This is a genomic window from Paenibacillus donghaensis, from assembly GCF_002192415.1.
Taxonomy (GTDB): domain Bacteria; phylum Bacillota; class Bacilli; order Paenibacillales; family Paenibacillaceae; genus Paenibacillus_AQ; species Paenibacillus_AQ donghaensis.
Genome location: NZ_CP021780.1, coordinates 1,845,488 through 1,903,158, shown reverse-complemented (window position 1 = coordinate 1,903,158; position 57,671 = coordinate 1,845,488). Strand labels below are relative to the sequence as shown.

Here is a 57,671-nt window from a genome sequence, read left to right as displayed (position 1 = left end):
ATTAAGTAACGAAGAGCAACTTGAGCAACCGATTTCCCATATTGCTCACCAATTTTTTTTAGGGTTTCATTCGCAAAGAAATCATTTTTCCCTTCCGCAAAAGGTCCCCAAGACTCAATCTGTGTACCGAATTTCGCCATAATTTCTTGTGCTTGTTTTTGTTGGTTAAACACATGAGTTTCAACTTGGTTTACCATAGGACTAATTTCACTAAACTGAGCGATATCAATAAAACGGTCTGGATAAAAATTACTTACACCAATCGCTTTAATATCCCCTTCTTTGTAGTATTGTTCCATTGCACGATAAGTTCCATAGTAATCATTAAATGGTTGGTGTACTAACACTAAGTCAACGTAATCAGTTTGTAGTAAACGTAAAGACTCATCAATTGATGCTTTTGCTTTTTCATAACCGGCATTGGAAATCCAAACCTTTGTTGTAATAAAGAACTCTTCACGTGGTATACCACTTTTACGAACTGCATTGCCAACAGCCGCTTCATTTCCATAGGCCTGTGCAGTATCTATAGAACGATACCCTACTTCAATCGCTTCACTTACAACGCGTTCACATTCTTCAAGATCACTAATTTGATAAACTCCATAGCCCAAAATTGGCATCTTAACCCCGTTACTTAAAGTAATTGTCTCCATAATCTCAATTCCTCCTGGTAAAATATTTTCTATAGGCAGTTCCTTACTTAATAAGATAATAGAAAATTAGTCAAAGAAAACTACTGGTTTGATTAATGATCTATCTCGATTGATGAATAATTGCATTGCATCCTCTATTTTTTCCATTCCATAAAATTTGTGTGTAATAATTTTTTCTGGGTGAATACGTCCATTCTCAATTAACTTCAACATTTTATCCATTAGTAATCTTCCACCAGGACATAAAGGAGAAACAATTGTTTTATCGCTGGCTCCAAATGCCCATGCTTCAAGATCAATTGAAATAGAACTATGTCCAAAATATGAGGCAAGGTTACAAACAATCCCACCGCGTTTAACAAGTTTTAGTGCAATTGAAAGGGAGTCTTCCGTACCGCTAGAAATTACTACACGGTCAACAGGACCACCATTGCGTTTCAATATTTCTTCCACATAATCACTATCATGGTAGTCAATCGTATCGGTTGCTCCTAATTCTTTTGCTACATCAAAACAAACTTGACGTGAACCTACTGCAAATATTTTTCCAGCACCACGAATAGCAGCAGCTTGAACGCCCATAAGTCCAACAGGACCAACACCGATAAATACTACTGAATCACCAAATTCAATATTAGCCTCTCTGACGCCTTCAAAAGCGGTAAGAATCATATCAGGAGTCATTACAGCTTGTTCCCAAGTAACAGAATCTGGAATGTGAGCTAAGTTCATATCTGCATCAAGCAAATAATATTTTTCCACGAATGTTCCGCCGCGCTCTGGATCATCCATCCAATATTGATTGGTATCGGCTAACTTAGACATCCCTGCTTGTGCTTCCAGACTTCTAAAGTTAGCTTGAGTAGCAGATACTAATACTCGGTCTCCAACCTTGAATTCCTTAACCTCTGACCCTACTTCTATCACGATTCCAGCCATTTCATGTCCCATTGGTTTACCAATTAATGAAGGATTATCTACTGCCCCAGTTTCAAGCAAATGAATATCCGTTGTACAAGGAGAAACTACTTTGGTTTCAATAATTGCTCCATAAGGATTTATTTTAGGCATGGAAAAATCCCGCCACTCAGTTTTATTTTTCCCAATTAATGCATATCCTTTCATAAAACATCCTCCTTTTTTTGACAACATTAAAAGTACTCTATGCTCCTAATCACCTAACATAAAACAGCCAATCATGTTAAATTTATAAAAATGAAATCTACCAATGAATCTCTTCTAACCGTTTATTTTTGTAGTCAAAACTACTTTTTTAGGTTTTATTAAAGTCCAACACCAGCTAATTCTTCGATATATGATCCGTATGCTTCCGCTGTATCAAAAAAGTAACACTACCATCAACTGCTTAAAACATAAAATTAATCAAACCCTATGCGTATAAGCTGGACCATATCCTAAAATCATTCATATTCGGACAACCGAGTCCGATTGCTGAAACTTTTTAAACCATGAAATTCACAACAATATTCACGTAACCTTCCCCCTCCCTTATCCTAAAGTCATATAATACTCTAAAGGATTCGAGCTACTCGAAGTCAATGTTTTTTTCGGAATAAAGTTGACTTTCATATTATTATTGTCTATTTTAAAATATGTATTCGAGTTACTTGAATGATGAAAGGAGTTTCCAATATGTATACAGTAAATGATGTTTCAGAAATGTTAGGTATGTCTAAACACACTATTCGATATTATACAGATCAAGGCTTAGTACCAAGTCTTCAACGGGACAAACATAACAATCGTCTGTTGGATGAGACTTCTGTAAATTGGTTAATCGGCGTTCGATACCTTAAAAATTGTGGTATGTCTCTAAGCGATATTCGCGAGTACAATGAGTTGTGCTTAATTGGTAATGAAACGATTGAGAAACGCTGGGAAATCATCATGAATCAAAAAAAGAGTACCGCTGAACAATTAATTGAAGTTCAAAATCGCATTAAATTTTTAGATGATAAGTTGACACTCTATGAAAAAATCATAACAAATCAAGTTGCTGATAGTACAAACCCTAGTAAATGGGATACCGCAAAGCCTGAAGTAAAGATATAGTAATCACGCTATCTTCCAATACATTCACCTGTTTCATCTTCTCTTACATGCCTTTGCTCCTGCCTAAGATAGTAATTACTACTATCTATCTCAAACCTATAGATTCCATCCATACTTGGCGTACTACGAAACAAGGAGCTAATCATATGATCAGCTCCTTGTTTCTATACATTTTTACATTTTCCTCGAAATCATCAAATACCTTGAGATGCTGCCGTTGAGCTGTCCGAACCAAATATAAGATTGGCGGATTGCTTGGCAATATCAATCACACGCATGACTCTCTCACTGTGCTCAAGCATATTCGCGGCTTTTTCCATATCTTTTTTCTGTATCATACGATCAAATTCAATAAATTCATCATACATCCGGTGAAAATGATTTTTATAGTCCACCCGGATTGGAATTTCCTTATTGAGGGTGTAATCAAAGTAGTCACATACATTTGCTGAACTTGCCATGTGTATATACCCCTTTCTACCCTGAATGTTCACGCTATTTGGGGCCGTACTATCTTTTGAACCAATAGAGACGCACTTGAAGTCACCATAATCAAGCAGCAGTACACCTGAGGTATCAATTCCCCGCTCTATGTTTGCGAAGTATTCAACCTTCTTAGGACTCCCGAAGAATCCAACCACCAAATGGATATTATAAATATTAATATCCATCAATGCTCCTCCAGACATTTCAGCACTGAATGCAGGTGGGGTTTCTCCAGCTTTGAAAGCATCGTACCTCGATGAATATTGGGAATAGTTGCATTCTACTATTTTAATCTCACCAAGCTTAGTCAGATATTCCTTCATCGTCAGAGCATTTTTTAAATATTGATTCGTAATCGCTTCCACCAGTATAAGTTGGTTTTGCTGTGCAAGTTCTTTCAACTCCAAAAATTCATTCAAATTGGAAGTAAAAGGTTTCTCACAAATCACATGCTTGCCACGGATTATGGCTTCTTTCGAATAGTCATAGTGAAGATGATTAGGCAAACCGATATAGATAGTATCCACTGAATCATCCAACAGCATCTCGTTGTAATCCACATAGATTTGAGAAATCCCATGTTTGGTTTGCAAGTCAAGTAATTTCTTCTGCTCGACGGGTCTGGCACAGATTGCAACAAGTGAAATGCTAGGGATCTCATGGATAAAGCTTAATAAATCTTCTACGATCATACCGGCTCCGACAATTCCCAATCGCATATTAATTACACTCCTTTATGCCTTGTTCTAATATATCCATAGCAGTTATTGTCTCTTCATCTTTGATTACTTTTTCTTTGCCGTGTAATATGGCTTGATACATATCGTCATATACCCGAGCATAGTCTCCCTTCTCCGAGACCACTTTTTCTTCATGATATATTCCTTCATCATCCAAATATGTTAGAGTGCCATAATGTTCTGGAGAGTCTATACCAAAATCGGCGTGTTCCTTAGGCATGTAGAATAATTTAAGGTGTTCCTCCTGGCGGTCCTTTGTTTCTTTAACGAATATCCCCTTTTTACCATATACTACAAAGCTTGGTCGTGCTTTTAAACGGAAGAAGCTTGATTTAACAGATACTTTGAGTGATGAATAATAAAAATCCATATCAAAGTAATCATTCATTCTGCCGCTTCCCAGCAATTGACGAACATCGTAATGAGTCTTGTCCGGTTTTCCAAAATATGAAAGAACCTGATCAATAGTGTGAATAGCATGTCCGTATAAATAACTGTTATACTTGGAAAAATGATTGACCGAATTTGGGATCTCCGGGCGGTAATAATCATAGTGCATCTCCACTTCCAGCAATTCACCAAGCTTGCCTGTTTCAATCACTTTCTTTGTTGTGAGGAAATCCGAATCGTAACGTCTATTCTGATAGCATTGTATGATCAAGTTTCTCTCTTTGGCATAATCAAAAAGCTCCACAGCTTCAGCTTTGGTCATCATAAAGGGCTTCTCAACAAGCACATTCTTTCCGTGTTCTAGTGCCATTTTGGCAAAAGCATAATGGGACTCTAGAGGAGTACAAACAACGATTAATTGGATCTTCTCATCGTTCATTAACGTATCAATATCTTCTGTGTATAGAACGCCTGGAGCCTTTCCCCATTCTCCTTTTTCTGGATTACGGGCGTATATTGTCTTCACTTTTAAATGATCCCTGTTCAATGAAAAAGGTAGATGATAACGATTTGTGCTTTTGCCATTCCCTATATAACCGATGGTAAGCATTTTAATTCCTCCTCAGATTCGTTTTCACTCATTATAGACCAACTTAGTCGAGCGTAAAGGCTTTGCCGACAAAACGGTACAATCGACCAATTATCTGTATATATGGCGTTTTTTTTTGATCAAAATGTTTATTACATTGCTTTCTTGATTAAACTAGACTTTAATCTAATAGGGGTGAATCTGCTGAAAATACTAATGCAGTTATCGGAAATGCAAAACTTTACACCAAATGAAAAAAGTATTGCTGCCTATATCTTGTTAAATAAGGAAAGTATGTTGCATTTCAGTATCCAGGAACTTGCAAAGGAAACCTTTACTTCACATTCAGCGATTAATAGGTTAATACATAAACTCGGGCTAGCCGGATTCAAGGACTTCATTATAAAACTTGCTACGGAATTCCAGCAACATACCCAGAATACTTCTAGCGTTGATCCTAATTATCCGTTTGGTCTGGATGAATCATCACTTCAAGTGGCGAAAGAAATCGCAGAATTAATCAAAGAAACGGTCGACAAAACTTCTACATTCATGGATAATGATGTTTTGTCACAAACAGCCAAGATGCTGGACCAGGCGAAAAGGATCTTTATCTATGCTTTAGGGGATTCCCAAATTCGGGCGAGAAGCTTTCAGAATAAGTTAATAAAAATCAACAAATACGTAGTGATAGCCACCGAACTGTCCGAATGGGCTCATCATACATTAAATCTTACTGAAGAAGATTGCGCTATTTTCTTGACTTACCACGGAAAGTCTCAGATTTATTTAAGAGTTGCCCAACATTTCAGACAAGAAAAGATACCTTTCATCACAATCACAGCTATCCATACAAGTCAATTGGCAAATCTCAGTCCTATCCTTATCCAGGTGCCCAACGACGAAAAGAAACATGCTAAGATCGGTACCTTTTCATCGCAAATTGCTTTTGAGTACGTCTTAAATGTGATTTATTCTTGTGTATATAAAATTTCTTATTCAAAAAACAAAGAATCCGCAATACATTTTTTAAAAAACACTTACATGAGTGAAATGATGAATGATGAATAATGCAAAGTTTCGCTTAAAGTATCTGAGTCAAAGCAGCGGCTTTTTATTTCAAACTGATTGTATAACATACTGTGTGTTCATTCAGAACAAGCAGCTTAGCAACTTTTTTTATCAGAGGACCTTCATTCGAACGAGTCCTGCTCCATCTCTCCCTGCAGTCTCTGGATGGCGAACGGACCATCCCACAGTACCAATCGTTCGAGAATCTGCTCTGTTTCAATCACCAGTTAAAGGAGCAGGCTAAACCATACGGCTCAAGCATGATTGATATAAAAAAACAGCAGCAGTTATTGACGAAAAAATTACGTCTATCACTGTTGCTGTTTAAACTCCCGTATCCCATCAGTTCAACGATATATTTACTTGTTACTTAGATTGGGTTATCTTTGCATCTGCTCTATATGCTGTTTCCGGATCAATTACAGCTAATGAATCTCCATTTTACACCAAATTAAGTCTGTCATGATTGATAATAACTCTACTACCTAAATGCATACTCCCCACAATTATGACTGCCACTTCTGCTTCAAGCGTCATAGGAGATGAAAGTTCAGAAGTACTTTTAGTTCATGCGCTTATTGCTCAATACTTGTCCTTTTCGATTATGAAATCCCTTGGATTTGCGATCTTTTTGGTGCTCCGTTTACTCCAGCACTTTGATACTCAATACCAACACCTAAAATCTATTAGAAATTGGAGTAGACTTTATTCTCCTCTATTTTTAACTAAAGAGACACATCTCTTAAACGCTTCTGCAAAACGTTGCTTTAGATATGTCGCTGCTCCCTTTATTCTTTTATTACCGTTTCAGCACTTTTCCGTGAGGCTGCGAAAAGCAAAGCATTTTCCGACTGTGGACCAATTGCTTCTTTTACTAACCCATTTATAGAGACATATACTTTAGAATCCATATTCGTTACTCCTCTGATCTGGCTAAAGCCGTTTTAAACGCCAATAACTATAATTCTAAGTTCTATCACAAGGCACTCTGTATTTCTTCTATTTTCACCTGAGTGAATAGATATCTTTTTCTCCCATCCCTAAGTATAACCGTTTGATCAGACATAATTCCCTTATCTTGAAGTAACAATTTCAGTTTTTCTCCCCAATATGCAATATCTTCATTATTTCGGAAAAATAAAATCATTTTATTTCCTGTCTTTCTTTTTTCAACTTTGTAGTACAGAGTTCCAATTCATACTCAGAATACAAAACATCAGCTTAAGACCATTAACGAAGTACTTTATTAATGCATCGTGAAAAGAAATCCCACGAAAGGAACGTTGGTAAGGTCCACAGCATTCTAGAAGTAAATCTTCCACCTCTCTTTTTGGTATCATTTTATGTAATTCATATGGAGCACTTTCCATAAGAATTTCTTCTTTAATCAAATGTACAATCGACTCTTTTGTAATTCCAAGGATGGAAGCAGCCTCATGTTTGTGAATGTAGCTATCCCGATCTTCAATTAACTTGCTTAATGAAGTCTGATTAATTATATACCGCTGCTGCTCTCCCAACGGAATTGACTTAATGCAATTACAGTTATAAATATCGGAATAGAAAGAAAACTGATTGCAGACAAAAAAACAATGTTCTTACTAAAGATTAACTTTGGTGGTACTAGTAAAAAAAGTGGAGCGAAAAAAAGAAAGACAAAAACAAGCTCCAGAAAAAAATGTCCCTCATGATTAAAAATTATCACACAGGCCCAAAAGATCAAGCCTAAACACCACGCTTAGTCTGAATAAAGTCAAACAATGAAAATAATCATTGAATTATTATATTCATTTCCCCTCCACATTTTAGGATCAGATCAACAACGCAAATCTGGTTTTGATGAGAGTCTGTAAAATATATTGTGCAAACTCTCAAACCCATTAAAATGGAAGTAAGAGAAAGGTTGGGGAGAACACATGGGACTTTGGACAAAACAGCAACTACGGGAATTCATAAAGGAAAACAACTTGGTCAGCGCACAGGATGCACAGAATGCCTTAAAGGACTTATTTGCCAAGACGATTCAGGAGATGCTGGAAGCCGAAATGGATACCCATTTGGGTTACGGAAAGCATGAAGTGAAGGCGAAACTCACTCCAAACAGTCGCAATGGAAAAAGTCGCAAAACAGTAGTCAGTGAGTACGGTGAGCAGAAAATCGTTATCCCCCGAGACCGTTTGGGCGAGTTTGAGCCTTTGGTCATCAAGAAGCATCAATCGAATGTAACGGGCATTGAGGAGCAGATTGTGGCGGCGTCAGCACGAGAGATATCCAAGATCATCTATAGCATATGTACGGGATTGAGGTCTCGCCTACACTCATTTCCAATGTCACTAATAAGATTGTTCCCCTCATTAAAGAGTGGCAGAATCGCCCCTTACAAGGTGTTTACGCCGTAGTCTATTTGGATGCCATCCACTTCAAGATGGGGCTATTATCAACAAAGCAGCCTACATGGTCATTGGCATCGATCTGGATGGAAACAAGGATGTGCTGGGCATGTGGATCGGTGAGAACGAGTCCTCTAAGTTCTGGCTTAGTGTCCTGAATGAACTGAAGAATCGGGGGGTTCTGGACATCCTCATCATCTGTGTGGACAACCTGTCTGGGTTCTCTCAAGCGTTTGCCGCCTGCTACCCCCAAACGGAAATCCAGAAGTGTATTTTTCACCAAATCCGCAGCTCCACACGGTACGTTTCGTACAAGGATCTGAAGAAGGTCACCGCCGATTTAAAGCCCATTTACAAGGCAGCTACAGAAGAAGGAGCCTTTCTTGAACTCGACCGTTTTGAAGAGATGTGGGGAGTCAAATATCCACTTACACTCCGTTCCTGGCGGAATAATTGGGACGAATTAGCTACCTGTTTCAAGTACCCACCTGAGATCCGCAAACTCATCTACACGACAAATATGATTGAGAGTTACCACCGCCAGCTGCGTAAGGTGACAAAGGGAAAAAGTATCTTCCCGACGGATGAGGTGCTGCTTAAAATGCTCTATCTCGCCACGGTCGATGTCACTCGGAAATGGACAGGCCGTGTCCAAAACTGGGGACAGATGCTCCTCCAGCTTTCGGTATTTTTCCCAGATCGGGTCGGTCAACACTTGCGATAAATCGCGACTCCCCCTCGGGGGAATCTGTGCTTAAAAGAGTTTACACAAAATTATTGACAGACCCTTTGATGACATCCCTGCTATTTACACGTAATCGACGGTTCACGGGTATTCGTCTCCATTCGCACTTACCTGACGGAGTTTAGCTCCGCCTCCTTCTTATGTGGTAGGCCACAATCTCGTTGTTAAACAAATCCTTGATTGCTGAAAGGTAGAGCAAATGTCTCCCACACGATACTGAGTCACATCCGTAACCCACTTTTTATTCGGTTTGTCCGCCTGAAATTGGCGCTGCAGCAAGTTCCCAGCGACTCGTCCACCTACGGTGGAGATGTAGTTACAACGGTGCTTACGCCGAATGCGGGAGCGTATGTTTAAGGACTGCATGAGCCGAAGCACCTTCTTGTGGTTGAGCCATACCCCATGATCCTGATGGATAAAGAGCTGAAGCTGGCGATACCCATATCTGCCCTCATAGCGGTAATATGTAGCTTCTACAAGAGAACGATGGGGATCCTCGGCTTCCTGTTTCTTACGCTTCAAGTAGGCGTAGAATCCGCTTTTAGATAAGCCAATTGCTCACAGAGCATCTTTACGGGGGAATCTCCCCGTAGTTCTTCAATGACGCGATATTTCTCCGATACACCTCCCCCTTCGTAATGTCCAACCACTTTTTCAGCACGGCGTTCTCCATCTCCAACCGTTTGATATACCGTTCTTGGTCTATGTAGTGCTGACGCCGTCCCCGGTGATCCATGAACCCAAATATGCCGGATTGTCTGTATTTCCTCATCCAGACTTTCAATCGGCCTATGTTCTTGATTCCTAGTGCCTCTGCCACTGCTGCCTTAGTCATTCCCTGAAGTCGCATTTCAATCGCTTTTTTCTTCAGTTCTTCGCTGTATGTTTCATATTGTTGACCTTTCTTCGACATGCGAAAAACACCCCCTACAGTTTTCATCGGTTTAACACCAGGGTGTTTTTCCTATGTCCACTATAAGGGGTGTACTTCAAATAACTGGGGCAGCTAAATGAATCAACTTATCCAATTTGAACTGTTGGGCGGATAATCATTTCATTGATTCCCACATCTGACGGTTGCTCTATGGCGAAGGTAATGGCACGAGCAATACTGTCAGATTCTATAGCTACTTTGTAGAATTCGTCGAGCCCTGCTTTGGTCTCTTCATCTGAAGTCGTTTCTACCAACTCACTGGTGACAGCCCCTGGAGAAACATAAGTTCACGAATATTCGAACCGCTAATGTCCTCTTCTTGACGCAGCCCTATAGAGATTGCTCAAACTGCATGTTTGGTGCCGCAATATACTGTTCCGCCCGTATAAATGTTATGGCCGGCTACAGAAGAAAGATTAATGATATGACCCGATTTACGTTCTCTCATCAACGGGAGTCAGCAGCAATCGCATATAGCACTCCTTTGATGTTGACATCAATTCGCTCCACCGCTAAAAAGTACAGCATACTTGTAGGTTTAAAAAAACTGCCTCGACCGTAAAATTGAATGGTCGAATTTTTCCGAAATCATATTAAAAAAGAGAAGAGGGAGAAATGGAACGAAGTTCAGGATCTAAATAATTTGAATAAGAAGCCCCTCTGAACAATGGTAGTATCCACAATATATCCATTGCTGTTGGAATTTGAGCAGACGATCAAATTTACCTTCAGATAGCTTAATTATCATAATTGTTCCTCCTCCGATTTCGATATATTTGCTGCATTTAATTACTTACCTTTCTACTCATTGTCTACGCGTAGAGTGCCTCTCACATTCGGGAACAAACGGCTATAGATCAGATAGACAACGCTTAAAAAAACAGCATAAATCAACAATATCGGTAACCAGTATTGGGAACCGGATACTGCGGAGACACCAACATAAGCGAAAACGAGCATCGTCGGAATTTTGCCGAGGATGGTAGCACTAACGTACTGAATGAACGAAAGCTTAAACCATCCTGCATATCCGTTGATTAACGCGGCGGGGATAAACGGGAGCATCCGCCCAATTAAAACGAACAGAAATGTGCGCTGCTGGACATGCTCATTCCATATTTCCAACCTGTGTCTGGTACCTGGATTGTAATTTGCTCTGTCTCCCGCAGCAAATATCCAATAGGTAAGAACCGCAGCCAGTGTCGATGCCACCACACTCATCGCCCCCCCTCCCCATATCCCGTATTTAATGCCTAGAATGCCCGATACCACCATAAAAGGGATAACTGGGACCATTGCGAGTACAGCAGAAATGAACAGGATGATCGGCCAGCTGCCGGGTGCCAGATTGTCCAGCCAAGGAAGCAGTTTATCCCTGAGGGCATATATCAAACCGAGCAGGGCCAGATAGAAGATCCCGGCAGCAATCTTACGTGTAAGCATCAGTTCCTTTGTCGCCTCCCTTCTCCCTTTAATGTGCGCGGTCGTATTTTCGATGTCAGCGCAGAAATTTTGCAAAAAACCTAACATGGTAGGGCATGCCCGCTTATGTGCCAAGAGTTACGTTTGGAGCAGGGCCTAATCTTGTTTCCTTGCCTTGGCCCCAGGTGAATTCAGCTGGGGCCTACTCCAAAAAGGCAAAAAAAAGCCCACCTCCACTTCAGTCTTCCCACACCTCATTTTTTTTGGATTGGTCTAGCTTCAGTTGTTCATGACGCTATGGAACAGGATACGCTGGGGCTTCAACCGTTTCGCGCGAGTCTGTGGCCTTCCCCCCTTGTTCCTTCGTCCTTTGCTCGTTCGCTCTTTGGCTCGATTCAGATGCTTCAGGAAATCCGCCAACGTCCCCGAGAGGTACAGTCGGAACACGGCCAGCACCCGCCCGATCCGTTCCTGGGGTGCATAACGCAGACGAAGCTCTTCGCAGAGCACATACGCAATCAAGTTAAGGTAGATCAGGTTCCATACGGCCTCGGAAGTTCGGCTGCTGTAGATCTTTTTCAGATGCAGGCTGGATTTCATAAATTTAAAAAAGAGTTCCACTTTCCAGCGGTAGCGGTACAACTGAGCGACTTCCATCGCCTTGACATCCCAGCGATTAGTGAGGACGCGAACCCGGTGACGCTTCCCTTTTTTGTCCGTATACAGGTACTCTACCAGCCGAAACACACCCGTCTTTCCCGTCTTCGGACATTTCAGTTCCACATCCGCATCCAGCACCAGCTCTGCTGCCGTGACCTTCCGCGTTCGAAGCACCTTCACTTGACTATTCTGCTTCAGACGGGCGACAAAATGGATGCCCTCCTCCTGCCACTTTAGATATTGAGCATAGTGAATGTAGCCCCGGTCGACTAAACACGTGACTCCTTTGTCCGGAACCAGCGCATCCACCACCTCGGTATCCAAATCCGCCACCGCCGCTGTCGAGAGCACCGGGGCCATGGGAATCGCCGTGTGCTCGCCAGTCAGGTGCAAACAGGTATGCATCTTGACGGCGTTCTTTCCAGATTGCAGGTAAGCCCATTTACCGCGAACCCTCCCCAGTGTCAGGCTGGTGGAATCGAGCACCGCGAGCGGGCCCAACTTTTGCAGCTTCTTGGGGGGCGCCGGTCCTTTCTGCTCCAGCAAATGCTGGAGAACAGAGAGGTATAGCTCACCTAACACCTCCGGAGGCAGATCGCCCAGCTTGCGGTTGAGAGACGACTGGTGAATGGATTCGATGCCGGTACACTTTTGCAGCCAGGGAGAGCTCAGTAAATGATCCACTATCGCTTGTGTCCCTGTTCGACCGCTAAGAATCGCTTCTAAAAAGAGAAACACGGTGCTGCCCCACTTGAGTTTTTTGGCATAACGGTCGCCAAACAGCAACGAAGCTTGACGATTTAACCACGTGGTGACTTGACATAACAACCCTTGTTCAGCTAATTTAGTAGTCAAGAGATCTCCTTTCCGTAGGTGTGGGTATACTTCTACGATACTGGAGTCTCTTTTTTTTGTAAATATTCCCTGACTACTTTGATGTCAGGTTCTTTGCAAAATTACTGATGTCAGCGATTTTTTTCCGGAAACGGAAAAATAAAAATACCGCCAGCATGGCCATATCAATGGCAATTGATAGCCATATACCGACGATTCCCATATCCAGCTTAATACCTAAAACATATACTCCAATGACGCGAATGAGCCACATACCGATGACGGTGCTGTACATCATCAGGCTCTTGGTGTCTCCCTTCTAAAACCCAGAATAAAGCGATTTGATTAATCCCCCCCGCCATACTCACTTATCTGTCCGCGATTCAGGATCTCTTTAACAACGAGATCGTCGCTTGGCAGCTGTCCGAGCGTAATGATGTAAAGTTAGTACTGGATACGGTAGAGCAATGGACACGAAAAAGAGACGTCTCAGAAGCCGTGCTCCATTCGGATCAGGGCTTCCAATATACGTCTCAGGCGTACAACACACGATTAGAGGCATTCGGCGTCAAATGCAGCCACTCTCGCAAAGCAATCTGCCTGGATAACGCGTGCATTGAATCCTTTTTTTCGCATCTCAAGACAGAGAAGTTGTACCTTCACCAGTGTAAGTCAGAAGCAGAGATTCATCAAGCCGTCGAGGAATATATCTATTTTTATAACTACCAACGTTTTCAGGCAAAACTCAAACAGCGCGCGCCGGTCGAATATCGGCACGCGCTGGGTGTTTAGCTTTTTTCATCTGTCCACTTGACAGGGGTATGACCATAAAGGCTTGCCGGCTTTAAAAGTAAAATCGTGAAACTTGCTGCAATTCAATGTATAAATATACACACTGATGAATAATAAAGTTTTATTCTCGTTTAAAACGAATTATTCTCTCTTAAAATGAAACAATTCTCATTTAAAATGAAAAATCACACTCATTGAGTAATTCCTCCACGTTCCGTAACCTCTTACCCACACCGGCTATACCCGCAATTGCCGCAGGTTTTGCAGCCTTCGATATTGATCAGTGATGCACCGCCGCAGGAAGGGCACAGATCGCGTGACGCATCCGCGTGGCTATGGGAGCCATGACCGCCACGGCTGTCATCTACAGCCGGGGCAGGTACACTAGATTTCAGTTCGGCATTCAGCGCGTCGTTGAAATCAAGCTCCAGCGTAGCAGCTACCGGTGCGGGTACATGATCGTGATCATCCTGGGCGTTGTTCAGCACATGGGTTTCCAGTGCCTTGGCAACGGCGTCGGCAATCGATTCGACGCGGTTGGCTCCGAAGCCAATGGCGCCGGAGCCGCCGATGCCCTTCAGATGTTTGATCAGCAGCTCAACCTTCTCGCCATGGTCTCCATAACGGAGAAACAGGGAACAGACACGTCCCAGGGCTTCCGCCATCGCGAACACGTCGGAACCGGCTTTGCCCACGTTCAGGAAGATCTCCGCCGGTGTACGGTCCAGGTCGTTGATCGTAATATACGCCATACCAAACGGCGTGTTGATCTTATAGGTAGCGCCGCGCAGCACCTGCGGGCGTTTCTTGTATTGTTTGTCCATCACAGCCGGAGCCTGTGGTGCAGGACTCGCCGCTACTGCGGTGGACGTTTCTTGTGCTGTAACCGCAGTTGTTTCTTGTGCTGTAACCACAGCTTCCGCCGCCGGGGTTTCTTCTACTGCCGGAGCCGTTGCTTCGACTGCGCTGGTATCCTCTTTTTTCTTCGTATCCAGCACCTGCACATCACGGCTGCCGTCGCGGTAGATGGTTACGCCTTTGCAGCCGAGATCAAAGGCCATTTCGTACAGCTCAGCCGTTTCTTCCACGGTGAAGTCTGCCGGACAGTTCGCAGTCTTGGAGATCGAGCTGTCCACCCAGCGCTGAATGGCGGCTTGGGCGCGGATATGATCCTTGGCCGACAGATCCATCGAGGTAACGAAATATTCCGGCAGCTCCTGGCCCGGGTTCGCTTCCAGCCACTGCTGGGCAATCGGGACGAACTGCTCGTCATAACCGAGACGGCTCTGGCGGTAATATTTGAAGGCAAAATAAGGCTCGATTCCCGTCGAGGTTCCCACCATGGTCCCTGTGCTGCCTGTCGGCGCCTGGGTAATCACGGTAACGTTGCGCATGCCGTGTTCACGAATGGCTTCGCCTACCTCAGGATAGGTTTCGGTTATATTCTTCATGAAGCCGCTCAGCAGATATTTCTCGGTGTCGAACGCCTGGAAGGAACCCTTCTCGCCGGCAATTTCAGCCGAGGCCAGGTAAGCTTCGCGGGCCATGAAGCCATACAGCTTGTCCAGGAATTCCAGTGATTCCGGGCTGCCATAACGGATGTTCAGCTTGATCATCAGCTCGGCCAGCCCCATGGTGCCCAGGCCCACCCGGCGTTCCTTCTTCTGGTTCGCTTCATTTTCCGGGAAATGATAAGGTGTCTTGTCAATAACATTGTCCAAGAAACGCACGGAATAACGAGTCGTTCTAGCCAGATCGCTCCAGTCTACATCATGGTTCTTCTCATCGTAGAACTTGGACAGATTGACCGCCGACAGATTGCAGACGCCCCAGCCCGGCAGTCCCTGCTCACCGCAAGGGTTCGTACAGATAATCGGGTTGAAATACCAGCTGTTGGACATCTGGTTGTAATATTCCATGAACACGACACCCGGTTCTGCCGATTTCCAAGCCGATTCGATAATCGTCTTCCACACATCGCGCGCCTTGACTGTACGGTAAGGGATTACTGCACGTCCGTCCGCCTTCCACTTGTCAAGGTCGCCGTCCCAGATCTCGTCATAGTCAGGATCGGTGGTATCCGGGAATACCAGCTCCCAGTCCAGATCCTCCTTGACCGCCTTCATGAAGCTGTTGCTGACGCATACCGAAAGGTTGGCATTCGTAACCTGTCCCATCGTCTGCTTCACAGTGATGAAATCAACAACGTCAGGATGCCAGTCATTGATCATCAGCATCAGCGCACCTCGGCGGCTGCCGCCCTGCTCAATCAAGCCGGTTGTATAGCTGAACAGTCCGCCCCAGGACACAGAACCGCTGGAGGAACCGTTCACTCCGCGCACAATGGCGCGGCGCGGACGCAAGGAGGACAGGTTGATGCCCACACCGCCGCCGCGTGCCATGATCTCGGTCATTTCAGACAACGTCTGCATGATGCCGCCACGGCTGTCTTTTGGAGAAGGTACGACATAACAGTTGAACAAGGTCAGCTCTTCGCTAGCCCCTGCACCTGCGGCAATCCGTCCGCCGGGAACAAGTTTCCAGTCATCTAGAATGCTACGGAACTTGCCGGTCCATTCCTGCTGCAGCTGCGGGGTCTTCTCTACGGAAGCCATCGCGGTAGCCAGACGGTCCCACATCTCCTCAGGAGTCTTCTCAATATTCAGCGTCAGCTTCTCCACATCGGATTTCACCAGTTCGCCGCTGCGTGTCTTCACGGTTACGATCCGGCCTGTACGCTCCACGATCTCCCCGACTTCCTTGGTCGGGAACTTCGGATCATCCTTGGTCAGGACTAGCACGACATCGCCCACCTTGGCATTGTTGCTGTCCGCATCCTTCCAGGCGTAACGATCCAGGAATATTTTTTCGCTCAGGCCTTCCAGTCGCTGTTTAGGCTCCATTGTACTCAATAAAATAACCTCCCGCGGGTGTGATAGATAATATTTCCGTTCCTTTAAATGTGGGCCTTGATTTGATACCCACAGCATAAACTCCCTGCGCCAGCCTCAGCCGGGCTGAAGGTATCACGGAAGTTTATCTTGTCAATATCAAATAACCGGCAAAAGCAGGTTTTAAGCAACTTTTCAAGCTTTTGTAACAATATATTGTGTTCGTCAGCTTTTAAACTATACCACATATTGTATCGCAGGTCTTTTTCGAAAATAGGAGCCAGCAGCGAAAAATGAGCAAAAAGAGCAGATTTCATTATGTTTTCTCCTTATTTTGTCCAAAATCCACGGCAATTGCAAACAGCTCGAAAAATATCAGGTTATGAAATCTCTTGTTTACGCACATACTATTTCTACGTATTTCCGATATATATACGCGCCAGAGGAGGCTACCACATGACGCAATTATTCCGCAATTCTCTAAAAGCGCAAGGGGCGAAATCTGCACCGCTGCTGCCTGTCCCGCTCTCTTTTGACCGGAATTGGCTGCAGGATCTTGAACTCCGTTTGGATAAGGGAGGACCTTGGGGTGACCAGCGGTTGTCCCGGCTTGCTGTGCAGGGCGAAGAATCCGGGCTGGTAACCAGCTTCGATGAGCTGCAGTGCATGAAGCATCTGTCCGGCCTGTCTCCTCTGCCCCATCAGCTGGATACCGCCCACAAGGTTCTGTTCGAGATGTCGGGACGGGCCATTCTGGCGGACGAAGTCGGTCTGGGCAAAACCATCGAAGCCGGGCTGGTGCTCAAAGAATATCTGGTGCGCGGACTGGTTCGCAAAGTGCTGATTCTCGTTCCCGCCTCGCTGGTGCTGCAATGGGTCAGAGAGCTGAATGCCAAATTCGGCATCGCGGCGGTCGCCCAGAAGAAAGCTTATTCCTGGGGCAACGACATCGTGGTGGCTTCCATGGATACGGCCAAACGCGACCCGCATAAAGAGCTGCTGCTGGCCAGTGAATTCGACATGCTGATTATCGACGAGGCCCACAAGCTGAAGAATAAGAAATCAACTAATTATCTGTTCGTACAGCAGCTGCGCAAAAAATACTGTCTGCTGTTGACCGCCACTCCTGTGCAGAATGACATGGGCGAGCTGTTTAACCTGATCACGATTCTGAAGCCGGGCCAGCTGGGGAACCAGGGCGATTTCGCCTCCAATTTCGTGGTGGACAAGCGTCAGCCCAAGAATGAGGAGCAGCTGCGCGGGGAGCTGTCCAAGGTGATGATCCGCAACCGGCGCGGTGAAGGGGCGATGAATTTCACGAAACGCAAGGTGCGCAATATTCCGCTGACCCTCTCTCCCGAAGAGAGAGTATTATATGACGGCGTGACCGCTTTTGTCAAAGACCAATACCAGGAATCCGGGGGCAATCTCACCAGTATGCTGTCGCTCGTCACCCTGCAGCGGGAGGTGTGCAGCAGCCGTGATGCGGTATTCGTAACACTGGTTAATCTGATCAAAAAGCTGCCCGCCGATTCGCCGAAACGCGACCGCATGATGGAGCTGCTGCAGACGATCCGCACCGTCAAGACCAACACCAAGGCCGAAACTACGCTGAGGCTGATTCAGGAAATGAATGAGAAGGTCATCGTCTTCACGGAATACCGCGCGACCCAGGAGTATCTGCTGCAATATTTCCGCGACAACGGAATGCTCTGCGTCGCCTATTCCGGCGGGATGAGCCGCAGTAAGAAAGACTGGATGATGGACCTCTTCCGTGGCCGCGCCCAGGTGATGATCGCTACCGAAGCCGGCGGCGAGGGCATCAATCTGCAATTCTGCCACCACATGATCAACTTCGACCTCCCCTGGAACCCGATGCGGGTAGAGCAGCGGATCGGACGTGTCCACCGGCTCGGCCAGGCGCATGACGTTGTGATCTACAACCTCTCTACCGAAGGTACGATTGAGGAGCATATCCTGCATCTGCTGCATGAGAAAATCAATATGTTCGAGATGGTCATCGGTGGTCTGGATGTGATTCTGGAACGTTTTGAGAAAAAGGAGTCGCTCGAGAAAAGCCTGATCAAGATCATGCTGGAGGCAAAAAGCGACGAAGAGCTGCGCAGCGGGCTGGACCATATCGGTGAATCGCTCACAGAGCTGACGGCAGATATCACCAGAGAAAGCGGGGCGGCCACATGACACTCTCCACAGCACAGGTCCGCAAGCATGTAATGGATTATCTGGAAGCGACGGAATGCACCATTCTGGAGGTGTCCCCGCTCCATGTTACCGTGAAGCTCTCGCCGCGTGCCGACCGGCTGCTGACGGACCGCCCTTATTACTGGGGATTCGTCGAACGCACCGGCGTGGATCCCGAGACGCTGTCATTCACGTTCGTGTTTGATCCGGAGCAGTATGACAGCCTGGCTGCAGCAGCACCGCCTGTCCGTAGCAACGCCGGGACGTCGGGCGCAGTGATTGGCGCTGCCGCTCCAGGTGCTTCCGGTGAGATGGAAGCGGGAGCTGAGCCGGGAGCTTCTGCAGGTACGGATGGAGAGAATGGAGCGCCCGGTGGGTATAACGGTCCAGAGGACAGCATTCTGGCCCGCTATTTCGGCGTGATGCCGGTGCTGCCGCGCATCGGGCCGGGCATGATCCGGCGCGAGGATGTTACTTACGGCAGCAAGCGGCTGCGCCAGATCTGGAGCGCGGCCAAGGATGAAGGCAAAGCGCTGTATCTATTCGAGGAAGCGAACAGCAAGCAGCGCAACACCTTGTTCTCAGCAGCCTATGAGCCGTGGCTGGGCGTCTGCTACAAGGTCGAGATGACCTGCGACCTCAAGCGTGAGGAACTGCATTATATCGGAATCTCGCTGACCAGAGGAAGCATTGACGGCGATTTCAGCAGCAGGCTGGATTCGCTCACACTAACGCCCCGGCTGCCCGGCAATGTCCATATCCAGCCTTACGAGATGTCTGTGAGTGCGGCGACCGACCTGCTGGAAGCTCATCTGACCGCCCAGCTAGCGGAGCTGGACTACAGCTGGGCGGAAGAAGCCCGCGAACGGCTGAAGCTGGAGCTGACCATCATCGACATATACTACAGCGAGCTGCTGAAGGAGCCGGATGAGGAGAAACGCCAGGGTGTGGAGGAGCAGTATAACCGCCGCCGCCAGGAGACCTCCTGGCAGTATGAGCCGCAGATTGCAGTTTCTGCGGTTACGTATGGGCTGTTTCATCTGCGCAGCCTGTAGAATCTGACCCTGCTCGCTAAAAGCAGGCAAAAAAACAGCCGCTGATCCTGCGTCCCGCACGACAGCAAGCAACAGCCTTTTTAGGGCTTGTCCTCTACAATGGGCTGTAGAGCCTAGTGCCGGACGGGAATGGAGCGTGGAAAGGTGAGAACACTGATGAAAGTGATCGACTTGATGAAGGTGATGCACCTATGAAGGGGAACAGAACTACGAGAGGGTACAGTTCTGTGAGGGGGACGCAACCTGTGCTGGAGGAGAGGACCGTCAAGAGCTGGAAGCATAGGCTGAAGCGCCTGCCCATGGGCAAGATTGCCCTGATGCTCTGCGCAGGATTGACAGCGTTAAGCCTTAGCTTCTCGCTGCAGCTGTCTGCAACAGGGTCGGGAACTACAGCGACGCTCAGCACAAACGCTGCGGCGGATTCCGGGCCGGTGCTGGCAACAGTCGCGCCTCCTGCCACTGCGGCGGAATTTGCCCGGAGCAGCGTGGACAAGCTGGCTGCTGATGCCCCCTTCAGCAGCTGGAAGAACGCGCAGCTGGAGACTTATCCGCTGGGGCCGGGCACGCACAGCTGGCTGGTGAATGTGATGAACGGCGGGCAACGTGTCGGCTACCTGATTATTTCCGCTGCTGCCGATGGCGGCTACGTGCTAAGCGAATACGGGGCCGGAACCGAAGGCCTCCCTTACAGCATGACCGATCTGCGCCGTTATCTGGTGCAGAGCGCACTTATTCCTTCCTCTTATTCGGGAACGCTGGACGTAACGGCTCTCTATGGCCCTTTGCTGCCAGTCTGGAAAATAAAGCTTGGTACAGAAACTTTATACATTCATGCTGCGGTCCCTCAGGTATTGCCTTGGGGTGAACAAGAGGCTGCTAAAAGGCTGGGTGCGCAGACAGTGGTTGCACCGGCAATAACCAGCTTCCAGCCGGATGCCGCCCCGGTCCGCTCGACCCGCAGCGGCGGACCGGATGATCCCTATGCCGACCTCTCCTGGCTGTCGGCGCCCAAGCTTAGCGCTGCCATGGCCGAGCGGCTGGTGTCAGCCATTCCGCCTGGCGGAAGCCTGGCCTATCAAGCTGCCGGGCGTAATGACAGCCTGGGCTCGCCGTTCATGATCACCGGCTCGCAGCGCTGGAGCACCGGCGCCGGGCAGCCTGCCGTCAGCGCAGCGGTGATGTACGCTGCCACCGGGCCGGGCGGCAGGCGCTATCTGCCGCTGGCTGTGCTGCAGCAGGCCGGCAGCCTGCATCTGCTGCCGCTGCAAGGGCCAGCGGTGGTTGGCTTCCGGCTCCAGCCGCCGGAGGAGCAATAAGCTGCCGCTGTCTTTGATCGCTTTACCCTTACCATACACCAAACAGCGCTTCCCCACTTATTGGGAAGCGCTGTTTGATGTATTACTACTTATCCAGTGAGGAATGATAGGGAAATTCTACCGCTAGTTGGACGAAAGTTGGGCATTCTGGTGAACTGATAGTGAATTTTTATCACTAATGAAGTCCTATCCGCTCCGAAAAGCCCTAAATGGACGATGTAGTGGTCACTTTTCCCTATAAGCCACGACAATCGAGCATGAGCCAGGTATTAACGGTAGTTTTTCCCCATAGACACCTCTGTTGTACTACTCCGAAGGTGCAAACCTACTTGGGGATGGCTGGGGTCCTAAGTAGTAACCGAAAGTGCAATCCAAATTGCTAGATATCAGCCGAATAAGTGCGAATCTGCAACTAATTTCAAGTAAATCACACCTGAAGCGTTCAAATGTCCAAAATAGATGCGTATTCGGCTATTACTTAGGACCCTGCGAGGATATAGAAGGTTTACTTACGAAGGTTAGGGATCGCACTACCGTAATCCAAACCCTCCCCACCCGAACTTCAGGTAACCTACGTCCTAACGGACCGTATAGCTCCTATTTCCTCATTTCTGCGCTGGTTTGGAATGTAACGGACCGCATAGCCTCTATATCGGAAAAACAGGCCTTAACTAGTGGGTTTCGGCTTGAATAGGGGCTCCTGAGTCCGTTAGAACTGCAAAACAGCCTTTTTTCAGTAAATAGAGGCTCCTGAGTCCGTTAATAGTCTGAAAGTTAATCGCTGGTTACCGGCGACAGCCTTCCTTTGTTATACTTAGCCTCCTTGTCGCGCGGTGTGGTAGGACAGGCTCGGACGAGTAACACAAGGAACACAAGGGGGCCTAAGTAGTAACCGTATTCGCACTTATTTCCTCCAAAACGGAAATAATAGGCTAATTAGATGCAGTTTCGCAACTAATGGATTGGCTCCCTAATTAGGTAACAAAGTCGGTATAATTCTTATTATAAGGAGACCTAAGCAGTAACCAGTTTCTACAATTATTCCGGCCTGATGAAGCTGTAAGTGGTAAAGTGCTCATTCTGTTTAACCATCTCTCTGCAAATGTAAAGCGTGCATAAGCGGCGAAATTAGATGCCTTTTGAGCAAATACTCTTGCTGCTCCCGAAAATCTCCTTACCTTGATCCGTCCGCTTAACAACCCATTCACACGGTGCTGCCCTGTTGTACGTTCAGTGAATAAACGGCTACCTCTTTAATCTGCCCATCCACTTTCTGCACCAAAGTGACCAGCCCAGCGGGAGCATGCCGAACCATCGCTGTGACCAAGGCTGCTTGACAGCCTCTCTGCGCGCATGCCTGCCACGCGGATCTTCTATATATACAACCACTTTTTCCGTAATGTATTTCACCAGCTCATCTCCACCGGAAGCCATAAGGCCACCTCCTCTTATTCATTCCCACTTGCTGCTTAAGCTCCATCGATATTTATTCTTAGTGTGCACCGTTAAGCCGGCCGCTAAACTATGAGCGTTTATTTCGTATAGGTTGTCCTCTTGCAGCGCAACCTAATCGTGAATAATATGTGGGGAGGTTCGATGATTGTTGAAAAAGATCTTGCTCTGCCGGATTATACCGGCTGCTTCACCCTGGCGCAGACTTCTGCGTTGCCTTCTGCCCGGATTGGCCGCAGCCGGCTGGCTGCTGTCAGCGGGTTATGCCCAGGGGGCGGGCGTTCCGCCCAGTACCGGCGCAGTCCCGGCGGAACGGCAGCATCTGCTGGGGCATGACCAGCGGATGATTCTGATCGACGCCGGACATGGCGGGATTGACGGCGGTACCTCCTATGGCTCCATTCTGGAGAAGGATATTACGCTGGGGATCTCGCGCAAGCTGTTCCTGATGCTGCGCAGTGACGGCTTCGGCGCCATTCTGAACCGGCTTGGCGACTATGCGCCCAGCGACGACAACCGCTGGCTGCGCAGCTCCTCCCGCCATATGCGGGATTTGGCCCAGCGCAAGGAGCTGGCCGAGACGATTCAGGCAGCGGTGGTGGTTAGTATCCACATCAACTGGGCGCCTTCACCTGCGAAGCACGGTCCCCTGGTGCTCTACCGACAGGAAGGCCGCAGCTTTCTACTGGCCCAGTCGCTGCAAGAACAGCTGAACCGTCTTTATCAGACGGACGCCTTGACCAGACCAGGCAAGCCGTTCTATCTGCTCAACAAAATAACCGCCCCAACAGTAATTGTCGAGGCGGGTTTCATCAGCAGCCCAGTCGACCGGGCCCAGCTGTGCAGCTCGAAGGGCCAGCAGCGGATTGCCGAGGCGATAGCCGATGGCATCATCGCATATCTTATGGAAGTGTAGGACCGGCGCTCCAGTTCCACTCCGCCTTGACCAGTTCCGAGATACCGATGAATTCAACTTGGTCCTTCAGTTCTGCAATGCCGCCGCGGATGCCTGCGGCGGTTACTTTGCCTTGGATGCCTACATGGCCGATGGTAACGCAATACCTGTGCTTCTGGGCATGCTCGCCGACCAGAAGCATCTGCTTAAGCACATGCTGGGTGGTGTGGACATCATCCAGAAAGATATCATTCTCCACACGCGGCAGTCCGCTTGCTTCCGCCATGGTCCCGGCGACGGAACGGTAATTGGTGCGGCTGTCCACAAAAAAAAGTCCCCGCTCCTTGCACACCGCCAGTACGATACCCATGATCCGTTTGTCCCCTGTCACCTTGGAGCCCATATGATTGTTGATGCCAATCGCATAAGGGACATTATCCAGCGCGGCTTGCACCCGCTGGCGGATTTCGGCATCGCTCATGTTCGCCAGCACCGCTCCCGGCCCCAACCATTGCGGCTTGCCGTGACGCGGCTCCATCGGCAGATGAAGCAGTACATCGAAGCCGCGTTCATGTGCACGGCGCGCATCCTGCTCCGTCGTGGACAGGAATGGCATGATTGCAACCGTAATCTTCACCGGCAGATCAAACATCTCGTCCGTCCCTTTCATCCCGTTGCCGAAATCATCAATGATCAGGGCCACACGGCGGGTTCTGCTGTCTTTAACCCGCGAATCTGTTTGGCCTTGAATGCCTTCGGCGGCGTGATGTCCGCTGGCGGCAGGGACAGCCGCAGATCGGGCGGCAGCGGAAGAACCGCCAGGCACTGTAACGATCAGCAGGGCAATCAGAGCCAACAAACTGTCACGTTTCATTCTCGAGCAGCTGTGCAGCATACGCTTCTCCTCCTTCATGTGTAATCCTTGCTCTCATTGTTGGGATCATGAAGGATAAATATGTACCCGCCGGCCAGCGCAATTATTAACAATAAGCCCTCCCGATGTTAAGTAGAAGCAACCTGCCCTGTTCCGGTACCGCTCTTACGATGAGCCTGCTGTCTCCATGCCCCGCTTGTCCGCCGCTATAATGGCAGCCAGCACATCCTCCGGCTCCACCCGAAACGGCATGTTGCCCATCGGGCTATCCTCAGCGCAGCTGGCTGCCGCTGCCAGCCGCAGCTTGTCGACACTGATGCCCTCAAGCCCCAGCTCCTGCAATGTAACCGGAAGCCCTAAGCTGCGGCAGAATAGGATAGCTTCGGCGATCTCCTCCTCCGCTGCCCGCTCTAGCACAAGCTGGACGATGGTGGCGAAAGCCACCTTCTCCCCGTGCAGCTTCCCACGGCATTCTTCCAGCACCGATAAGCCGTTGTGAACAGCGTGCGCCGCCGCCAGTCCTCCGCTCTCGAAACCGATGCCGCTTAGGTAAATATTCGCTTCAACAATATGCTCCACGGCCAGAGAACATACGCCAGCACGTACATCACTCAGCGCCGCTTCACCGTACAGGAACAAGGTATCACGGCACGCGCGGGCAAGGGCTAATGCGGCAATGGACCCGGTACCACCTGCTGAAGTGAGTGCGCCGGACGCGTGACAAGCTCTGGCCTCGTAAAAGGTAGACAACGCATCCCCCATCCCTGCGGCAAGCAGCCGGGGCGGCGCCTTGGCGATGAGCGAAGTGTCAGCAATGACGGCAGCCGGACTGCGGGTCAGAGGAAGGTAGCGGTCGAAATCTCCTGCCTCGGTGTACAGAACGGACAAAGCGCTGCAGGCCGCATCCGTGGATGCAGCCGTCGGTACAACTATAACCGGCAGCACCGCAAATTCGCTGACGGCCTTGGCCATATCCATTGTTTTGCCGCCGCCGATACCTAGAATGATATCTACGTGATCCAGCTCCACAGCAGCAATCATGGCTTCGGCCTGAACCCGGCTGCACTCTCCCTGCATTGCTGTCAGCTCCAGCGGAATTGAACATTCGGCGAAGCTGGCGGCAATAGCCTCCCTATGGCCTGACAGAATAAATGGATCTACAATCGCATACGCCTGCTTCGCCCCCAGCTGCTTACAATAATTGCCCAGCTTGTGAAGCTCTCCGCCGCCCTGAATATATCTGGACGGTGAATAAATTACCTGCACCATAACCGCAAGACCTCCTTATGTATCTATCCTCACCCTCCCATTATAAGGATAATTATCCTGTTTGTCCCGCCAGCTTTTGCCCGTCCCTGCAAGACATTGCATGACTTCTTCTGTACCAACACATACTAACTTCATCACATATCCTATAGACGCCTTCTAGCCCCTTCGCCCTATATGCTCTGCTGCGAGATCACGAACGGTAGGAGCAAACGGGCAAGGCAGGCGACGCAGATGGCGGTGGGGACGAACGAACGAAGGAGTAACTACTCTGGGCCGAGCGGACTCAGGAGACCTTAGTGTGCTGATTTACACACTTTTTAACCGGCTAACGGACTCAGACGATCCTATTTACTCCCAAACGCTCACTTTGGGGCGCAAAACACATCAATAAGAGCCATGCATCCGTTAAACCCTCCAAAATGACTATATTACTCCAAAAGGCTATACGGTCCGCAACAGGCGTAGGGAAAAACAGCAGCAATAGCAACCACTAATCACCAGCAGCGGCGAGAGCAGCATATGGTAGTTAGCGCGACCACATTAAACAACAGCTAAGCGGCGGCAGCGATACTGTGATTGCAATGGCATACCGGTGACTATAGAGTCACGAGTTAATGTATCAAGCCCCCGCTGCGGGGTCTTTTATCCTTGGAGGACTAGAGGCAGGCTAAACAAAAGCGACCATGCAGTCCATGGTTAGGACCCGGGCCGCTCGCGGAAAATTTAGTTGCGAAAACGGTTACTACTTAGAGCCCCCTTGTGTTCCTTGTGTTACTCGTCCGAGCCTGTCATACCACACCGCGCGACAAGGAGGCTAAGCATAACAAAGGAAGGCTGTCGCCGGTAACCAGCGCTTAACTTTCAGACTATTAACGGACTCAGGAGCCCCTATTTGCTGTACAAAGGCTGTTTTGCAGCTCTAACGGACTCAGGAGCCCCTATTCAAGCCGAAACCCACTAGGTAAGGCCTGTTTTTCCGATATAGAGGCTATGCAGTCCGTTACATTCCAAACCAGTGCAGAAATGAGGAAATAGGAGCTATACGGTCCGTTAGGACGTAGGTTACCTGAAGTTCGGGTGGGGAGGGTTTGGATTACGGTAGTGCGATCCCTAACCTTCGCAAGTAAACCTTCTATATCCTCGCAGGGTCCTAAGTAGTAACCGAAAACGCATCTAATTTGCGAAATTTTACCGTTTTGGAGCAAATAGTTGCAAAAAGGCATCTAATTTGGACTTCTGAGCGAAATAGACCAGTTTTACTCGAAATTAGTTTCAGAATAGCACTTATTCGCCCACTAGCTCGCGATTTGACTGAATTTAGTTGCAGTTTCGGTTACTACTTAGGTCCCCTAGCCCTCTTCGCTCGTAACCCTCGCTTCGATTTCAGACGGTTGCGGACTCAGGAGCCTCTATTTGCTGTACATAGGCCGTTTTGCAGGATTAACGGACCCAGGAGCCGCTATATCACAGAAAACCCTCGCTTTAGAGCCTGTTTTGACGACTTAGGGGCTATACGGTCCGTAAGACGTCAAAAGATCGCAGATAGGAGGAAATAGGGGCTATACGGTCCGCTAGAATGCAGGTTACCTAATTCAAGGGGCTTGGAGTGTCGCAGGGTCCTAAGTATTAACCAGTTTCGCATCTATTTACTCCGAGCGTTCCAGAGCAACATTCTAAACGACCCGCTGGGGCGAACCAGCAACTTAGCTCTTGGCTCTTGGCTCTTGGCTCTTGGCTCTTGGCTCTTGGCTCTTGGCTCTTAGCACTCTGCATTCAGCATTCAGCATTCAGCACTCAGCTTCTAGCTCTTAGCACTCGGCTCTTAGCACCCAGCTCTATTCCCGCTTTGCTCTTCGTCCTATGCACTTTGCACTTCGACCTTTGCTCTACGCTCTTCGTCCTATGCACTTTTCACTTCAACCTTCGTCCTATGCACTTTGCACTTCAACCTTTGCCCTATGCACTTTGCACTTCGACCTTTGCTCTATGCACTTTGTGCTCTCGTCACTCGTCACTCGTCACTCCTCACCGTCACACCTCGCACTCACTATGCCCTGTTCTCTTCAGCTCTAGCAGCACTAAATCCCGCCCAGCCCCGGGCTTAAGGCAGATAAGCCCCTTCTTCCCGCAACCGCGTGCGCAGCTGCTCCACATCCACGGCATGCACATCCGGCTCCGCCACGCCCGCCGCCATCGCAGCGGCCAGCCCGGCGGCTTCGCCCATCGCCAGGCAGACGGGCATCACCCGCACGCTGCCCTGAACCTCACGCGCACAGGAGATGGCGCGCCCGGCCACCAGCACATTGCGCAAACCGCGCGGGGTGAGGCAGCGGTACGGAATGCCATGCGATTCCCCGGGGCCGTAGCGCTTAATGGCTTCCTGCTTGCCGCCCTCCTGCTTCTCCTCCTGCTCGGTCCCGTGAATATCGATGAAATAGCTGTTGCGGCAGATTTCATCCGCGAAGCTTCTGCGGCTGACATAATCGTCCACGCTAAGCACATAATCACCAGTAATTCTGCGGGTCTCCCTGATTCCCATCAGTGAACCGGTATTGGCTACATAAGCGCTGCCGAACGCTGCCGGCATATACTCCGCCAAAGCTTCCCGGTAGACGGCAGCCAGCTTCCGGCCTTCCATCAGCGCGGCTGATACCGAATAGGCGTCCGTGTTGTCCACCTCCCACAGATGTCCGGCGTTGAAGCCAACCGTTCGCGGTGCAATCATATTGTTGCAAATATGCGCGTCGGGAATGGACGGGTAGCTGCCGGAACGCAGGATGTCATAGATCGGGCTGCTTTTATTGTCGCCATGAAGCAGCGGGCCATTCAGATAGGCATATTCATCGACATTGCCCAGCGTGAAGCAATGGGTGGCGGGCATCAGGGCGCCCGTCTCGGGCGCCCCCTTCAGATAATCCGCGCCGGCCCAGGCAGCTACATCAGCGTCCCCGGTACAATCCACATAGACCTTGGCGGTATGCGCCCGCAGCCCGTTTTTGCTGGCGGTAATCAGGGCTGTGATCCGGCCGTCCCCGTCTGTCTCCACAGAACCAAGCGTGGTCTGGAACAGTACGGTAACCCCCGCCTCCAGCACCAATTGATCATAGATCACCTTCAGCTTCTCCGGCTCAATCGGTACCCAGTCCAACGCCTCCCGATCCACATGGGGCATCTGCTGCTTCAGTTCTTCGAACACCTTCATCGCCAGTCCCCTGTAGATAATCGTCTCCTTGTCGGAGAAAGGGCACCAAGCCGGGACCAGCCCCGAGGTTCCCATCCCGCCCAGACTGCCGGTGGCTTCGATCAGCAGGGTGCGGGCGCCTTCACGCGCCGCTGCAGCTGCTGCCGTACAGCCAGCCGGTCCCCCGCCGACCACAATAACATCCCAGCCTCCGTCGACCGGAAGCTCTAGTCTCTGCAGCTTGTAAGTTTCCACACTTCAACCTCCCATATAGATGCCAACGCCTATTTGGCGGCAGATGCTGAATACCAATCATTTACTTCCTTGTAGCTTGCTTCTCCCCCGGCGGCATTGTATTTGCCTACGAAGGCTTCCACAGCATCAACCGATTCTTCGCCGACAATCACCTTGACCGCAAAATCATTAACCATCTGCCCCAGTGCGGCATTGTTCTTGGAGAACTCCGGCAGCGTTGGCGCCATGGCCAGCGGCTCTGCCACCCGGGCTTCCGCCGGAAGCTCGTTGTTCAGATAGTTGAAGGCTTCGAATAGACGCTGATCCTTCTGCACGCGGGCCTGCCAGTAGATCGGATAGTTTTGCTCATCTACACCTGTGAGATAGTTGACCGCAAGTCCGCGCTCATCCGTAAAAATCGGCAGAATCGGGCTGTACACGCCATCCTTGAAGGTATAATGCTTATTCTCCTCTCCGATGGAAATCAGCTTGAAGGTTTCCTTCTCCAGCTTGGCATTCATCCATTTCACAGCATCCTCTGGATGCTTCGACGCTTTCGGAACGAAGGTAATCCGGTCGAAACCGCCGCCCATGCCGAGCCCCTGCTTGCCGTCCTTGCCCTTCAGTGCCGGAATATACGTGTATTTGGCATCTGGCAGATTCTGCGCCAGGGCATCGGCAATCATCGGAATGTCATACCAGCCAAGCGGAATTACGCCTGCACGCCCGCTGGTGAACTTCTCTTTGACTGTAGCATCCTTATTGACGGCGAACTCTTTGTCCAGCAGCCCCTGCTTATACAAATCTGCCACATAAGTCAGGTATTCCTTGAAGCCGGGATTCTGCGGGGTAGAGACCAGCTTATCATCCAGGATATCCCAGCCATGCGAGATGCCGAAGGAGCCAGTCAGGTTGGGAATCATCGGAATGGAGCCGTCAATGGTCATCGGTGCGCCTTTATCCCCGGTGCCACCTGGATCTTTCTCTTTAAAAACCTTCAGCACCTCGGTCAGCTCATCCGTAGTAGTGGGTACGGCAAGCCCCAGCTTGTCGAGCCAATCCTGGCGAATCAACAGGCTCATCGCGGCGAATTCAGAGGAACGGTTCGGAATGGCATAGATTTTGCCGTCCACCTTCATCGCCTCCAGCGACTCTTCCGAAACGGCTGCTTTGATATGCTCGCCATATTGATCAAGCAGCGGTGTCAGGTCAACCAGTGCGCCCATTTTGGCATAATCGGTATACACCGCCTTATCCCCGCCAATCGTGATCACATCGTAAGGCTCGGCGGACGAGATCAGCAGGTTCAGCTTATCCATCGCCTTGTCCGCAGGCAGCATCTCATATTTCACCTTGTAGCCGGTTTGCTCCTCAATCACTTTGGCCACCGGATAGCTGTTGTAATCGTCCTTGGACCAGATATTGAGCATTCGCAGCTCCGGCTTGGCCCCACCCTCCTCCGGTGCCGACGACTCCGTCGTGCTCCCGGGAGCGGATGAAGCCCCCTGCTGATCATTGTTTCCTGAAGAACCACAGCCGGCAGCACTGAGCGCAAGCCCGGTGCACAGCAGAAGTGACAGCCATTTTGCAGATTTCATGATATAACCCTCCTAATATCGTATGAGTGAATCCATGCCTATTATGAAACGCTTCTGGCAAGAAGCGGCTTCAACAATCCCAAGCGGTCCGCACATCTGCCATCAGCCCTTGACCGAGCCAATCAGCACACCTTTGATGAAATACTTCTGCACAAAAGGATATACACAGAGAATCGGCACAGTAGAGGCAACAACGGTAGCGGCACGTATCCCCTCCGGCGACATGTTCATCAGGTCATCCACGCTTTTATTGGTCACATTGGCTGCGCTGGCATCCATCACCACATCCTGCAGATAGAGCTGCAGAGTCTTCAGCGCCGTATCATTGATATAAATCATGGGGCCGAAATAATCATTCCAGTAGCCCACCGCATAAAAAAGGGCAATCGTCGCCAGCACCGGCATACTGAGCGGCAGAATAATCCGGAACAGCACCGTATAGGTCTTCGCCCCGTCGATCCGTGCCGATTCTTCAAGCGCCTCGGGCAGGCTTTCGTAATAGCTTTTGATCACCAGCATGTTGAACACACTGATCATTCCCGGCAGAATCAGCACCCACAGATTGTTGATCAGATGCAGCTCGCGCATCAGCAGATAGCTCGGAATCAGGCCGCCGCTGAACAGCATCGTGAAGATGAACAGCACCATCAGGAAGGAGATGCCGGGCAGGTTTCTTTTGGATAACGGGTAGGCGGTAAGCGCTGTCAAAATAATCGAAAGTACCGTGCCGACCACCGTAACGCCGACCGAGATGCCGAACGCCCGCAGAAACATCGCCGAGGAAACAACCTCCTTCAGGGTATCCAGCTGAAAGCCAATGGGCAGAATGCCCACCTTGCCGGAGATAATGGCCCATTCCTCACTGACCGATTTGGAGAAGACATTCGCCAGTGGCAACAGCATCACCAGAGCCAGCACGATCAGAAACAGATAAACACTGATGTCCAGCAGCAAATCTCCTTTGGTTCGTTTATTCATAGCTGCAGTTGCTCCTTTCCTAAGCTACCAGATCCCGCGGTTCAGCAGCTTGCGGCTGATATAATTGCCGGAGATGACCAGAATGAAACCCACCACTGAATTAAACAGGCCGACTGCGGTGCTGAAGCTGTAATCCATTTTGCCTAAGCCGATCCGATAGACAAAGGTTCCAATTACATCGGCGGTTTCGTAGACAACGGGATTGTACATCGTCAGAATCTGCTCGGTGCCCGCATCCAGTACGGAACCCAGCCGCAGGATAAACATCAGCACAATGGTCGGCAGAATCCCTGGCAGCGAGATATGCAGCATTCTGCGGATTCGGCCCGCCCCGTCGATGGCAGCGGCTTCATATTGCTCCTGGTCAATCCCGGCAATGGCGGCGATGAAGATGATGGCGTTCCAGCCGACCTCTTTCCAGCCTGCCGTAAAGACTACCAAACTGCGGAAATACTGGTTGCTGACGAAGAAGCTGATCGGCTCACCGCCAAACCACTGGATGATGTTGTTCACCAGTCCGCCCGAAGTGGACAGGATGGTGACGAACAGTCCGGAAATAATCACCCAGGACAGAAAATGCGGCAGGTAGATAATCGTCTGCACTGTCCGCTTGAAGAACATTCGCCGTACCTCGTTCAGCACCAGTGCAATCACGATCGGGACCGGGAAGAGCAGCACGATTTTGTAGACACTGATGAGCAGCGTGTTCATAAAGACCTGTCCGAATTCCTCGGATAATATCAGCTTGTGGAACTGTGCCAGACCTACCCATTCACTGCCCCTGATCCCGTCGAAAATATTGAAATTCTGAAAGGCGATCAGCACGCCATACATCGGTGTGTATTTGAAGAGCAGCAGAAACAATAGGCCAGGGATCAGCAGCACATAATAATCCCGGTTTCTCCAGGCCAGTCTCCACTTGCCGGAAGGGCGGGTGCGCAGCGGTTTAATCCGGCGGCTGCGGTTCAGATCCGTGGCATTCATGCTCAAGGCAACTTCACCTCCATCTGTTTGTAAGTTGATTATACTGACAAACCCGGTTTGGAGTGTAGGTGGTAATCTGATTATTTCTGGTCTCAGACGACTGTATATGGGATAGCCGGGGGAATCCACCCAGTAAGGCGGCGAGTGTTCCCAGCCAGCCGAAGCTCAATCCTCCGTAATCGCTTTCACTTTAATCCTGATGATCGTCCCCTTGCCCTGTTCCGTCTCTATGGACACGCCGTATCGTTCGCCTGCGAAGTAGCGGATTCGCTCATGGACATTATAGAGTCCAAAAGAGCTGTCCCCTTCCTGCTTCACCCCAGGCTCCGGCTCCAGCAGCAGCCTCTCCGCCTGCTCCGCGCTCATGCCGATGCCGTCATCGGCGACGGTCAGCAGCAGATCCTCCTGCTCACGCGCTGCCCTGATGCGGATCGTTCCCTGCTTGCCCTTGCTCTTGCGGATGCCGTGCAGCAGGGCATTCTCCACCAGCGGCTGCAGCGTCAGCTTCGGGATCAGATATTGCTCCAGCCCCGGCTCCTGCTCAATGGTGAAGCTGAAGGTGGACGGGAACCGATTCTGCTGAATCTCCAGGAATACACGGGCCAGATTCAGCTCATCGGCAATGCTGACATTATCCCGGCCGCTGTTCAGGCTAAGCCGGAAATAGCGGGCCAGCGCTTCAATCATCTGGCTGGTATCCTCCGCATCATGGGCGATGGCCGACCAGTTGATCATATCCAGCGCATTGTAGAGAAAATGGGGATTGATCTGCGCCTGCAGGGTCCGCAGCTGGGCTTCCCGTTCCTGTATCTTCGCCCGATAGGAATCCTCCATCAGGTTATTGACCTTATGGATCAGGTGGTCCACGCTGCGCTCGAGCAGCCGGAAATCACCGTCCGGCAGCGAACGCCGGTCCTCCAGCCAGCCAATGCCCTCCTTGCGGATCATCCGCAGGATCAGCTTCACCCTGCGCTGCATGCCCTGCACCATGAACATCAGCAGCACAAATACCAGCACAAGGAACATCACCGTTATGCCGCCCAGCGCTGCAATGCTGGTGAATTGATTAAGCGCAGTGGCGCGGTGCGAAATCTCCGCCTTCGATACCTGGGCGACCAGCTTCCAGCCGGTTGTGCCAATGGAGGAGTAGACCAGATGCAGCTCCTCCCCGCCTTCCTCCCGTTTCAGACTGCCTTCACTGGATGTCTGCAGGGTGCGGATAATATTGTCCGGCAGCTTCGCCGGACGCTTCACTACACTCTCAGCATCGGGCTCTGCCGCTGGCTCCACTGGCTCAGCAGCTGCCACTGCCTCCGCAGTCGCCCCACTGTAGATCACATTACCGCTCCCGTCGATCAGATACGGAGCGTATTGCTCCGAGAAGTTCAGCCCGGAGACAATCTCAGCAATCAGCTGCTGCGACATATCCAGCACAAGCACCCCGATAATCTCTTCATATTGCTGCGGGTTGCGCAGAATCCGCGCCGCCGAGAATACCTCACGTTCGCCGCTGTCTATATAGTTCTCCGTGTAGATTCCGCTCCAGACGATACCGCCGCCAGCTTCCTGCACAGCAGGGTACCACGGGTACTGCTCCATATCGGCTAATGGATAGAGATTGATCCGGTCACTGCCGTAGAGCCGGCTCTTATCCACATAGAAGCGCACCCGAAACACATCGCCGTTCTCCTGGGCAGTCCCGGCCAGATTGCGCAGCTCCTTGATCTGGCTCAGCTGCTCTGTAATCGTATCCTGTCGCTGCAGGTTGTCGTATAGAATCTGATTCATAAAAATCGAATTGCTGCTGTCCCGGATATGGTTCAGCTTATAAGTCAGGTTCAGCGCCGCCTGCTTCAGCGTCAGCTGCATCGTCCGCGTCACCTCCTCCTCCAGCACATCATTCGAGCGCTGATAGAAGGATGCCAGCATAATTGAAGCCGGCAGCAGAATGAGCAGGACGTAAGCGAGCAGCCACTTCCGGGCTGCCACCATTCCCTGCAGCAGCCCAGCCAGCAGCTTCCATCCGGACTCCATCGATCTCCACATGGCCAATCTCCCCCTTTGCTGGCTATTTATGCAGCTCCCTGTACACGCTAGGCGTAGAGCCGGTAATCTTCTTGAACAGCTTGCTGAAATGACTGGGATCGGAATAGCCCACGGCATAGCAGATTTCATACAATTTATTCTGCGGGTCCCTAAGCATGCTCTTGGCCTTCTCAATCCGCACCCGGGTCAAATACTCGAACAAGGTCTCCCCGGTCTCCTGCTTGAATAGCAGCCGGACATACGTAGGGCTGAGATATACCCCCTCGGCGATGTCTGCCACGGTCAGATTCTGCTCATATCTGGCTTCAATCAGGCTGCGGATCTTCTCGATTACCTCACTGGCCTTGCTGCTACGCTTCGCCTGCACGAAAGCACAGACCTCCAGCAGATAGCTTTCGGTGAACTGCAGCAATTCCATGATTGTCTCCTGCAGCAGCACCTGCTTCCAGGCCTCCGCTTCCCGGCGCTCGAATTCCGGCGTCATCCCATTCAGCTCCAGCAGGACCTGACTGGACTGCAGGATCAGATGCTGGCTGACATTCTGGGCATAACGCGCACCGCGTTCACGGCTGCGTTCCAGCAGCGTGAAGCTCGCGCCCAGCTCCTGGCTCAGCCGGACCGGATCACCCATCTTCAGCGCTGCAAGCACACGTTCTCCCGGCTCCGTCTCCAGTCGGTAGCCCAAATGCTCCGCCGATGCTGATTCTATATTGTCCATCGTCAGAATCCGGTTTTTGCCCAGATACCATTTCTGGTCCACCGCATCCCTGGCCTGACGATAGGAGGCTGGAATGTCGGCCAGACTGTCCACCTGCTCGCCTACCCCAATCGTTACACTCAGCTTCAGCCATTGCCGCAGATTGCTGCGGATCGATTCCGCCAGCGTGAGCAGGTCATCCTCCGGGGATTCACCCGGCAGATTCCAGCCTTCCTCCGCATCCGGCTCGCCGGACAGCTCTTCTCCAGCTGTTTCGATCCCTGCGTCCGCCTCCAGCGGGGTAGACTGCGTCAGTAGAAGCCCGACATATTCACCCGCCACCTTCTCGAAGGTCACTCCGCGCATCTGCTTGTCAATCAGCTCCTGAATAATGTTCAGCACCGTGTAGGACAGCAGCTGCTTATCCCTTTCAGATCGGCTGTTCATCACCTGGGTCACATCGTCAATCACAATCACCATCAGGATATACCCTCCGGCTGAAGTGAGCGGCAAGCCGAGGAAATCCAGCTTCGCCTGCAGATGGGTCACATCCAGACTGTCACTGATGACAGACAGCAGAAACCGCTCGCGCAACAGCGGCATACTCTGGCTCAGCTTAACCTGCATCTCATTTACCAGCCGCCGTTCCCGATCTTCCGCCTCCAGTACGGCGCACACCTTGCCCATTACCGCAGCCAGCTCCTTGCGGCTGATCGGCTTAAAGATATAATCCACCGCATGCATCTGCAGCGCCGATTTGAGGTATTCAGCATCATTATGGCCGCTGATGAACACAATTTTGGTGGCCGGCAGCCGCGCATGGATCGCAGCCGCCATCGTGATCCCGTCCATGGCCGGCATCTGCACATCCGTCAGCACGATATCCGGCTTCAACTCTGCAATTAATTCCAATCCGGTATCGCCGTCATCTGCAGTTCCCGCCAGTGTAATTCCCAGCGCCGCCCAATCCACATAAGTCCGCAGCCCGTTCAGGACCGAAGGCTCATCATCTACTATGATCAAGGTTTTCACTTCTGCACCTGCCTTTCTTGTTGAACAGGGTTCTACGTTCTAGACTCGATCTCCTGCACAGCACTTTCTGTGGGGGTAACAAGTAGAAACGGCTTCGCCGCCCTCTGTAAAGCGTATGCTTCCGAAGCAGCGATACTACGTATCGCTTTCAGGTATCCGTTTCAGCGAGAAATAGAAGGATAAATTATAGTGTAGAACATATAAGGCTCAATCTAAAAATCAGCGGTTGACTATACGAGTGAACAGAGCGGAGGGCCTTACGTAGTAACCTATACCTCATCAAATAAGCCACTCTTCCGCTATAGGAAGAGTGGCTTATTCTCACATTTCGTTACTGCTTAGGATTCAGCCAGGATTTAGAGTGTTGCCCTGGAATCGTCGGTCGAATTAGATGCGAAACTGCAACTAATTTCAGCCGAGACACCCATTATCAGGATAATAAGTGCATATCTGCAACTAAATTCGAGTAAAACAAGCTTATTACACTCAAAATCCTAAATTAGGTGCGTTTTCGCACTTATTTCCTCCAACACAGAAAAAAACGGCTAAATAGATGCAGTTTCGCAACTAATTCTTTGGACTGGACATATGAGACTATCATGGAACTGAATCTGCAGGTTACAATAAGGAAATCGGGCTTTAACAGCGATCGGAAGAACCCTCCTAACCCGTAGCGGGCATCATTCACAAGGGGTCAACCGCTGATTTTGGTTTTGAGCCACATATAAATTCTTATATTTACAAATAAACAGCAGAACTGCCATAGCAGCCCCACTGTTCATGGCACATTTTATCGGGTTACACTCGTTTCCCACTCGCCGATCTTGTACGTAAAAATCTCCATTGACACCTGATCCTGCTGCTCTCCGCTGGCGCTGGCTATCACCTTAAAGGAGTGTCCGACATAGGGCTTACTTGGTGTATAAATATACCTCCAGCCGCTTGGAGCCGCCGGCTCCCAGTACACCAGCTCACCTGTAGTCTGATCCACAATACTCAGGCTGACGGTTGGCGTAAGGTCCGTGGTTTCCTTCACATCAATAGTTAATGTCTTCCCGCTCTTCAGCACCAGAGCTTTGCCAATCACCTTGCCCTCTGTGCCGTCACTTGTATTCCCGATTGCAGGAAGAGTGACCATCCCACTGAATAGCTTGCTTGTTTCACTCTTGGCATCATAATCGGTAAGGGGTTTCCAGCCGACATAACCAAAATTCTTTGGGTTAGATGTTATTATTTCGTTGTTACTCGCAGTCCTGACTTGAAAAGCAAAGTCTTTCGCAGCCACCACCTCATCTATCACATATACCCCGCGCTGTAACAATTCGTCGATAAAAGCATGATTATCATTAGCCAGTTCAAAAGTAATTTGATTCACAATCATTTCCTTGATTATTTCATCATTCTTATACGCGGCTGCCTTGCCGGCAAAAGCCACCTTGAGCTCGCGCCCTTTCACCGAAAGCGTAAGAGCAGCACTGTCCGCGATATCCACGTTATTATCCTGCCACTTCTTGGTGATCCTATAGTAAGGCTGGGTTCGGTTATAATAATCTATCTTCAGCCCATTGGCGTCAATATACACGGGACCTTCAGTTACTCGCATCTTGTTGGCAAAATAGTGGCCCAACGTATGTTGCACATTTTCCTCAAGCGGTTTAGTGGGATCGTAATAAGTTCTCATGGCACCTGCGTATAATTTAAGCGCTTTGGGCGGCTCTGCGAACACCGCAGAGGAAGCGAAGACTGAAACTACAGCGAGAATCACCGCCAGCATCACACCAGCGACAGCTGATTTAGGGCTGTTTTTATCCTTGGTCATAATTAGGCTAAACCTCCTGTAGAGCTGTTTTTTGGGCTGAGCAAGACTGTTGTTCATGGCATATACCCTCTGTGAGGCATAATACAGGATCATCTCACTGTAGCGCTTCTTGTCTTCCGGCTTCATCTGCCTGGTAATCTGCTCATCCACAGCGTATTCGCAGGCTTCTGCAGCATAGGACAAGGCCAGATAAGACAGCGGATTATACCAGTGCACGGAGTTTACTACCACGGCCAGCAGCTTGATCCATGCGTCTTTCTGCTGATGATGGATCCTTTCATGCTCCAGCGCGAGCTGGTATGCCGAAGAACCAACGATCTTATCAGGCATCACAATTCTCGGCTTCCGGAATCCGATCAGCATAGGTGAGTGAATATGGCTGCTGACCACTACGGGTATATGCCCTTTAAGGCTAGAATGGACTACTGTTTGAGTTACGGTTTGCTTAAAGCGGACATACCCTAGGAAATACCGGCCTAACATTAAGGCAGCGCCGGTCGCCCAGATGATTAGCAGCCACTGGTCTGCGGACAACGAGAAGTGATCAGCCGGTATACGATTCTCAGCCACAAGCGTAGAAGAAGCTGCTGCTTCCATGTTGCCAGAACTGCCTGTGGTCTCCGGGGTGACAGCCGGATATCCGCCGGTTTGTTCAACATAGACCTCCCGCTGCGGGCTAAATGCCTGGATATCTAACTGCAGCGGGATAAGATACAGCAGCAGTACCATAAGCCAGAGAGCGTAATACCGGCGGCCGCCCAGGAGTTTCGCCAGCCTGCTTCGGAGTACGATCAACACCAGACTTGCGATACTTCCGGCAAGCGTGGTGCCGAGCAGCCAGTCAGTCATGCTTCTCCGCCTCTCCGTTGATGAATTCGCGAAGCTCGTCGATGTCGCTTTTGCTCAGATTCTCATCCTGAAATAAGGCGCTAATCAGACTTTTGGCTGACCCTTTGTGTATGGAATGCAGGAAGCTGTGCGTCTGCTGTTTGCGGTAATCGCCTTCGCTGACAGCCGGCCAATATTCATGTGCATGCGAGCGACCTAGCTTGACGGATTGCAGCACGCCTTTGTCGATAAGTCTGCCAGTAAGCGTGAGAATTGTTGTAGCCTTCTTGTCTGGCAATTGCTCCATGATTTCTTTGGTTGTCATTCGGTTGGCCGTGCTCCACAGAATCTGCATAATCTCCATTTCAGCGGCAGTAATATGCATTTCGTTACTCAACCCCTTTCGATTCTACAACTCGTTTTTCATTATACGACTTGTAGAAACGAAAAACAACCCGGCTCCCACATTTTCCAGACCCTGTGATATAATGACGTGACTAACCTATGTTCCATAGACTATTTTCCCTAAAGGAGAGATTGAGAATTCATGCAAAGTATAGCCGTATTCTGTGGATCAAGCGACGGGGCATCCCCGGTATATAAAGAAAGCGCCCGCGCTTTAGGCCATGAGCTCGCTGCACGAAACCTTACCCTGATTTATGGAGGCGCAAGTGTCGGTTTGATGGGAGCCGTTGCTGACGGCGTATTGGAACGGGGGGGCAAGGTGGTCGGCATCCTTCCGCATTTCCTGCACAGCCGCGAGATTGCCCACAGCAGCCTGACGGAATTGATTGTGGTCGATTCGATGCATGAGCGCAAGCTCCGAATGTCAGAGCTGGCCGACGGCTTCATCGCCCTGCCGGGCGGTCCCGGCACACTGGAGGAATATTTCGAGATCTTTACCTGGGCCCAGCTCGGACTGCACCAAAAGCCTTGCGGACTCTTGAACATCAATCATTATTACGACTCCTTGATCACACACTTTGACATCATGACCGGTGAACAGTTTATGCACGACAAATACCGTTCCATTGTGCTGACCGACACCACTCCACAGGGGATGCTGGATCAGTTCTCCAGCTATGCGCCTCCTGCCGTCAAGACCTATTTAACCGACGAGAACCGCACCTGAGCCACTCTTTAGTCTGCTGCTTGATAAAACGCAAATGATGCAGGATTTCCAGGCTAGTGCCGCCGGTATGGCGATGTTCACGGATTATGAACCCTGGGTCACTGGTGAGGGCAGAACCGAAAGTCTACAGCGGCACAGCGAATATTATCAACAGATTATTGATCATCAACCGGGGTTTACCGCGCTTAGCGGGTTGTGGGTACCGAATAGCCGGTACTGGACGGGATGGAGGCGCTGCGGCCAGAGCTGAACCTGCTGCGCAAATAATTAACTTTTGGGAGGTACTAAGTATGGCAATGCTAACACATATCGTAGCAGTAGGTGGTATTGTAGAGAATGAACAAGGGCAGGTTCTACTTGTGAAGACACAGCATGGTGGCTGGGTATTTCCTGGTGGGCAAGTAGAAAATGGTGAAAACCTGATAGTGGCTTTAGTTAGAGAGATTAAAGAGGAAAGTGGAATAGACATCATGGTGTCTTCTTTAGTAGGCGTCTATTCAAATACAGCAACTTATAAATGGCATGACGGAGTGACCGATGTTCCAACTAAGGTAATGCTGGATTTCACATGCAAGCCCTTGGGTGGAGAATTGGGTACTTCCGATGAAACTTCAGATAGCCGCTGGGTTGACAAAAATGAAGTATTGGAATTGATTACAGCTCCAGCCATACGAACCCGATTTCAAGCTTATCTGGATTTTAGCGGAAACACAACTTATATGGAATACGTAACCAAACCTAATTTTGCAGTGAAACTTGAACGAACAATATAAATAGTAAAGTCATTGAGCGAGTTTCATAAGTTCGAACCATTAATTAGTTGCAAAACCGCATCTAACTTCCCCTGTTTTGGAGGAAATAGATGCAAAAAGGGTACTTAGGTCCAGAAAGGGAATTTCTACCGCTAGTTCATTGCTAGCGCACCTTTCGGAGAATTACGGACTCTGATACCCTTATTCCGCTGCTGACGCCACTTTTGCGGGAGTTACGGACTCCAGTGCCCTTATGTGCTCCAAACACCCTTGTATTCGGCGGTTTTGAGCTCAATACAGGCTATACTGCCCTTATGTGCTCCAAACACCCTTGTATTCGGCGGTTTTGAGCTCAATACAGGCTATACAGTCCGTTAATTCGTAATATTAGCCTGTTTCATCCATATAGAGGCTATGCAGTCCGTTAGTACCACTAAACATCCCTAAACACACGTCGCCCCCACAATACATACCCATTTGGACTTACATCAGAGTTTGGATGCTCATTACAGACCCTGTTACTTGAAATTGCGGATTTAGGGAGGACGGGTTTTGGACTTAGAACGTTCAAACCTATATCGAGACCCGGGTCCTAAGTAGTAACCAGAATTGCACTTATTCTCCCGCTGACTGGAGATCTAGCTGAAATTAATTGCACTTTCAGTTACTACTTAGGTTCCAGCCAGGATTTAGAGTCTGCCCTGGAGCCTTCCGAGTAATTAGATGCGAAACTGCAACTAAATTCAGCCGCAACGTCCATTAGCAGGCAAATAAGTGCAAATCTGCAACTAATTTCGAGCAAATCACTCCTAGAACGCTCAAAAGTCTAAAATAGATGCGTATTCGCACTTATTTCCTCCAAAACAGAAAAAATCGGTTAAATAGATGCAGTTTCGCAACTAATTGTTCGGCTCCCTAAAGATGGGACAGAATCTGCGTAAATCTTTTTATAAGGAGTCCTAAGTAGTAACCACCTTCGCTTCTAAAATTGCTCCAAACGTCCCAAGCAACCCTCTAAATTCTCCCTGGAACCTAAGTAGTAGCCGGAATAAGCCACAAAAATAGACTGCACCATCCTCAAGGAACGGGCAGTCTGCTCTATATTCTCCTAATTAAATTAACGCTCTCCGCCGTACATCTTCTGGTCCTCCAGCTGAATCAATACCTTACCGAAACGTCCGCCCTGATGGACAGCCACCTTATCGTCCACATAAGTCTGTTCCAAATAGTCGGCAATGATCCGCTTGGCTTGTTCATCAGCAGGCAGCTGATACAGTCTTACCATATCCATGACTTCCTTCAGTGCCGCATCTCTCGTAAGCACAGCAGTCTTCATCTCCCGGGTCACCAGTGACTGGAAAGAATAGCCTTTGAGATACAGCAGGTTCGTCAGATAAAACATCTCCGACATTTCCGGTTCCCGCACCCTTTCCGTAAGCAGAGGCCAAACTTCATTGAGCAGACTATGCTCTCTGGCACCTGCAACCGAACTGATATAACAGAACCTGCGCGCACAGCTCAGCACCTTCTCCACACTGTCCCAGTCGGCAATCACCGGACACATCGAGACGAACACCAGATCAAAGGCCTGTTCCCAGCCTCTTTCCGCCACATCAATCTCTTCAAAATCTTCAACTACCACCTCAACATTCCCGTTCGTTATGTCTTTCGTATTCTTCTTCAGCAGCTTGGCAAGCGGCAGATTAGGTTCAACAGCGGTAACCCTTCCTCCTTCCTCGGCAAAAGGAACTGTAAAGCCGCCCGAAGCCGCTCCAATATCCAGGATCGTGTTATCCTTGAAGGCTACGCCCTGCCCGGTCAGCCACTGGGTAATCCGGCGTGCCCGCTGTCTGCCCTCTTCACTGAACACCTGCTTGTTGAAGCTATCGGCCCGGTTGTCGAAGGAACGCGTTCTATCAATACCGGCTTGCTTCATCTTATTCACGGAGGTGGTGAGGTCTTCGTTCCAGGCCTGTGCCCAGAGGTTTGTATTGAACAAATCGGTTATCATTCCAATCATCCCTTCTTATTGTAAATCTGTAATCCTTGCCGGAAATCCTACACGAAGTCTTCTTCTGTCAGCTCCAGGTTGATGCCTGCCGCCGCCCTGCTTCCCGCCGCAGCGGCATAAATCAGCTGGGAGGGCCCTATGTACGACGCATCTCCGGCAGCATACACGCCCGGCACTGTACTTCTGCCCCATTCATCCGTAACTACACCGCCCAGCTCGTTGACCTCATATCCAAGATCATCATCCCAAGACGCCTTTGGCTGCCACTCTGGCGTAATGAATCCGCCGCTTCGCTCTATGCGGCTGCCATCGGCGAACTCCACCTGCCGCAGCCTGCCTTCTTCATGAATAAAAGCCACCGCTGCCTGTTCCACAACCCTGATGTTGCGCGATTCCAGCAGCTGCTTCTGCACGTCATCCAGCACAGCCTGCCCATTCGTGCAGATCACCAGATCCCGGCTCCAGGTATAGAGCAGCTTAGCCATATGAAAGACGCCCGGTTTATCTGAGACAACGATCAACGGCTGATCCCGAAGCTCCCAGCCGTCGCAGTACGGACAGTTGAACAGGCTTGTTCCATAACATTCATGCAAGCCCGCAATCTTCGGGAAGACCTCACGCAGCCCTGTGGCGATCAGCAGCTTGCGGGCTTCCACCCGCTGGCCCGTCAATGTCGTAACTGCATACCCGCCGCTGAGCGCCTCCATTCCGGTTACCTCCAGCGGGAGATGTTGCACAGAAGGATAACGCAGCACTTCCTCATAGGCGATGCGCCGGAACTCGCCTGGGGTAACGCCATCCCGGGTGATGAATCCATGCGAGGCATGGGTAACCGCATTGCGGGGCTGATTGTTGTCGAGAATGGCCACCTTGCGTCTGGCCCGTCCCAGCACCAGCGCCGCATTCAGTCCCGCCGGTCCTCCACCGATGATTGCACAATCATAGATCATTTGATCTCCTCCTAAAAGTTTTGTTAGCGTTACTCCTTCGATTCTGCTTCGTACAAAACTCGCTTCGCAAGCCTACGCTTTTGGAGTGGTTGGTTGCCTAGCTCCTTCATATAGAAAGAGACAATAAATCCGATTCCGGCCATCCCAGGGAGGAATATAGACAGCCATTGCGCCCGGTTCTCATTAATGGAGAGATCCTCCATCATGCGCGGCAGTGCCGTCGTCAGCATCGTTTGCATCAACTGGCCGAGAAAATTCGCAATCACCAGCGAAGCAACAATGAACCCCGGCTTCCGATTTAACGCCTTATCCACGGCTAAGCTGCTGCAGCATCTTCATAGGCAAGATGCCCACCTCACTATGCTGAGGGATACCATCTTTAAAAATAATCGTAGCAGGAATGCTCATAATCTGATATTGGGAGGAGGTGACCGGACTTTCGTCCACATTCACTTTGACTACAGATACAGCTGCGCCTGCCTCCTTCTCAAATTCCTCCAGCACCGGAGCAAACATTCTGCATGGCCCGCACCAGGAAGCCCAGAAGTTAACCACCGTAATTCCTTCAGATTGTACTCTTTCCGCAAAATTCGAATCCTTTGCATGTTGAATCGCCATCATGTTCATCCCTTCGAGGTCATTTGATATCTATTAAAGATACATTATGTCTTTAATAGTCACAAAAAAATATATCACTCTCCTTCAAATCCCACTTAAAGGACTTAATGTGTCTATGATATATTCGATTGACCGTTCTGTCAACCCGCAATATAGAGGACCCCGCTCATCTCTTTGACTTTGGGACCCCTATGGAGTTCTGTTAAGAATTTTCTGCTCACCTTATCTGATGGTTTTTAAACGTCCGGGAAGTAACAGGCAGCAGCACAGCTATAGCTATAATGCAGTAACCTGCCATCAGCTTGTACTCCGGTATAAACCAATTTGCCAAGTGGAGCACTTCATACCCAGTCACTTTCGAGAAGCCATCAAACATGTTCAGGGGCAGCAGATTCATCAGGTGGATCACATAGCGATTGCTGTCCATATCCGGAAGCAGCAGCGGAACGATCACAAGCGCCCCGGCGACAACGATAACCTTGAACGGACTACTCATGCGGCTGGACAGCCACAATGTCACCACCCCCACCAGCAGACACGCCAGACTGCCTAGGCCAACCACCCACCCATAGGTCTGCAGAACAGTATAAGGAACCGGTGACTGCAGATTGATGATCTGCACACTGGCATTCCCGCCATCGAAACCAAATACTATAAGCAGCAGCAGCGTGTAGACCGTAAGCGCCACAGCCAGCAGCCCAAGCGAAACGATTAGACTTGCTTTGAGTTTGGCGGCGATCAGCTTATTGTGTCCATGGCGGGAGGTTAGAATAATCGCATCCGCCTGGCTCTGATATTCTCCGGCAAACATGGGAGCCAGCAAGATGGCAATAACAAGCGCAGTGACAAGAAATACAGACGGCAGATTCTCGAACACCTGCTGCCAGCCGCTGACGTATTCAACCTGAAATGGCACGGGGATACTTTCATTTTTTTGAGCATAATAAGCCTTCTCCTCTGCCGAATAAGGACCGAAGCCCTCCTCCGTGTTCAAATACTCGTCCACCCGCTCCATGCGTTTCTGATAATAGTGCATGCCGTCACTTGGGTTCATCCGGTCAATAATATAGAAATCAAATTCACCCGGCGGATAATAGACCGGCCTGATCAGACTGTAGAGCTGCTCATACTTCACATCATATTTAGCATAGTTCTCAATGCTGATTTCACCAGTCTCGTCAATATATCTCGGGTCCTTCCTGATGTCCTGATGCAACTTGATCGTTTCGGCTACCCGCTCCGGGGTTAGAGGTCCGGCTAACTGCCTGTTATATTCCCTCTCCAGCTGAATAGCCTCCAGCCCATATAGAAACTTACTGTCTCTCCCCGTGGTCTGTTGTCCTGTAATCAGCAGCATTGCCATTAATATGGTCATGCCCACCAGAAAGACAAGCCCGGCAATAAAGGACTTCCTACGTATGATTTTCTTCAATTCGAACCGGGTTAATGTATCCAACGATCCAACCTCCTGTTTATCCTATTATCTATGAATGTATAACTGTTCTCTACTCGAAAAAAATAATACTCCCGGGAAAACTTGTTGAAACTTGTCGCAATTTCTACCGTAAGTTGTGAACATATAGAAAAAGCAACTGGAGAGGAGCTGTTACCTGGTGGAGTATTACCGCAGCAGTGTGTCAGACACACTACAGGAAGTGCAGAGTACAGCCAATGGACTTACGTCTGCTGAAGTAGACAACCGGCTGGCAAAGGAAGGCTACAATGAGCTAAAAGGCAAGCAGAAAGACCCGCTCTGGAAACTGTTTCTGGAGAATTTCAAAGATCCTATGGTAGTTGTGCTGCTCATAGCGGCAGCTGTTCAGATTGTGATGGGACATGTAATGGAATCCGTCATCATCTTTGTTGTTCTGATTCTTAATGCCGTGATCAGTGTCATTCAGACCCGCAAGGCAGAAGGCTCACTGGATGCACTACGCAAGATGTCCGCACCCGAAGCCAAGGTCATCCGGGACAGCGTGATGCTGTCTATTCCGGCCAGAGAGCTCGTTCGCGGCGATATCGTCTTTCTGGAGGCAGGCGATTATGTGCCTGCTGACGGACGGATCATTGAATCCGGGAGCCTGCGGATTGACGAAGGCATGCTTACCGGAGAATCTGAAGCCGTTGATAAGCATATCCATCCTATTGAACAGGATGCTCCGCTTGGAGACCGCCGCAATATGGCCTTCAGCGGCTCTCTGGTCGTCTACGGCCGGGGAACCCTGGTCATTACAGGAACAGCGCTTGGTACTGAGCTTGGGAAGATCGCGGGCCTGATCGAGAGCGCGGAAGCCAAGCAGACGCCTCTTCAGCGCAAGCTGGAGAGCTTCGGCAAGAAGCTGGGTCTGGCCGTCCTGCTGCTGTCTATACTCATATTCTCCATCCAGGCTGCGCGCGTATGGCTCTCGAACGATACGGTCGACACGACCGAAGCGATTCTGAATGCCCTGATGTTTGCCGTCGCCGTAGCGGTCGCAGCCATTCCGGAGGCATTGTCCTCTATCGTAACCATCGTGCTCTCCGTGGGTACCAACAAGATGGCCCGGCAGAACGCCATTATCCGCAAGCTGCCCGCTGTTGAAGCCTTGGGATCAACCAGTGTGATCTGTACGGACAAGACCGGTACCCTGACACAGAATAAAATGACGGTTGTCGATTATTTTCTGCCGGAAGGAACGCAGGATCAATTCAGCCTGCAGGCAGAGGAATGGTCGGAAGAAGCCCGCAGACTGCTGCATATCGCCGTGCTCTGCAACGATTCGAACATCAATGAGGAAGGCAAGGAGCTGGGCGACCCTACAGAGGTTGCGCTTATTGCTTTCAGCAACAGCAAGAACAAGGATTACCGCGAAATCCGCGATAATTTCCCGCGCGAAGCCGAGCTGCCGTTTGACTCGGAACGTAAGCTGATGACGACGCTGCATACCTTTGACGGACAGAAAGCCCTGCTTACCAAAGGCGGTCCGGATGTCCTGTTCAGCAGATGTACGCATGTGCTGCTGAGTGGCCAGGAGGTCCCGCTGACACCGGAAGTTCTTGAACGCTTCACCGAAGCGAATGAACAGTTCTCCAGTAGAGCCTTGCGGGTGCTTGCTTATGCCTACAAGACCGTGCCTAATACCGTCACTGAGGTTGAACTTGAAGATGAACAGAATCTGGTGCTGGTCGGCCTGTCGGCGATGATTGACCCGCCGCGCGAGGCTGTCTATGGCTCCATTGCAGAATCCAACAAGGCTGGCATCCGCACGATTATGATTACCGGGGACCACAAGACCACCGCCCAGGCCATCGGACGTGATATCGGACTGATGGCAGAGCACGAAATTGCTGTAACCGGCCAGGAGCTGGATGCCATGTCCGAGGAGGAACTCGACAGCAGGCTGGAGCAGATTGGCGTCTATGCCCGGGTCTCACCGGAGAACAAGATTAGAATTGTCCGTGCCTGGCAGCGGAAAGGCAAAATTACAGCCATGACGGGCGACGGCGTAAATGATGCGCCGGCATTGAAGCAGGCGGACATTGGCGTTGCCATGGGCAGTGGAACCGATGTAGCCAAGGATTCAGCGGCCATGATTCTGACGGATGATAACTTCGTATCCATCGTCAATGCAGTCGCTGTGGGCCGGACGGTATTCGACAACATCAAGAAAGCCATCGCCTATCTGTTCGCCGGCAATCTGGGTGCGATTATCGCCATCCTGTTCGCACTGATCTTCGACTGGATTAATCCGTTCACAGCCATCCAGCTGCTGTTCATCAATCTGGCGAACGATTCCCTGCCGGCCATTGCACTTGGTATGGAGAAAGCCGAACCGGATGTGATGAGTCGCAAGCCTAGAGACATCAACGAAGGAATCTTCTCCGGAGGCATGATGCAGGCTGTTATTACACGTGGTCTGCTTATAGGGGTAGCTGTTATTGTCTCCCAGTATATCGGATTGCAGCATTCCGAAGAAATGGGCATCGCGATGGCCTTTACAACGCTGATTCTGGCGCGGACCCTGCAGACCTTCGCCGCCCGCTCCAACAGCCAGACCTCTGTTGAAGCCGGATTCTTCAGCAACAAATACGTGATCGGCGCCGTCTTGGTCTGCTTTGCCTTCTATGGCATTGCCGTCCTGCCCGGCGTCAGAGAAATCTTCTCCATCCCCGCTTCCTTCGGCATGAACCACTGGCTGACAGCAACCGGCCTCGCCCTTGGCGCTGTAATTGCCATGGAGCTGGCGAAGCTTGTCCGCCGTGCGGGTCCATTGAAGCAGAAGGCCTGACTGCCAAAGAAGCCTGCCACGTCCAGTGCGGATGTGGCAGGCTTCTTTTCGTGAACGTTTACCTATAAGGTTCTTATTCGTAGGAGAAGATTATATCCTTGAAATCATAATTGGTGATCAGCCCTTCCATTACTATTACGTCCAACCGCTCATTTCTGCACGTTTGGACTTATTAACTCAACTTTCGCAGGGCGAAATCGGTAAACAAGCCTTGATATAAAAAGGCAAAGTAGCAATCCAGTCCTGCACTTGACACCGAGCTTGCCGCACGGAAACCGAACGCGAAACCAATTTTTGAAAAAGCAACCACAGGAACTGCAAAGCCGAAGAGAAATCCAACAATTTGACTTCATCACAAAGCCAAAAGAACAGTTCACCCAGACTTCGTGGATCGGTGGCCTGGCGTGATTCCCATTCCAGCAGCAAATAACGGGAAAACACAATGGTGGTGTGGCTAATCATCATGTCGTAAGAGCGGCCTTGGAATTCTTTGGCCAACTGTAAATAGGACTTGGTGACTTTGAAAAACTGTTCAATTTTCCAGCGAATCCCGTAAATGCGCACGATTTCTTCATCACTGAGCATACCGTCGGTGCTAAGCACGGCCAGCCATTCACTACGGTGGTTTCGATTTTCAACGAAGACGATTTTGAGTCGGGTCTGCTATCGGGAAGATAGCAGAAGTTAAGTCCTATAAAAACCGCGAAAAGCCTTGTAGAATCAAGGTTTTTTGCGGGTTTTCGTGTTATTCCCAGCACCGGCAAGGCCTCCCGGCGACAACCTGAAATGAAGCCATTTTGGGACATTGGAGAGAACTTGGAAAGAACTCAGAAAGAACTACAGCAGAATCGGCCCGCCCCTACCATTGACCAAATTACAGGAGCAACTGCTCCGGACATCCTGATTGCCTCGGTTCTTGAGCACGCTGAGCCAGAACTTGGCGGATTCGTTCTCCCCACTCCCACATGCCATCCAGATCAATGGCGATGACCAATTGACGGCTTTGTTGACAATGACCCCCTCATGCTAACCTTGAAATGAATGGCATCCAGAAACACAACGGCATATACGGGCTGCAGGGGACAATTCTGTCATACCTTTATCAGCGGCACGATCTTGTTTGTCACTTCGGAGTTGAGCCTGGGGAACACCTACACACCTAGAGCCCTTGCAGATAATCCTGAATCCCGGACACTGACGCATTTGCATACAAGGCGATGATTTGCACTTCAATGCCGGTGACATGGTTTTTTTTCTTCACTACCACGGATTGAACTCACCCAAACGGATCACGCGGCACTTGGATTTCCTTATCCCCATATTCGGTATGAATCGTTCTCTTGCCATAGCCATTGCGGCTGTTAAGTTCTGATCGTACCGTTCATCGTTCCGTTGGGTGTCCGGTTCCACGTTCAAGGTTTTCTCCAGCACATCCTTGAACGTGTCCATCAAATTCAATATTTTTCACTCTAATAAATTTCCATCAAATATAGAAATAATCCTTTTACTTTGTTGCGCTACCTTAATGTCATGGCTAATCACTATTATAGTATTGCCATTGTCATTTAGTTTTTGAAACAAAGTCAGTATCTCCTGACCAGTAGCAGAATCCAAAGAACCGGTTGGCTCATCTGCCAACAACAAAGAAGGTTCCGTTACTAAAGCACGAGCAATGGCTACTCTCTGCTGCTGTCCTCCTGAAAGCTCTTTTGGCTTATGAAGCACCCTATCAGATAATCCGACAAGACTGATCGTTTCATCTGCTTTTCTTAGTGCTTCGTCTCTGCCCATTCCTCGCAAAAGTAAAGGCATAATAATGTTTTGCATTGCTGTGTACTGAGGGATTAGATTGTATTTTTGAAATATAAATCCGATCTTCTGATTCCTAATCCTTGACAATTCCTTGTCACTACACTTCTCCACCTCCATATCTTCAAATTGATATGTTCCGCCATCCAAAGTGTCCATGCACCCCAGAATATTCATTAATGTGGTTTTGCCAGAGCCTGACGGACCCAGTATAGTTAAGTAATCACCTTTTTCAATGGTGAGGCTAATATCCTTAAGTGCATGCAAGCTTTCTTCTCCCATGGGATAAGATTTATTTACCTTATCCATCTTGATTATTTCATTCAAAAGCTTCCCCCCCTTTCAGTTTAAATTGTCAGCTTATTTATAAATTAAAATCTTATCTATGCCGGCATCCTTACCATCTATAACTTTTGGCTTAATTGCTAATACTGAACCTTTTTCAATGGAATCCAAGGTTGCTTTCCTGCCCAAAGAATTTCGGATATCCGTGCCTGCTGGAATAATTATGGTCTTGCTCTCTCCGGTATACGCTAAGTTAACTTCTCCGTCTTTTCCAAAGATCGAGCCGCCATACTCGAGAGGGTTGGGTGCAACAATATCCTCCATTCCCGGTGGATTTTCTCTTTCTTTTACCATAACCTGAGGAACACCATGTTCCTTCTTTTCTTCAGGATCTATCTTCTCATCCCAAGCTTGGTCTGGAACCAACCCTATCTCAATCTCAACTTCATTACCTATGATACGCTTTACTTTTCCGAAGAAACCGTCATTGGTCATTACTGAATTGCTGTCAGAATCATTTTGCTCTTCATTTACATCAGTCTGAGAAGGGTTTTCATCACCCTTTTTCTCCGTATTATCTGCTTTGGATTCATCCTCTGATATACCAATATTATTTGTACCACCTGGCGTTTGTACGTTTTTTGAACAACCTGTAATCATTGCAATCATAAGGACTGTAATTGCTAAAAACATTATAAAGGCTTTACAATTTTTATTTTTTTTCATGTCCGTCATTCTCCTTCCATTTATTCATAATTTAACGCATCAATAGGTTTCTGCCTCGAGGCTCTATATGCAGGATAATATCCAAAAATTGTTCCTGTCAGCAACGAAAAGAATAAAGCTGCCAATTGTCCACCGAGAGATGGAAGAACCGGAATATCGGTATATTTCATAAGGGGCAGTATAAAAATGCTCAGAAGCATCCCAGCCATGCTGCCAAATAGACTTATGGTTATGGATTCAAGAAGAAATTGCAGCAATATATTACGTTCGGGACAGCCTAAAGCCTTCAAAATGCCAATTTCTTTTGTACGTTCCTTCACAGATACGAAAAGTACATTCATGATTCCAATACCGCTAACAATAAATACAATCGCCGCAACGGAAACCAAAACCATACTCATAATTTTTGCTGATCGAAGAGCAACTTCCATTTTGCTGCCCACATCATCAATGGTATAGGCATCACCATTTTCAAGAAAATAGGTAAGAGAGCTACGTATCCATTTCATTGCAGCGTCTACTTGGGATACATCCTTAGCTAAAGCAACTGCTTGTGGTATGGAATACTGACTATTGAATAAATATTCCTGACCCACGGAATATGGAATAAACACAGAAGAATCTGGAAGGATTACTCCTACATTATCACCCTTGCGCCCCAGAACACCTACAACTTTTAAGAGCTTATTATTGAGTGTTATATATTCTCCAATTGCATTTTCAGCCATGCCATAGTTGTTTACTGCCACATCATAGCCTAAAACAGCAACCAATGATTTATCCTCCACATCACCTTCTGTGATATTTTCACCATAGGCTGCTGATAGGTTGAAGATATTCTCATATTCTGCCGTTACCCCTGTGACATTCCTAAGAAAGGATTCTCTATTTATCGTTACATTTGCAAGCCCGGAATCCAAAAGCATCATATCATCTAGATATGGATTTTCTTCTTTTATTTCTTTTATAAGCTCTTGGTTTAATCTTTCAATTTTAGTCATACTCGTATTAAAAAGGACTCTTTGCGATTCATCCGGATTTATATATATGGTTGCTGCAGACAAATCGCCAAACTGCCTGGTTATTTCCGCTTCTCCCCCCTTACCGATGGCAATAACCAAAACTATTGTTGCAGCCCCAACAATGATACCTAAGGAACTAAGAATAACCTTAAATTTGTTCTGTAAAATATTAATCCATATGATACGTAACATTTCAGTCAATTGCATACTTATCCCTCCAGATAAACGATATCACCCTCAGAAAGACCTTCTAATATTTCACTGTATCGCCCATCTGAGAACCCCGTCTGAATTTCTCGGTCAAATAAATTTCCTTTTTCATCTAAAAGAAGTACGGTTTGTTTTCCCTCTTTTAACTGAATAGCTTTATTTGAAAGGCAAAGCACATTCTTTACCTGTTTCTGAATGAGCTGAGCGGAGAATGTCATGCCCTCCAAAAGAAGCAGATTATCGGCTTCAACGGAAGCATAAACCGTATATTCCAAGGGGTTGGCATTTGTCGGCGCCAACTGAACATGTGTAATTTTACCCTGTAATGTCTGCGTCGGATAAGCACCTAAGGTAAACTGTACAAGCTGACCGATTTCAGCTTCACCAATATCTGACTGAGATAGTTTTATCTGGGCAGCTATTTTTTGGGGGTCGCCGATTTGAGCAACGATTGGCTTTCCAGCAGTCATTTCACCCTCTACTGAAGGAACAGAAATAACTATGCCATCCAACTTTGCGTAGAGATACGGGTCCTTTAAATCGTTGCCAACAGTTTTGGCAATCCTATCTCCAGTCTTTACGGTATCGCCTTTTTTGATATAAACAGCTTCAAGCTGAACGGGAACGTCAAAATAATGCGAAATATACGGTAGAGTCAAATTACCGTCGCCAACGATTCCCGCTGTAAGGTCTCCTCGGAAAACTTTGTATTCCCTTAAGGGCATAGTTTCTTCTTGACGCCCATTCGTTGCAAATGCAAAATATCCGAAAACTGACAGTATTATAATTGTAATGATCGGTATAACTACTTTTCTTTTTAGTTTCTTTTGGTAATTCATATCATTTTATACCTCGCTTTTCATTTAGAATATTCTTACAATATGGAGTATAAGTGGTCTGTGCATCAAAGTTGTATCTCTATTGCTTCATTGTTGTACAATTTACCCTTAGAGCAAAATATTTTTTCTAAGCTTTAAATCAAAAAATACACCATGTGGCTAAAGAAACGCGCTCAAGGTGTATTCTTATATTCCAAAGTTTTAAGCTCTTTGTATGGCTTTAATTTATCATGGTCTAATCTTAACGAACGTATCATTATAACCGGATATAAAGTTCATTATATAGCCAAATCCGTATCCATTTTTAAAGGAGTAAAACGCATAAGGCAAAACACGGCCTTCAAATTCAAGCTCAAAATGATAAACATAATACCCACCTTCAGAATTTGCTACCTTGGTTGTTTCATCCTCCCAAACAGAATTCGATTCTGCTTGTAATTTTATATCCTGTACTTCAAGACCAAGGTATTCTGCCCATTTTTCGATGGTCTTATTGTTTGGCTCTGACGGTTTAGCTGGCACGCTAGCAATAAACTGTATAAGCTTACCGGTTTGATCATCCATGTAAAAGTTCCCAGAAACCTTGTCTCCTTGCAAAACGATATTCCAAAGCACTCCACTAATAGACGGATCATCTTTCTGTGCATATAGACTGACATCGATTTTAATGGTGGTTTTATCGCCTGGTTCTATTTTAGGTAATAAGCCAAGTTTTGTAAGTACTGAAATTTCTTCAAAAAATTTATCGCTTGCGGAAGTCAAGTCAAAATTTGTACCCATCTTGAGTGCAACCTGATTCACATTCTGTGGATAATCTCTCAACAAATTTATTTTCTCGATTATTGATGTGTTATTTCCTGATATAATTTTCGGCAGTTCAACTGATTCAACCCTAACCTTTCCAAGTATGTTTTGATCCGTATAATTGGTCACCACTTCGGGTAAGAAAAAGCTCGCTAAAATAAAAATGGAAATTGAAGGGATCGTTAATATATATTTTATCGATGTTCGCATGATTCTCTACCCCCTTAAACACAAATGTACACGGGTTCCTGTATTTAGCTTAGATTCAAATTTCATCTCTCCGTCATGAAATTCTACGATTTCCTTACACAACGATAGCCCTATCCCAACGCCTTTGCCTCTGAACCTTGATTTTTCTACCCTATAAAATATCTCTGTAATCCTTGAAAGCTCCTTTTCCGGTATTCCTTTGCCGTTATCCTCAACCATAATCATAAATCTCTCAATGGATATCCGACTGCCTGTTAGGCTGATGACTCCGTTTTCTAAAATAGCTTTTCTGGCATTGTCTACAAGGTTTATAATAAGCGCTTTCATCAAATCCGGTTCAACTCTAATTTGAATATCCTCAGCGGAGATTTTAAGCATGATATTACTGTTCGTGAGAATCGGTTCCATAACGCCTTTGATGTTTATAAACAACTCTTTCATATTGATTTGCTTCATCTCAAAATCATGATTTTTCACTACCAACAAATCTAGCAGCTTTAATGAAAGAGTTTCCAGTCTCTTTCCCTCATTAAAAATATAGTCTGCTGCCAAAATTCTGTTTTCTTCAGACATTTTTTTTGAGCGGAGCATATCAGCATATCCAATAATGGAGGTAAGAGGCGTTTTAACTTCATGAGCAAAGGTTCCAATAAAATCCCTCTGGCTTATTGTTGTTGCCTCAAGATCTCGTATTTTAATTTCAAGGTTATCTGCCATTTTATTGAAATCCTCTGCCAGAAGTCCAATTTCATCCTTTGCCCGAACGATTACTCTATCGTTATATTTCCCTTTGGCTATTTCTCTTGTCGTGTTAGAAAGTCTTTTTAAAGGAGAGAGCGTCCATAATGTCATGAGAAAGACCAAGAGTCCGTTGACAGTCAACATGCAAAAAATCAGTTTTCGATAAAAGGAAAATAAATCTTGTCTGTCAGTAAAAATGGAAGTTATATCATGAAAAGTTTCTAAATATACTTTCTTGCTGGAGGTCTGAAGAACTGCAGCTGTCTGAATATAATATCGGCCATCATATCCAATCGTCTTATGCAGTAAGAAATTCTCTTCAAGCTGTTTCAGCAAATTCATATCAAAGTTCACATCATCACTCTGGGCAATTATATTCTGGATACTATCAGAAATTCTTATTGATAATTTTTCATTTGTAAAATGAGATATCATAGATTCTGAAATATTTAACATTGTACTTTTACCCAGCTCTTCAGATGTTGCAGTTGGAATTAATGCCCCAAAATAACTGCGGAGCATTTTGTTTTCCTCCAATGCTGAACTGCTTTCTCTATTATAAGCAGACTGAAAAACAGCAGATATGAAAAAATAACCTCCTATGCTGAATGTTAATATCGTAATGATTAGCGTGCTAAGAAATACCTTCCATGATAATTTCATGTGTTTATCTCCAATCGATAGCCCACCTTATAGACCACCGTAATCAACTGCTCCCATCCAATCTTTTTTCGCAGCCGCTGAACATGCAGGTCAACCGTTCTGCTATCTCCTATAAATACTAATCCCCATATCTTTTCATATATTTTGTCTCTAAAGAGCGCAATATTTTTGTTGCCAATAAATAAAAGCAAAAGTTCATATTCTTTTTTGGTAAGGGAAATATGAAGACTATCTCTCTTTACAGTTCTTGCCTTAGTATCAATAGTCAAACCGCCTATTTGAATGACAGATTGGCTAAGATTATACCTTCTTAGAACTGCTTCTACTCGTGCTAAAAGCTCAACAATTTCAAATGGCTTCACAAGATAATCATCAGCACCTAGTTTTAACCCTTTTACTCTGTCATCCACACTGGCTTTAGCCGTCAAAAATATGACCGGAACATCCATAGGCTTAACGTACTCCATAACCTCATATCCATTGACCTCTGGAAGATAGATATCCAATAGGAGTAAATCATATTTGTTTTCATCTAGCATATTTACTGCTGCCATTCCATCAAAGGCACAATCACAAAAGTACCCCGCTTCGAACAAGTTCATTCGTATTAAATCCGAAATTGGTTTTTCATCTTCTACGATTAAGATTCGAATCACAATGACCACCTCTTAATTATATTACATCAAAGTTGTATCTTAGTTGTATCATTCCCCTCTATTTCAGGAAATCATATGGCTGCCAACAGGATGATTACTTGCATCAAGGCCACAAGCGAGGAGAAACACCGCTTGAACAATATGATTTATTTATGCGTATTTGATCAATAACATATTAAAATCAGCTCAGATACCATTTGAGCTTGCTGTTATTCTAGCGGCTTTTTATGGATTACGGCGAAGCGAGGCTCTTGGATTGAAATGGTCTGCTATCGATTTGATAAATAAAACCATTACGATCAAACATACGGTTACTTCAGGCTCACTGAATGGAAAGCTTATCACCATTGAGAAGGACAGGACGAAGAATAAGGCAAGCCGTCGCACTCTGCCGCTTGTAGACGCCTTCTATGAGCTGCTGCTGCGTTTGAAACAGCAGCGGGAGATCAACCGGGGACTTTGCAAGGATTCATACTGCATAGACTACCTGGACTATATCAATGTGGATGCTATGGGGAATCGAATTAAGCCTAATTATATCACTCAGCATTTTTCCCTTGTCCTGAAAAAACATGATATGCGGCATATCCGCTATCATGATCTTCGTCATAGTTGTGCCACTCTGCTTCTTTCCAATGGCGTCAGTATGAAGGAAGTTCAAGAATGGTTAGGCCATAGCGATTACGCAACAACTGCAAATATTTATTCACACCTTGAGTTCAGTTCGAAAATTAACTCAGCCGAAACCATGAATAAGGCGATAAAAATATAACATTTCTACAAAGAAAAAGAGCTTATAAAATTGCTTAGTAGCAACCTTATAAACCCTTTTCGTATACCGA

Annotated in this window: 48 protein-coding genes, 1 tRNA gene and 4 pseudogenes (2 of these 53 running past the window's edge); 13 read left to right on the top strand and 40 right to left on the bottom strand. The window is 48.2% G+C overall.

Annotated elements, in window-relative coordinates; genetic code table 11:
- Together B9T62_RS07885 and B9T62_RS07880 are read right to left on the bottom strand one after the other, a co-directional pair.
- Positions 1–656, bottom strand: the 5' portion of a protein-coding gene (locus B9T62_RS07885) for an aldo/keto reductase (RefSeq protein WP_087914751.1). 190 nt of this gene lie to the left of the window's left edge; the window shows 656 of its 846 coding nt (coding positions 1–656); it begins with the start codon at positions 654–656; its stop codon lies beyond the left edge, outside the window.
- Between the two features lie 66 nt (positions 657–722).
- The gene (locus B9T62_RS07880) at positions 723–1,781 is read right to left on the bottom strand and encodes a zinc-binding dehydrogenase (RefSeq protein WP_169834350.1); all 1,059 of its coding nucleotides are present in this window, start codon (positions 1,779–1,781) and stop codon (positions 723–725) included.
- Positions 1,782–2,309: 528 nt separating this feature from the next.
- Between B9T62_RS07880 and B9T62_RS07875 the strand changes: the two genes are divergently transcribed.
- Positions 2,310–2,729, top strand: coding sequence for a MerR family transcriptional regulator (locus B9T62_RS07875; protein ID WP_087914749.1), 420 nt, complete (start codon positions 2,310–2,312; stop codon positions 2,727–2,729).
- 194 nt (positions 2,730–2,923) lie between these two features.
- Here B9T62_RS07875 and B9T62_RS07870 read toward each other — a convergent pair whose 3' ends face one another.
- Both B9T62_RS07870 and B9T62_RS07865 read right to left on the bottom strand, forming a co-directional pair.
- On the bottom strand, positions 2,924–3,934 hold the full coding sequence (locus B9T62_RS07870; RefSeq protein ID WP_087914748.1) for a Gfo/Idh/MocA family protein: 1,011 nt from the start codon (positions 3,932–3,934) through the stop codon (positions 2,924–2,926).
- Position 3,935: 1 nt separating this feature from the next.
- Entirely contained in the window at positions 3,936–4,955 is a 1,020-nt protein-coding gene (locus B9T62_RS07865; protein WP_087914747.1) for a Gfo/Idh/MocA family oxidoreductase, read from the bottom strand.
- 183 nt (positions 4,956–5,138) lie between these two features.
- On the opposite strand from B9T62_RS07865, the gene B9T62_RS07860 reads away from it, so the two are divergent.
- Positions 5,139–6,005, top strand: a complete 867-nt coding sequence (locus B9T62_RS07860; protein WP_087920186.1) for a MurR/RpiR family transcriptional regulator — start codon at positions 5,139–5,141, stop codon at positions 6,003–6,005.
- Positions 6,006–6,793: 788 nt separating this feature from the next.
- Here B9T62_RS07860 and B9T62_RS41220 read toward each other — a convergent pair.
- Entirely contained in the window at positions 6,794–6,916 is a 123-nt protein-coding gene (locus tag B9T62_RS41220) for a hypothetical protein (protein ID WP_281257699.1), read from the bottom strand.
- A 1,005-nt stretch (positions 6,917–7,921) separates the two neighbouring features.
- On the opposite strand from B9T62_RS41220, the pseudogene B9T62_RS07855 reads away from it, so the two are divergent.
- Positions 7,922–9,119: pseudogene (locus B9T62_RS07855) on the top strand (IS256 family transposase).
- 159 nt (positions 9,120–9,278) lie between these two features.
- Here B9T62_RS07855 and B9T62_RS41710 read toward each other — a convergent pair.
- From B9T62_RS41710 to B9T62_RS07825, 7 genes are all read right to left on the bottom strand, one after another.
- The gene (locus B9T62_RS41710; RefSeq protein ID WP_157685506.1) at positions 9,279–9,662 is read right to left on the bottom strand and encodes an IS3 family transposase; all 384 of its coding nucleotides are present in this window, start codon (positions 9,660–9,662) and stop codon (positions 9,279–9,281) included.
- Between the two features lie 49 nt (positions 9,663–9,711).
- Positions 9,712–10,053 carry a helix-turn-helix domain-containing protein gene (locus B9T62_RS07845; RefSeq protein ID WP_087914746.1) on the bottom strand — a complete coding sequence of 114 codons (342 nt, stop codon included), beginning with the start codon at positions 10,051–10,053 and terminating at the stop codon, positions 9,712–9,714.
- Between the two features lie 107 nt (positions 10,054–10,160).
- Positions 10,161–10,328 (bottom strand): SDR family oxidoreductase, encoded by a 168-nt coding sequence (locus B9T62_RS40570; protein ID WP_245864386.1) that lies wholly within the window; start codon positions 10,326–10,328, stop codon positions 10,161–10,163.
- An 89-nt stretch (positions 10,329–10,417) separates the two neighbouring features.
- Positions 10,418–10,522 carry an SDR family NAD(P)-dependent oxidoreductase gene (locus B9T62_RS40565; protein ID WP_245864385.1) on the bottom strand — a complete coding sequence of 35 codons (105 nt, stop codon included), beginning with the start codon at positions 10,520–10,522 and terminating at the stop codon, positions 10,418–10,420.
- A 353-nt stretch (positions 10,523–10,875) separates the two neighbouring features.
- The gene (locus B9T62_RS07835) at positions 10,876–11,517 is read right to left on the bottom strand and encodes a TVP38/TMEM64 family protein (protein WP_157685505.1); all 642 of its coding nucleotides are present in this window, start codon (positions 11,515–11,517) and stop codon (positions 10,876–10,878) included.
- A 258-nt stretch (positions 11,518–11,775) separates the two neighbouring features.
- Positions 11,776–13,011 carry an IS4 family transposase gene (locus B9T62_RS07830; protein ID WP_157685504.1) on the bottom strand — a complete coding sequence of 412 codons (1,236 nt, stop codon included), beginning with the start codon at positions 13,009–13,011 and terminating at the stop codon, positions 11,776–11,778.
- Between the two features lie 73 nt (positions 13,012–13,084).
- Positions 13,085–13,288, bottom strand: a complete 204-nt coding sequence (locus B9T62_RS07825; protein WP_087914743.1) for a hypothetical protein — start codon at positions 13,286–13,288, stop codon at positions 13,085–13,087.
- Between the two features lie 71 nt (positions 13,289–13,359).
- Here B9T62_RS07825 and B9T62_RS41705 point away from each other — a divergent pair.
- A pseudogene (locus B9T62_RS41705) lies at positions 13,360–13,782 on the top strand (transposase); the annotation flags it as partial.
- Between the two features lie 224 nt (positions 13,783–14,006).
- Here B9T62_RS41705 and B9T62_RS07815 read toward each other — a convergent pair.
- Positions 14,007–16,685: an adenosylcobalamin-dependent ribonucleoside-diphosphate reductase gene (locus tag B9T62_RS07815; RefSeq protein WP_169834509.1), complete on the bottom strand. Its 2,679-nt coding sequence runs from the start codon at positions 16,683–16,685 to the stop codon at positions 14,007–14,009.
- 53 nt (positions 16,686–16,738) lie between these two features.
- The gene (locus B9T62_RS07810) at positions 16,739–16,990 is read right to left on the bottom strand and encodes a hypothetical protein (protein WP_087914740.1); all 252 of its coding nucleotides are present in this window, start codon (positions 16,988–16,990) and stop codon (positions 16,739–16,741) included.
- A 139-nt stretch (positions 16,991–17,129) separates the two neighbouring features.
- Here B9T62_RS07810 and B9T62_RS07805 point away from each other — a divergent pair, with 139 nt between their 5' ends.
- The 3 genes from B9T62_RS07805 (at position 17,130) to B9T62_RS07795 (ending at position 21,246) form a co-directional block, all read left to right on the top strand.
- The gene (locus B9T62_RS07805; RefSeq protein WP_087914739.1) at positions 17,130–18,875 is read left to right on the top strand and encodes a DEAD/DEAH box helicase; all 1,746 of its coding nucleotides are present in this window, start codon (positions 17,130–17,132) and stop codon (positions 18,873–18,875) included.
- On the top strand, positions 18,872–19,930 hold the full coding sequence (locus B9T62_RS07800) for a YqhG family protein (RefSeq protein WP_087914738.1): 1,059 nt from the start codon (positions 18,872–18,874) through the stop codon (positions 19,928–19,930). The genes B9T62_RS07805 and B9T62_RS07800 overlap by 4 nt, the downstream gene beginning before the upstream one ends.
- A gap of 245 nt (positions 19,931–20,175) precedes the next feature.
- Positions 20,176–21,246 (top strand): hypothetical protein, encoded by a 1,071-nt coding sequence (locus tag B9T62_RS07795; RefSeq protein WP_087914737.1) that lies wholly within the window; start codon positions 20,176–20,178, stop codon positions 21,244–21,246.
- 1,245 nt (positions 21,247–22,491) lie between these two features.
- Here the strand turns inward: B9T62_RS07795 and B9T62_RS07790 are convergent.
- Positions 22,492–22,680: a YqzE family protein gene (locus B9T62_RS07790; protein WP_087914736.1), complete on the bottom strand. Its 189-nt coding sequence runs from the start codon at positions 22,678–22,680 to the stop codon at positions 22,492–22,494.
- Positions 22,681–22,846: 166 nt separating this feature from the next.
- On the opposite strand from B9T62_RS07790, the gene B9T62_RS07785 reads away from it, so the two are divergent.
- Positions 22,847–23,614 carry an N-acetylmuramoyl-L-alanine amidase family protein gene (locus B9T62_RS07785; protein ID WP_245864384.1) on the top strand — a complete coding sequence of 256 codons (768 nt, stop codon included), beginning with the start codon at positions 22,847–22,849 and terminating at the stop codon, positions 23,612–23,614.
- Here B9T62_RS07785 and B9T62_RS07780 read toward each other — a convergent pair.
- The 10 genes from B9T62_RS07780 to B9T62_RS07735 form a co-directional block, all read right to left on the bottom strand.
- The gene (locus B9T62_RS07780; RefSeq protein ID WP_245864383.1) at positions 23,601–24,488 is read right to left on the bottom strand and encodes a divergent polysaccharide deacetylase family protein; all 888 of its coding nucleotides are present in this window, start codon (positions 24,486–24,488) and stop codon (positions 23,601–23,603) included. The two genes, B9T62_RS07785 and B9T62_RS07780, sit on opposite strands and share 14 nt — an antisense overlap.
- Before the next feature lie 144 nt (positions 24,489–24,632).
- Entirely contained in the window at positions 24,633–25,736 is a 1,104-nt protein-coding gene (locus B9T62_RS07775; RefSeq protein ID WP_087914734.1) for a glycerol dehydrogenase, read from the bottom strand.
- 2,101 nt (positions 25,737–27,837) lie between these two features.
- The gene (locus B9T62_RS07770) at positions 27,838–29,172 is read right to left on the bottom strand and encodes an FAD-dependent oxidoreductase (RefSeq protein WP_087914733.1); all 1,335 of its coding nucleotides are present in this window, start codon (positions 29,170–29,172) and stop codon (positions 27,838–27,840) included.
- Between the two features lie 29 nt (positions 29,173–29,201).
- Entirely contained in the window at positions 29,202–30,749 is a 1,548-nt protein-coding gene (locus B9T62_RS07765) for an extracellular solute-binding protein (protein WP_245864382.1), read from the bottom strand.
- 102 nt (positions 30,750–30,851) lie between these two features.
- A complete protein-coding gene (locus B9T62_RS07760) occupies positions 30,852–31,727 on the bottom strand; it encodes a carbohydrate ABC transporter permease (RefSeq protein ID WP_087914731.1) in 876 nt (291 codons plus the stop codon).
- Between the two features lie 24 nt (positions 31,728–31,751).
- Positions 31,752–32,711 (bottom strand): ABC transporter permease, encoded by a 960-nt coding sequence (locus B9T62_RS07755; RefSeq protein ID WP_087920184.1) that lies wholly within the window; start codon positions 32,709–32,711, stop codon positions 31,752–31,754.
- A gap of 165 nt (positions 32,712–32,876) precedes the next feature.
- A complete protein-coding gene (locus tag B9T62_RS07750; protein WP_169834349.1) occupies positions 32,877–34,757 on the bottom strand; it encodes a cache domain-containing sensor histidine kinase in 1,881 nt (626 codons plus the stop codon).
- A 22-nt stretch (positions 34,758–34,779) separates the two neighbouring features.
- Positions 34,780–36,486: a response regulator transcription factor gene (locus tag B9T62_RS07745; RefSeq protein ID WP_087914729.1), complete on the bottom strand. Its 1,707-nt coding sequence runs from the start codon at positions 36,484–36,486 to the stop codon at positions 34,780–34,782.
- 790 nt (positions 36,487–37,276) lie between these two features.
- On the bottom strand, positions 37,277–39,154 hold the full coding sequence (locus B9T62_RS07740; protein WP_087914728.1) for a M56 family metallopeptidase: 1,878 nt from the start codon (positions 39,152–39,154) through the stop codon (positions 37,277–37,279).
- Positions 39,147–39,518 carry a BlaI/MecI/CopY family transcriptional regulator gene (locus tag B9T62_RS07735; protein WP_087914727.1) on the bottom strand — a complete coding sequence of 124 codons (372 nt, stop codon included), beginning with the start codon at positions 39,516–39,518 and terminating at the stop codon, positions 39,147–39,149. The genes B9T62_RS07740 and B9T62_RS07735 overlap by 8 nt, the downstream gene beginning before the upstream one ends.
- 162 nt (positions 39,519–39,680) lie before the next feature.
- On the opposite strand from B9T62_RS07735, the gene B9T62_RS07730 reads away from it, so the two are divergent.
- Genes B9T62_RS07730 through B9T62_RS07725 form a run of 3 tightly spaced genes read left to right on the top strand, consistent with a single transcriptional unit; the run spans position 39,681 to position 41,038 of the window.
- Positions 39,681–40,265, top strand: coding sequence for an LOG family protein (locus B9T62_RS07730; protein WP_087914726.1), 585 nt, complete (start codon positions 39,681–39,683; stop codon positions 40,263–40,265).
- A 34-nt stretch (positions 40,266–40,299) separates the two neighbouring features.
- Positions 40,300–40,515, top strand: a complete 216-nt coding sequence (locus B9T62_RS38815) for a hypothetical protein (protein WP_157685503.1) — start codon at positions 40,300–40,302, stop codon at positions 40,513–40,515.
- A gap of 40 nt (positions 40,516–40,555) precedes the next feature.
- Complete coding sequence (locus tag B9T62_RS07725) at positions 40,556–41,038, top strand: NUDIX hydrolase (RefSeq protein ID WP_087914725.1); 483 nt, start codon at positions 40,556–40,558, stop codon at positions 41,036–41,038.
- A 1,096-nt stretch (positions 41,039–42,134) separates the two neighbouring features.
- Here the strand turns inward: B9T62_RS07725 and B9T62_RS07720 are convergent.
- The 5 genes from B9T62_RS07720 to B9T62_RS07700 form a co-directional block, all read right to left on the bottom strand.
- Positions 42,135–43,028: a class I SAM-dependent methyltransferase gene (locus B9T62_RS07720; RefSeq protein WP_087914724.1), complete on the bottom strand. Its 894-nt coding sequence runs from the start codon at positions 43,026–43,028 to the stop codon at positions 42,135–42,137.
- Between the two features lie 47 nt (positions 43,029–43,075).
- A complete protein-coding gene (locus tag B9T62_RS07715) occupies positions 43,076–43,978 on the bottom strand; it encodes an NAD(P)/FAD-dependent oxidoreductase (protein WP_087914723.1) in 903 nt (300 codons plus the stop codon).
- Positions 43,979–44,007: 29 nt separating this feature from the next.
- Positions 44,008–44,292, bottom strand: a complete 285-nt coding sequence (locus B9T62_RS40560) for a hypothetical protein (RefSeq protein ID WP_087914722.1) — start codon at positions 44,290–44,292, stop codon at positions 44,008–44,010.
- Entirely contained in the window at positions 44,285–44,599 is a 315-nt protein-coding gene (gene trxA / locus B9T62_RS07705) for a thioredoxin (protein WP_245864381.1), read from the bottom strand. The genes B9T62_RS40560 and trxA overlap by 8 nt, the downstream gene beginning before the upstream one ends.
- Positions 44,600–44,813: 214 nt before the next feature.
- Positions 44,814–46,052, bottom strand: coding sequence for a hypothetical protein (locus B9T62_RS07700; RefSeq protein WP_087914721.1), 1,239 nt, complete (start codon positions 46,050–46,052; stop codon positions 44,814–44,816).
- 157 nt (positions 46,053–46,209) lie between these two features.
- Here B9T62_RS07700 and B9T62_RS07695 point away from each other — a divergent pair, with 157 nt between their 5' ends.
- Positions 46,210–48,864 carry a cation-translocating P-type ATPase gene (locus B9T62_RS07695; RefSeq protein WP_087914720.1) on the top strand — a complete coding sequence of 885 codons (2,655 nt, stop codon included), beginning with the start codon at positions 46,210–46,212 and terminating at the stop codon, positions 48,862–48,864.
- Between the two features lie 177 nt (positions 48,865–49,041).
- Here the strand turns inward: B9T62_RS07695 and B9T62_RS07690 are convergent.
- The 9 genes and pseudogenes from B9T62_RS07690 to B9T62_RS07650 form a co-directional block, all read right to left on the bottom strand.
- A pseudogene (locus B9T62_RS07690) lies at positions 49,042–49,518 on the bottom strand (IS4 family transposase); the annotation flags it as partial.
- 216 nt (positions 49,519–49,734) lie between these two features.
- Positions 49,735–50,316: pseudogene (locus B9T62_RS41700) on the bottom strand (transposase); the annotation flags it as partial.
- A 12-nt stretch (positions 50,317–50,328) separates the two neighbouring features.
- On the bottom strand, positions 50,329–51,000 hold the full coding sequence (locus B9T62_RS07680; RefSeq protein WP_245864380.1) for an ABC transporter ATP-binding protein: 672 nt from the start codon (positions 50,998–51,000) through the stop codon (positions 50,329–50,331).
- A gap of 33 nt (positions 51,001–51,033) precedes the next feature.
- Positions 51,034–51,684 carry a hypothetical protein gene (locus B9T62_RS07675; RefSeq protein ID WP_087914717.1) on the bottom strand — a complete coding sequence of 217 codons (651 nt, stop codon included), beginning with the start codon at positions 51,682–51,684 and terminating at the stop codon, positions 51,034–51,036.
- Between the two features lie 20 nt (positions 51,685–51,704).
- Positions 51,705–52,913, bottom strand: a complete 1,209-nt coding sequence (locus B9T62_RS07670; RefSeq protein WP_087914716.1) for an ABC transporter permease — start codon at positions 52,911–52,913, stop codon at positions 51,705–51,707.
- 2 nt (positions 52,914–52,915) lie between these two features.
- Positions 52,916–53,755: an efflux RND transporter periplasmic adaptor subunit gene (locus B9T62_RS07665; RefSeq protein ID WP_087914715.1), complete on the bottom strand. Its 840-nt coding sequence runs from the start codon at positions 53,753–53,755 to the stop codon at positions 52,916–52,918.
- A 228-nt stretch (positions 53,756–53,983) separates the two neighbouring features.
- Positions 53,984–54,769 carry a hypothetical protein gene (locus B9T62_RS07660; protein ID WP_087914714.1) on the bottom strand — a complete coding sequence of 262 codons (786 nt, stop codon included), beginning with the start codon at positions 54,767–54,769 and terminating at the stop codon, positions 53,984–53,986.
- A 6-nt stretch (positions 54,770–54,775) separates the two neighbouring features.
- Positions 54,776–56,173: a sensor histidine kinase gene (locus B9T62_RS07655; RefSeq protein ID WP_087914713.1), complete on the bottom strand. Its 1,398-nt coding sequence runs from the start codon at positions 56,171–56,173 to the stop codon at positions 54,776–54,778.
- Positions 56,170–56,829 (bottom strand): response regulator transcription factor, encoded by a 660-nt coding sequence (locus B9T62_RS07650; RefSeq protein WP_087914712.1) that lies wholly within the window; start codon positions 56,827–56,829, stop codon positions 56,170–56,172. The genes B9T62_RS07655 and B9T62_RS07650 overlap by 4 nt, the downstream gene beginning before the upstream one ends.
- A 160-nt stretch (positions 56,830–56,989) precedes the next feature.
- On the opposite strand from B9T62_RS07650, the gene B9T62_RS07645 reads away from it, so the two are divergent.
- Positions 56,990–57,601 carry a site-specific integrase gene (locus B9T62_RS07645; RefSeq protein ID WP_211296427.1) on the top strand — a complete coding sequence of 204 codons (612 nt, stop codon included), beginning with the start codon at positions 56,990–56,992 and terminating at the stop codon, positions 57,599–57,601.
- Positions 57,602–57,665: 64 nt separating this feature from the next.
- Here the strand turns inward: B9T62_RS07645 and B9T62_RS07640 are convergent.
- Positions 57,666–57,671: transfer RNA gene (locus B9T62_RS07640), tRNA-Leu, on the bottom strand; it runs 75 nt beyond the window's last position.

Coding starts and splice junctions, on each gene's coding strand:
- B9T62_RS07805 (WP_087914739.1), top strand. CDS start 17,130: ATGACGCAATTATTCCGCAATTCTCTAAAAGCGCAAGGGGCGAAATCT.
- B9T62_RS07835 (WP_157685505.1), bottom strand. CDS start 11,517: ATGCTTACACGTAAGATTGCTGCCGGGATCTTCTATCTGGCCCTGCTC.
- B9T62_RS07790 (WP_087914736.1), bottom strand. CDS start 22,680: ATGGCTTCCGGTGGAGATGAGCTGGTGAAATACATTACGGAAAAAGTG.
- B9T62_RS07765 (WP_245864382.1), bottom strand. CDS start 30,749: ATGAAATCTGCAAAATGGCTGTCACTTCTGCTGTGCACCGGGCTTGCG.
- B9T62_RS07875 (WP_087914749.1), top strand. CDS start 2,310: ATGTATACAGTAAATGATGTTTCAGAAATGTTAGGTATGTCTAAACAC.
- B9T62_RS07760 (WP_087914731.1), bottom strand. CDS start 31,727: ATGAATAAACGAACCAAAGGAGATTTGCTGCTGGACATCAGTGTTTAT.
- B9T62_RS07730 (WP_087914726.1), top strand. CDS start 39,681: ATGCAAAGTATAGCCGTATTCTGTGGATCAAGCGACGGGGCATCCCCG.
- B9T62_RS07800 (WP_087914738.1), top strand. CDS start 18,872: ATGACACTCTCCACAGCACAGGTCCGCAAGCATGTAATGGATTATCTG.
- B9T62_RS07670 (WP_087914716.1), bottom strand. CDS start 52,913: ATGCAATTGACTGAAATGTTACGTATCATATGGATTAATATTTTACAG.
- B9T62_RS07655 (WP_087914713.1), bottom strand. CDS start 56,173: ATGAAATTATCATGGAAGGTATTTCTTAGCACGCTAATCATTACGATA.
- B9T62_RS41220 (WP_281257699.1), bottom strand. CDS start 6,916: ATGGATTCTAAAGTATATGTCTCTATAAATGGGTTAGTAAAAGAAGCA.
- B9T62_RS07725 (WP_087914725.1), top strand. CDS start 40,556: ATGGCAATGCTAACACATATCGTAGCAGTAGGTGGTATTGTAGAGAAT.
- B9T62_RS07815 (WP_169834509.1), bottom strand. CDS start 16,685: ATGGAGCCTAAACAGCGACTGGAAGGCCTGAGCGAAAAAATATTCCTG.
- B9T62_RS07665 (WP_087914715.1), bottom strand. CDS start 53,755: ATGAATTACCAAAAGAAACTAAAAAGAAAAGTAGTTATACCGATCATT.
- B9T62_RS07720 (WP_087914724.1), bottom strand. CDS start 43,028: ATGATAACCGATTTGTTCAATACAAACCTCTGGGCACAGGCCTGGAAC.
- B9T62_RS40565 (WP_245864385.1), bottom strand. CDS start 10,522: ATGAGAGAACGTAAATCGGGTCATATCATTAATCTTTCTTCTGTAGCC.
- B9T62_RS07865 (WP_087914747.1), bottom strand. CDS start 4,955: ATGCTTACCATCGGTTATATAGGGAATGGCAAAAGCACAAATCGTTAT.
- B9T62_RS07740 (WP_087914728.1), bottom strand. CDS start 39,154: ATGACTGACTGGCTGCTCGGCACCACGCTTGCCGGAAGTATCGCAAGT.
- B9T62_RS07715 (WP_087914723.1), bottom strand. CDS start 43,978: ATGATCTATGATTGTGCAATCATCGGTGGAGGACCGGCGGGACTGAAT.
- B9T62_RS07660 (WP_087914714.1), bottom strand. CDS start 54,769: ATGCGAACATCGATAAAATATATATTAACGATCCCTTCAATTTCCATT.
- trxA (WP_245864381.1), bottom strand. CDS start 44,599: ATGATGGCGATTCAACATGCAAAGGATTCGAATTTTGCGGAAAGAGTA.
- B9T62_RS07675 (WP_087914717.1), bottom strand. CDS start 51,684: ATGAAAAAAAATAAAAATTGTAAAGCCTTTATAATGTTTTTAGCAATT.
- B9T62_RS07870 (WP_087914748.1), bottom strand. CDS start 3,934: ATGCGATTGGGAATTGTCGGAGCCGGTATGATCGTAGAAGATTTATTA.
- B9T62_RS07750 (WP_169834349.1), bottom strand. CDS start 34,757: ATGTGGAGATCGATGGAGTCCGGATGGAAGCTGCTGGCTGGGCTGCTG.
- B9T62_RS07880 (WP_169834350.1), bottom strand. CDS start 1,781: ATGAAAGGATATGCATTAATTGGGAAAAATAAAACTGAGTGGCGGGAT.
- B9T62_RS07755 (WP_087920184.1), bottom strand. CDS start 32,711: ATGAATGCCACGGATCTGAACCGCAGCCGCCGGATTAAACCGCTGCGC.
- B9T62_RS07735 (WP_087914727.1), bottom strand. CDS start 39,518: ATGCATATTACTGCCGCTGAAATGGAGATTATGCAGATTCTGTGGAGC.
- B9T62_RS07825 (WP_087914743.1), bottom strand. CDS start 13,288: ATGATGTACAGCACCGTCATCGGTATGTGGCTCATTCGCGTCATTGGA.
- B9T62_RS07845 (WP_087914746.1), bottom strand. CDS start 10,053: ATGTCGAAGAAAGGTCAACAATATGAAACATACAGCGAAGAACTGAAG.
- B9T62_RS07780 (WP_245864383.1), bottom strand. CDS start 24,488: ATGCTGCACAGCTGCTCGAGAATGAAACGTGACAGTTTGTTGGCTCTG.
- B9T62_RS38815 (WP_157685503.1), top strand. CDS start 40,300: ATGATGCAGGATTTCCAGGCTAGTGCCGCCGGTATGGCGATGTTCACG.
- B9T62_RS07810 (WP_087914740.1), bottom strand. CDS start 16,990: ATGAAATCTGCTCTTTTTGCTCATTTTTCGCTGCTGGCTCCTATTTTC.
- B9T62_RS07775 (WP_087914734.1), bottom strand. CDS start 25,736: ATGGTGCAGGTAATTTATTCACCGTCCAGATATATTCAGGGCGGCGGA.